This is a genomic window from Falseniella ignava CCUG 37419, assembly GCF_000301055.1.
Lineage (GTDB): Bacteria > Bacillota > Bacilli > Lactobacillales > Aerococcaceae > Falseniella > Falseniella ignava.
On record NZ_JH932301.1, the window covers coordinates 599,979 to 657,649 of the forward strand.

Genomic DNA, 57,671 nt, shown 5'->3' on the forward strand with positions numbered 1-57,671 from the left:
AAATTGATCCAACTATTCCAGAAAAAACTGAAGTAGAGGACAAAGATAACTTAACTGACGATGAGAAGAAAGAAGTTAAGGACAAGATTGAAGAAGCAAACAAGGATAAATTCCCAGAAGGAACAGAAGTAGAAGTTGATGATAAGGGTAATGCAACAATCACATATCCAGACGACTCAACAGATACAATTCCATCTGAAGATCTTGTAAAAGAAAAAGAAAAAGAAGACAAGACGATTGCTGATCAAATTGATCCAACCATCCCAGAAAAAACTGGCGTGAAAGATTCTGATAACTTAACTGACAAAGAAAAAGAAGAAGTTAAGGATAAGATTACTGAAGCTAACAAGGACAAGTTCCCAGAAGGCACTGATGTATCAGTAGATGACAAAGGTAATGCAACAATTACTTACCCAGATGGATCAAAAGATACAATCCCAGCTGAAGATCTTGTATTCGAATACGCACATGGTGAGCCAGAAATCACTGACAAACCAGAACTTAAGATTGCGGATATTATCGATCCAATCATCCCTGATAAGACAGAAGTTGGTCGTCCAGGTCTAACGCAAAGCGAGAGAAACGAAGTTGAGCGTAAGATTATCGACGCTAACAAAGATAACTTCCCAGAAGGAACGAAAGTCGTTGTCGATGAGTCTGGTAATGCAACAATTATCTACCCAGACGGATCAATCGATACGATTCCATGGAACAAACTTGTCTACCATCGTGATGATGAAGGAGCAGCTGAAAGTGATAAACCAGCTGATGAAAGTTCTGATAAAGACTCTAAAGGAACTGAAGAAGCATCATCAACTGCGAAATCATCTTCAGGCTTACTACCTGAAACAGGTGAAACAGCTTCAACAGCAATCTTCGGTGCTGCAGCACTTTCAGTCTTAGCAGGTCTAGGCTTAGTTGCGAAACGCCGCGAAGACGAAGAAGCATAATTATTCATCACAAGATGATCTAGATTGATAGATTCCTAATAACTGGAATCGAATCGACAAAGACCCAAGCGTTTGCTCGGGTCTTTTGCTTTACAAAAATGATAGTATCTCAAAGGAAATTTTGTTATACTTACGGAGTATAATTTTGATTTTTTTAAAAGGAGGAACGAGTCGATGGATATACAATATTTTTTCCGAGTGGCGGAAGATAGTGCGGCACCGGAAGTACCGCTGCCATTCATCATTGGCTGTATTGCGATGATGTTTTATATTGTGCGTCGATTGGATCGGCCGAAGGTATTTGCTGGATTAGCGATTGCGATGCAAGTGATGATCTTAACGTGGTATCAGCTTACCGGGAATTTATTGGCAGACGGCTTACCACTCTATCATTGTCGGATTGCAATCTGGGTTTTAAGTATCGGGATTCTGCTAGATAAGCGAACCAAGCTGATGACTTGGTCAAGTCTGATTGGACTACCATTCTCTCTGATTGTGCTACTCATTCGTGATATGAATGAATACCAGTTTCCTCACATTACCAATATTTATTACTTTGCTGGCCACATCTTAATTTTCTTAATGTCCTATCATTACTTAACCGAACAACCGGTGAAGATTTCTAGTCAAGCACTTATCTTCTATACGCTTGTGATTCACTGTGGGGTTGAGTTAGTGAACTTATTCCTCGGAAGTAATTATAGTTATTTAAGACGACTTCCAATTCTCAGTTATGAGGATATCAATCGGTATGCCTTTCTCATTGTGACGGTCTGTGTGCTAGCGATGCTCTTCTTAATGCGTTGGGCAGTTCATCTTTATTGGCATTTCGTGAAGATTCCTGAGCCACAGCCCACAACCCATGATTAATTGATTTAAAAAGCTCGCAAGAGCTTTTTTATTATGCGATAGAATAGCACAACAAAAAAGCAAGAAGCCGTAATCGACTTCTTGCTGATGTAATGGTCCTTGTAGGACTTGAACCTACGACCCCTAGCTTGTCGAGCTAGTGCTCTCCCACTGAGCTAAAGAACCAGTAACATCTTCTATTAGACCATAAATTCTAATAAAAAGCAAATCATTTAGACTGTTTTGAATTATTTTGGCAAAGAAATAACCTCAACCTAATGTAGGTTGAGGTTATTGTTGTTAGTGTTCGATTAAGCTTCACAAGCTAAGCAGACGCTTGAACGGTAGAAGGCTTGCGCCGCAGAAGTTGAGTGTTGGTAGTAAAGGGATTTAATGCCGCTTTCCCAAGCGTAGAGATACAATTGATTCATCTCTTTAGCCGTTGTCGTCGCTGGGTTGATCATAATGTTCAAGGATTGAGACTGATCAATATAACGTTGACGTACCGCAGCTTGGTTAATGATTTCATATTGATTGATTTCTGCAAAAGTCTTGAAGACATTCTTCTCATGGTCACTTAAGAAGTCTAAGTGAAGTACTGAACCGTCATGATTCTTAATTGATTCCCACACATCAGGCGTGTTGCGACCTTTTTCTTCCAGTAACTCGACTAAGTAGCGGTTACGGATGGTTGTCTTAATCTTACTCATATCTTTTACGTAATAATTACTGAAGAGTGGCTCGATCGATTGTGAGACTTGTCCGATAATAAAGGCAGACGAAGTTGTCGGTGCAATCGCCATGGTGGTTGTATTGCGGCGTCCAGTTCCTTTAAGGATCAGAGGTTCACCGAATAATTCAGCTAACTCACAAGAGGCTTTCTCGGCACGTTCTTGAATCGTCCGATGAATCTCTTCGTTGAGGTAGCTTGCTTCTTCAGATTCAAAGGCAATGAGATTGGATTGTAGGAGTGAATGCCAACCTAAGACACCCAGACCAAGGGCGCGGTTCTCAACCGCAAAGTTATAAGCTCGCTCCATAAAGTGGAAGGCTTCGCGATATTCGAATTGGTCGGAGTCACGTAACTTTTCTAACTTCTCGATAAATTCGCTCATTACTGCATCTAAGAAGTAGATCATCGTTTCAACTGCATCAGTGTCTTTCCACTCGTTGTAGTGAAGCACGTTCATTGATGACAAGTTACATACGAAAGACCAATGGTCGTTATCCGGTAACATAATCTCGCTACATAAGTTCGAGTGGGTGATTGGGTAATCATGGTACCACTCGGGTTTATTATTATTGATAGTATCCGTGAAAAGGATATATGGGTAACCCATTTCGACACGACGTTGGATGACTTTAGCCCAAGTAGCGCGTTTCTCACGGTCGCCTTGAATCATTTCGCGCATCCAGTCATCTGGGACAGTAACAGCGTGGTTCAAGTCTTGAATATCGTTTCCTTCGACTCCAATCTCTAGGAATTCATCGATATCAGGGTGATCAATCGGTAAGTATGGAGCGAAACGTCCTCGGCGGCTCGAACCTTGGCTCACTGTATCTGTCATTTGCTCGAAGAGTTTCATAAAGTGAACGGCACCGCTTGAATAGCCGTTATTCGTAATGGCAGCGCCGCGTGGGCGTAGGTGACCGAAGAATCCTGAGGTCCCGCCGCCGTATTTCGACATCATGCCAATCTCTGCCGCTGTATATAAGATGGATGCCATATTATCGTCTGGTGTAGATCCAAAGCATGAGATTGGGAAGCCGCGGTTTGAGCCAAAGTTGGTCCAGACAGGGGTAGAGAGAGAATAATAGCCGCGGCCTAAGTAAGTATAGAACTTATCACTAAACCCATCGATGCCTAAGATTTCTTCGGCTCGGTCGGCAATTTCTCTCAAGCGACTGTGAGCGTCTTGTCCTTCTCTTAAGTAGCCACGCTCTAGGAACGTCTGGCTATCTTCTGTCAGCCAATAGAATGGCTCATATTCACGATTCTTTAATTGTGCGGTCATGTTTAAAAACTCCTTTAATCTATAATCATCATCGACAGCTCGAATTAGAATAGGTCGTCGGCTGTCATCGACTGTGAACGTTTCGTGTAGTTCACAGAACGTTTGGCGAAGAAGTCAACGTGTTTCGTTGAGACAATCTCTTCGTCAAACCATAAGGTTTTTTCAACTTCAGCTAAATCGGTCTCGAAGATGCGTTCAAGTCCGATTGCTTCGAGTGAGTTGTTCAGGCGATTCTTAATAAATTCAAGAACAGTCTGTGTCGGCATAAAGTCGATTTCGCCATCTTCATAGATCCAATCTAAGACATCTTTCTCAGATTCGTAGGCTTGTTTAACAAGCGTGTAGATTTCTTCTTTTAATTCATCATCGAACCAATCAGGATTTTCAGCTTTAATGGTATTAATTAAGTCAATACCGAATTCTCCGTGGAGCTGTTCTTCTTTAGAAGTGGCTTCGATAACGTTGGAAATTCCACTGAATAAGTTTTTTTGTTTATTGAACGCCATAATAATTAAGAATTGACTGAACAGTGAGATGTGTTCAATAAAGGCAGAGAATAATAAGATTGAGATCGTATAGTCACGGTTTGAACCAGTTTGCGAATACTTAATATGTGAGTTCAAGTAATCTACCCGTTGGTTCAATGCTGGAATTTGTTCGATTTCTTCGAAAATTTCGTTCAGTCCGAGTAATTCCAATAAATGTGAGTAGGCGTCTGAGTGACGAACTTCTGACTCGGCAAAAGTCATCCCAACGTTAGCCAGTTCTGGCTTTGGTAAACGGTCATATAATTTCGCCCAGAACGTCTTCACGCTAACTTCTACTTGCGAGATGGCGAGCATCGCATTACGAATGGCAGTTCTTTCGTGGGGTTCCACGTTGATTTTGTAGTCTTGAATATCGGACGTGTAGTTATACTCTGTATGTAGCCAGTATGAATGTTGGATGGCTTCTTTATATGATTCTAACTCAGGATATTCGTAAGGTTTCAAGTTCTTACGTGGCTTGAATATATCACGTTGACGCGCTTTAGTCTGTTCCGCACGGTAAAGGATGTAAGCTTTGGCCGTTCTTGGGAAGCTTTGTAACATCAGTTCGGTCTCAACTAAGTCTTGGATTTCCTCAACGTGAATCGGATCGATATCGATTTTTTCGACGACTTTTTGCGTTACGGTATTGATTTCCATATCGTTTAATTCATGTGTTTCATTATTAGCTTTTTGGATGGCAATCTCAATCTTCGTTGGGTCAAAATCAACACGGTCGCCGTTACGTTTGGTAACGTGTTGCGGGATTTTGCTGGTGCCATGAATGTAATGTAATAAGTTTGAATAAAGAGGCTCATGTGGACGATGGACCCCATCAATAAAGACTTGAGGTACCGTCTTTAATCCAAGTGAGTGGAGATATTCGCGTGCTTCAGGGTGCACTTCAATATCGATTTCTTCATAGTCGATATTATTTTTATCCATCCAATCTTTAAGACGAGTACACCATGGGCAGACTTTTTTACTATAAACTTGTACTTGAGTCATTTCGAACGCTCCTTTATGAATGATTTGATTTTGTAGTGTCGCTACTATAGTAATGTATCACAAATGGGGCGGTCTCTCTAGAGATACGCCTCTCGACTTTGATAAATTAAGCGACACAAAGTCAACCTATATTATACCATATTTTGTGATTTTGAGTTTGAAAAACACATAATATAAATCTGCACAACGTGGTATACTAGAAGGGCAAAGGAGTGAGAATATGATTGAAGATAAATTACTAACGATTAGCTACAAATTCCGACAGAGTAAACTATGGGAGTACTGGCAACCAGGACAAGTTTTTGTATTAGATTTGCCAGAGGGAGACTCTGCGGTCGTTCGTCTAGATGTGTTGATGAGTGATGATTATCGAGTGTTGATTTTTAAAGATATGGAAGCTTACCAAGCGTATTTGTTAGGTGAAGTGGCAGATGATGAGGCCAAGTCATTTCAATTTTTGGAGGTGGCTTTAGCGAACGATTATGTCGCTTTAACCTTCCAAAATAAAAGCGAATTGATGGCGGAAGAAGTGAGTCGCGTCCAGGAATATAAGCGCGAGCATGAACTGGTGCTCGGTGGGGCCCACTCATTTCCAAGGTGGCGACATTACGCGCCGTACCGCGAGCCGTGGAGTTTAGATGAAGCGGTGGATCAAGCTTGGCTGGTGGCTGTGATGGAAGCATTGCTTAAGGTGTCTGCATTGTTACAGAAGGCAGAGTCACTGGATTGGACAGAGCGACCTGCTCGGTCGGACCGTCTGGATTTTAAGACGATGACGAAGACGTTGGAAAATGCGGCGCCAGCTTTGCACGATATTTTACTCGGTGAGGTGTTGGCAGATGATGAAGCGGCGCAGGACTTGCGCAGTCGGATGGCAATCCGTGCCGGGTGGCAGTCGGGTGAAGGTGACTACGATATTTCGGTGATGTTGTTGGAAGAAACAGCGGAGATTGAAGAGAGTGGGTTGGCTGATTATGAAGATGCTGAAGCTCTGGAGCTGGAAATTGATCATGAGCGACTGCGAGCGTTGCGTGAGTGTCAAACTACCGTGCGTTTGGAGTGCGATGTGATCGTCCTACCACTTCTTGTTAAAGGGGCGGAAGATGCACCGGGTTACTACCCTTGGATGGTGGTCGCTGCAGATCAGCGGAGCGGTAACACTTTCGCAACAAGTCTGGTGGATTCGATGGAATCCGCTTTGGCTGCTTTTATTGATAAGTGCCAAGAGGAAGACTTGCGTCCGCTGAACTTGGTTGTGTGCAATCGTCGTGCGCAGTATGTGTTGCAACCATTGGCAGACGAGTTAAACATCTCAAACAAGATCAAAGCAACTCCGCTGCTCGATACGTTTGAACAGAGCTTATACGAGGAAATGGTATTGAACGAGAAATAATCGTTATGATAGATAGTGAGAGGCAGGCTTCGGCTTGCCTTTTTTGATTTGGGGGCAGGTTGGTCTGCTAGATTGAGTAGCTGAGGGGGAACTGTGTGGTGGGGAACTTCATCATAGTGAGGTTGAGGTGAAGTTGTTTGGTGCGGAACTCCATCTGGGTGATGCCGAGTTGGAGTTGTTGGATGCAGAACTCCAGCTGAGATGTGGTGAATTGGAGTTGTTGAGTGCGGAACTCTATTTGCGGTGTGTTGAGTTGGAGTTGTTGAGTGCGGAACTCCATCTGCAGTGTGTTGAGTTGGAGTTGTTGGGTGCAGAACGCCATCTGAGGTGTGTTGAGTTGGAGTTGTTGGGTTCGGAACTCCATCTCGGGTCGGTTGAGTTGGAGTTGTTGAGTGCGGAACTCCGTCTCGGGTCGGTTGAGTTGGAGTTGTTGAGTGCGGAACTCCGTCTGAGATGTGGTGAGTTGGAGTTGTTGAGTGCGGAACTCCATCTGAGGTGTGTTGAGTTGGAGTTGTTGAGTGCGGAACTCCGTCTCGGGTCGGTTGAGTTGGAGTTGTTGAGTGCGGAACTCCGTCTGAGATGTGGTGAGTTGGAGTTGTTGAGTGCGGAACTCCATCTGAGGTGTGTTGAGTTGGAGTTGTTGAGTGCGGAACTCCATCTGCGTCGGATTGAGGTGAAGTTGTTTTAGATTTTGCTCATCTGAGTCTGTTGAGTTGAACAAAGTAACTAAGTTTGCTCATCTGAGTCTGTTGAGTTGGACAAAGTAACTAAGTTTGTTCATCTGAGCCTGTTGAGTTGGACAAAGTAACGGGATTTGTTCAACTGAGGCTGTTGAGCTGAACAAACCAGCGAAGTCCGTTTTTCTGTTTGTGGGAACTCATAAACAGAAACTCCGTCCGTTTTTCTGTTTGTGGGAACTCATAAACAGAAACTCCGTCCGTTTTTCTGTTTGTGGCGACTCATAAACAGAAACTTCGCTTGCTTTTCTGTTAGTGGCGGCTCATAAACAGAAACTTTGCTTGTTTTTCGTGTAATGGAGTCCCATAAACAGAAAGTTCGCTGAGTTTTCGTTTAATGGAATTTCATAAACAGAAACAACAGGTCGACTGGGCAGGTTGACTGAGAGAGTGGAGTGCTGAGATAAAGGTTTCTCAGCACTCTCCAAGGCTGCATCAAAAAAAGCTACCGAAGGGCAGCTACAATCCTATTTTTGTCGTAAAAGTATGCGTGATAAGATGGGTTCGAGGACAAAGTAAAAGGTGATGTTGCCGCCAGCGTGCATCAGATCGAAGGGGATGCCGCGGAGGTAGTATGGCCAGAAGGCGACGACACCAAACATCTTGACCATAAAGATCGAAATAATAAAGCCGTAAAGCAAGCCAGTGAAGCCAGCGTATACGGCGATGGCAATGCGGTTCACCATGACGTTGGGTCTGTAAAAAGGGCGGACAAACCAGCCGGTCAACAGCGAGATGATTACATAGCTGGCAATTTGAGCGAGGGTCCACGGTCCCATGCCAAGCAAAATATTGGATAACAAAATTGAAAGAACGGCGACAAGCATGCCGTCGACGGTGCCCATTGTGAGAGTGATAATCAAGATGATGGCGCTGACCGGTTGTACGTTGGGGATTATGGCGAGCGCAAGGCGACCTACCACGGCGAGCGCACTTAAGATGCCTACCCGCGAGATGCGATAGGCGAGTGACAGCTCATTGTTTGGCTTAGAATGATGCGGGAAGCTCATAGAATCGCTCCTTTCGATATCTCATAGTGTACCACGAACACCATTAAAATAATACTCCTCAACCTTGCGAAAAAGTGCTATGATAAGAATGCAAAAAGCGTTTCCAACGCAAGTGTAAAATTTCAAAGGAGATGACGAGTTGGCGAAGCGAGTTCGTGGGATATTAGCGTTATTAGTGATGGCGACCATTTGGGGCGGCGCGTTTGTTGTGCAGAAAGTTGGGTCAGATTATTTACCGCCGTTTGCCTTTAATATGATGCGAGCGGGCATTGGGGCGGTGGCGCTTGGCTTAGTGATGTTGGTGATGCAGCGGAACAAAGACGCAGAGCGACCGGCTGGCGCTGACATAGGTCACGTTACACCCGAAACAACCATCATTCGCACACAAAACTCGACTTATTGGCGCGATGCATTGATGGGTGGACTTGTGGCCGGTACCGTGCTGACATGTGGGATGGCATTCCTCCAGATTGGGATTATGTATACGACAGCCGCCAAAGGCGGATTTATTACCGCGTTGTATATCGTCCTCGTGCCACTCGGTGGGCTACTACTGGGACGCCGCGTTACCCGGAATCAATGGTTGGCAGTGATTCTCGGGACAGTGGGACTTTATTTACTATCATTTCCAGGGAATGGCAACTTCCAAATCGGATATGGCGACTTTATTACTTTGCTCGGTGCATTAAGTTATGCCATCCATATTTATGTCATTGACTATTATAGCCAAAAAGTAGATTCGACATTGCTTTCCTGGATGCAAATTGCGGTGTCAGCGATACTTTCCGGAATTATTATGCTACTATTTGAAAATCCAGATTGGTCACTATTACCCTACGCAATTAAACCGCTACTTTACGTTGGGGTGATGTCAACGGCGCTTGGCTTTACATGTCAAGTTTACGGGCAAAAATATACGGACCCAACGACGGCGAGCTTGATTATGAGTTTGGAGTCGGTGTTCGCGTTACTCTTCGGAATATTATTCTTATCGGAGCTCCTGTCGGTGCGCGAATTTGTCGGAGCAGCCATTATGTTTACGGCAATTATTCTCTCGCAAGTTCGCATCAAACGGCGTGCTGCGAGTCGGGGTCAAGCGTCGCCCACAAAATCGTAACAAACACCACATAAAAAAACGCTCAATTTGAGGATCACCTCAATTTGAGCGCTTTTTGCATTTTGCCTTATTTAGCGTGAGTTTTTTGGTATTTGTCAGCAAGTCCAGTGACTCGGAAGATCCATTTGGCAATTTCAACAATGACGATGATTGAGGCAGATGCGACAATACAGATCATCCATTGACCAAAGTTCGGTGGCGTCACATCGAAGAATTGACTAATACCAGGAATTAAGATAACCCCTAGAAGTAAGGCACCTGATAGGATAAAGGCTCCGTTCAAGTAGCGGTTGTCGAATGGATTGCCACGGAAGAGTGATCCAAAGACAGACTTCACGTTAAATGAGTGGAATAATTGAATCAATCCTAAGGTAATGAAAGCCATTGATTCAGCTAAATTTGTTTCTAGTCCGGTATAGTATTTTGCATACCAGAAAACACCTAAGGTCAGGGCAGACTCAGCAACCCCTTGATATAAAATACTTGGTAACACGCCGAAGCTTAAGAAAGAATCTTTCTTCGTTCGTGGGGTATGCTTCATAGTATCCGGTTCGGCTTTTTCCATTCCGAGTGCAATCGCTGGGAAGACGTCGGTGACTAAGTTAATCCATAAAATATGCACCGGTTCTAAGATGGACCAACCAAATAGGGTGGCAAAGAATAGCGTTAAAACTTCTCCTAAGTTAGCAGAGAGTAAGAACTGAACGGCTTTTTGAATATTGGCAAAAACTTTACGACCTTCTTCTACCGCTACAACAATGGTCTCGAAGTTATCATCGGCTAGAACCATGTCGGAAGCTCCTTTGGAAACTTCGGTTCCGGTAATTCCCATTCCGACACCGATTGAAGCTTGCTTCAAGGAAGGTGCATCGTTGACGCCGTCCCCGGTCATTGAGATCGTCTTACCATTGGCTTGCCATGCACGAATGATACGAACTTTATGTTCCGGAGAAACGCGGGCATATACAGAAAGTTCTGGGACGCGCGCTTTTAATTCTTCATCACTAAGTTGATCGAGTTCAGCCCCGCTAATGACGTGGCGTTCGTTATTGCTGCTACCTTCGTTCGGGTCTAAAATTCCTAGACGTTCGGCAATCGCTTGAGCAGTGGTAGCATGGTCTCCAGTAATCATAATGGTTCGGATTCCAGCGCGTTTCGCAGTTTCAATCGCTGCGGCAGCTTCTTCACGCTCAGGGTCAATCATCCCCACTAATCCAGCAAAAATTAGATCTTGCTCAACGGCTTCGCTCGTTGCTTCAGGAAGTGTGTCAGTGTAGCGGTACGCACCTGCTAAGACACGCAAGGCAGCGCGAGCCATTTTTTGGTTTTCTTCAAGAATTGTTTGGCGGTCTTGTTCAGTTATTTCGCGAACACCGTCAGTAGTTAAGATATAGCGACAACGTTGAATCACTTGGTCAGGTGCACCCTTAACTGCAACGTAATATTGTCCTTCATCTTCGTTGACTTGATGGATGGTTGACATCATTTTACGGCTAGAGTCAAAGGGTACTTCTAAGACACGAGGTTGCGCTTCTAATAATGCTTTGATGTCGATCGAATGTTCTAAAGCCAGTTGGTACATGGCTGTTTCAGTCGGATCACCTAAGAGTTCCCCAGAAGCATCAATTTTCGAATCGTTCGCTAGTAAGATTGAACGCATCAATGGTTGTTCTGCAGTCAAGTCTTCATGAGCTGAACGAACTTTTCCTTCATAGTAGACTTGTTCAATCGTCATTTTGTTAACAGTTAATGTCCCAGTCTTATCTGACGCAATAATTTGTGTACTTCCTAAAGTTTCGACAGCTGGAAGTGTCCGGACCAGAGCGTTACGTTTCGCCATCGATGAGGTCCCTTGCGATAAGATAATCGTTGAAATGGCTGGCAGTCCTTCTGGAATTGCGGCGACAGCCAATGAAATTGAAATAAGTAACATATGGATAAAGCCGAAGTCTTGTACGGTCACTCCGACGATAAAGGTAACAATCGCGATAAGGATAATGGATAGGGTAAGCGTCTTACCTAATTTCTCTTGGTCGCGTTGGAGTGGTGTTAACTCGGTTTCCGTTGTTGACAACATCTTCGCAATGTAGCCAACTTCGGTATTCATTCCCGTACCGGTGACAATTCCGACACCACGACCGTAGGTCACGTTAGTACTTGAGAACGCCATATTCGAACGGTCACCAATTCCAACGTCTGGGTCGGTTAAGGTCTCAACATGCTTTTCAACGGGGACCGACTCACCGGTTAGAGAAGCTTCTTCAATCTTTAATGAGTTGGTTTCCACTAAACGTAAGTCTGCAGGAACGACGTCGCCCGCTTCGAGAATTATAATATCCCCTGGGACGAGTTCAGTGGATTTGACAGATGTGACATGGCCGTTACGCTTAACATTCGCGTTGGGTGAGGCCATCTCACGTAACGAATTAATAGCGTTTTCTGCTTGTTGCTCTTGGAAGACGCCCATCACCGCATTTAAGATTACGACAATTAAAATAATGACCGCATCGGCCACGCCTTCGCCTTCCATAATACCGACAACGGCTGAAAGTGCAGCGGCAATCAACAGGACAACGATCATAAAATCTTTAAATTGATCGATGAATTTTTGCCATAAAGTACGACTTTCCTCTTCGACAATTTCATTATGTCCGTAATGTTCGAGTCTTGACTGAGCTTGTTCGTTAGTCAAACCAGATTGAACATTCGTCTCGAATTGTTCAGTAATTTCCTCTATCGTTGAATGATAAGGTTGTTTAGTTTGTGCCATAATAGCTCCTTTTCTTTTTAGATATTATTTCAGTAAAAATATAAAAACTTATACTCTGACCGAAATTGCGTCAAAGCATAAGTCTCACTAATTAAGTCAGTACCAGCATATAGTTCTTCTATATACTTATCGTTGTTGATACAGACGAGGCAACCTCAAGTTACTCCCTTATGATATTAACTTGGCTACATTATAGCGTGATTCCGTGAAATGAGCAAGTTATTAAGTTTTTTTAAATTTATGAATTTTCTGTAAAGAAAGTTTGTAAAATGATTAAATAAATAGCGTAAAGATAGCACTTCTGGGGTTATCGTGATATGATAACATTCGAGTTAGTACATCTTGAAATGTTCGGTCATTAATTCATAATTGACTTACTCTAACAAAGTATCAAATTAATAAGGAGAGACGACATGAGTCAAAAATATAAAAGTCGTGCAGAAATTCATAATTCATCGAGACGTAGCCGCAAAAAACCACGTAAGAAAAGAGGGTTCCGTCGATTTTTAAATTTTGTAGGAATATTACTGATTTTAACTGGTGTTGGGCTATTGTTGCTGGATCCAATTAAGAATCATTTCATCCGCGAGCGGACCAATATGAACACGGTCGCGAACGTATCGCGTGATGATATCGTGCGAAATAACGGCGCGAACGTAAGTTTTGATTGGACCAATATTAGTGCGTTAGATGCCCGTCAAGTCTTGATGAGTAATGTGAACCCAGAAGATTTACCGGTCATTGGTGGAGTGGCAATGCCTGAGTTGGGCATGAACTTACCAATTTATAAAGGGGCTTCGCAAGAAGGGATGTTCTACGGTGCAGGCACTTTATATCCTGAACAAGAGATGGGTAAATCCAACTACTCGATTGCAAGTCACCATTCAATTCACAAGGACTTACTTTTCGCACCATTACTTCACGCAGAGTATGGACAGAAAATATATCTAACGGATCTTGAAAAAATATATGAGTACGAAGTGACAAATATTGAGACGGTCAGCCCTGATCGCGTCGACGTCACTTATCCAACCGAAGTGCCAACCATTACAATGATTACTTGTGATTCCGGACTAGTAAACCGCGTCATCGTCCAAGGAACGTTGAAAGAAACGTATACGATCAACGATGCTCCTAAAGAATCGTTGGATGCCTTCAAGATTAAGCAAACCGTCCCTGAATAAAATTAAATAGAGCTATTTGAGCCCGCCGGTGTGCAAACATCGACGGGTTTTTTTGTATGGTAATGGCAGTCCACAGCGGTCGGAACGTCATCCGGGATGGTTGAGGTGAAGTTGTTGCGATCGGAACTCCATCTGGGAGGGGCTGAGCTGGAGTTGTTGGGTGCAGAACTCCATCTGGGGGTTGTTGAGCTGGAGTTGTTGGGTTTAGAACTCCATCTGAGAGTGGTTGAGCTGGAGTTGTTTGAGCCGGAACTCCATCTGAGAGTAGTTGAGCTGGAGTTGTTGGGTGCAGAACTCCATCTGAGAGTGGTTGAGTTGGAGTTGTTGGGTTCAGAACTCCATCTGGGAGTTGTTGAGCTGGAGTTGTGTGGCGCGTGCGGGTAAGGATGGAGTGACGTTTGCACCGTTAACTCCATCTGAGAGTGGTTGAGCTGGAGTTGTTTGAGCCGGAACTCCACCTGGGCGTGGTTGAGCTGGAGTTGTTGGGTTTAGAACTCCATCTGAGAGTGGTTGAGTTGGAGTTGTTGAGTGCAGAACTTCATCTGAGAGCGGCTGAGCTGGAGTTGTTAAGCGCAGAACTCCATCTGAGAGCGGCTGAGCTGGAGTTGTTGGGTGCAGAACTCCATCTGAGAGTGGTTGAGCTGGAGTTGTTGGGTTCAGAACTTCATCTGGGGGTTGTTGAGCTGGAGTTGTTGGGTTTAGAACTCCATCTGAGAGTAGTTGAGCTGGAGTTGTTAAGCGCAGAACTCCAGCTGAGAGTGGTTGAGTTGGAGTTGTTTGAGCCGGAACTCCATCTGAGAGTAGTTGAGTCGGAGATGTTGGGTGCGGAACTCCGACTGAGAGTGACGGAGCTGGAGTTGTTAAGCGCAGAACTCCATCTGAGAGTGGTTGAGGTGAAGTTGTTGCGATCGGAACTCCATCTGAGAGTGGTTGAGCTGGAGTTGTTGGGTTCAGAACTCCATCTGGGGGTTGTTGAGCTGGAGTTGTTGGGTTCAGAACTTCATCTGGGGGTGGTTGAGCTGGAGTTGTTTGAGCCGGAACTCCACCTGGGCGTGGTTGAGCTGGAGTTGTTGGGTGCAGAACTCCATCTGAGAGTGGTTGAGTTGGAGTTGTTGAGACTGGAACTCCATCTGAGAGTGGTTGAGTTGGAGTTGTTGAGTGCAGAACTTCATCTGGGAGTGTTGAGCTGGAGTTGTTTGAGCCGGAACTCCGGCTGGGAGTGTTGAGGTGAAGTTTATGCAGACTTTGTCCACCTCCCGCCATTGAGCTGCACAATCCTTCCGACTTTGTCCACCTCCCGTCATCGAGCTGAACAATCCTTCCGACTTTGTCCATCTCCACCCCTTTATGCCAAACTTCCTGTCAAATCAAATTTCACTCCACCACCTCACCCAGCGAGAAATATGAATTTTCTATGAAAATAAGAACAAAAGATTGTATTCTTTGTGAGTTTATGCCCTGATCAGCGATTAGCAGGCAGGCCTGTGTTATAATAAAGTCAAATATAAGAAGGGGGTCGCAATGATGAATTTCAAGAAATGGATGCAAACTGCGATGGTGTGGATTTTAGGATTAAGTTGCAGCTTAAGTTGGATGTTGCCAACGGCTGACGCACAGGAATCCTTAATCCAATTAACGGTCAACTTATTCCAAGTTGAAAATGGAGATCAACTTCAGAAAATTTCAGATTTTAATTATGACTTAATTTACTATCCTGAAGGCGGCGAGGCTCAAGTCGCAGCGGAGCATCGTGTAGGACAAGAAAATACAGCCTACGCGCTCAATCCGGGGCAATACAAATTACGACTCTATGACGATACGAACTTTGTGCGTGGAGAGTCACGTTATCAACTTGGGCGATTAGAGATCACTAATCCGGAGCCAAATCAGCGAGAATATGTACGTGCTGAATCCGACCCAATATTAAATGATTTTGGAAATGGGACTCAAGTCTATGACCAAACCTTTGAATTAAAATTGGGTGACAATTTGTTTGATGCGGCGACAGGCCACTACAGAGCACGACTTAATGCGTTTATCACCGACGGACTTGGTGAATCGCAAGCGCTGTTAGATGGGTTCGAGCAAGATCGATCAGCATTCCAAGAAGTCGAACAATCCGAATCGACCGATTCAATTGAAGAAACAGAAACAGTGATTGAAGAAAACCCAACACCCGTGGAGTATTTAACACGGATCCAAGTGGTTGATGAGCAAGGTGTGCCACTTTCTAATTTATATTTATCCGTTCAAAATGAGGAGTTCTCTGAACGGTATGACTTAATTACGGACCAAAATGGGGAAGCTCAAATTGATGCACTCCCTGCAGGAACTTATCAATATCTTTTTGATTTGCCCGAAGAATTTAAGCAAGAAATGGCCAGCGGAACATTCACTATTGAAGACACTGAGTCCGGTGCGGGTGAAGTCATTGTTCCTATCCATTTAGAACGAAATGAAGCGGATCAAAATCTTAAGGGGCACTTAGTCTATCGTGTGGTAGATGCCGAAGGTCAACCATTAGCGGAAGTCCCAGTCCAAATTGGCGAAACAGACTACATAACAGATGGCAACGGTGAAATTGTGATCAATTTACTGCCAGTGGGCGATTATTCAGTGAGCGTAACTCCTCCAGCTGAATATCAAGTAGAACAACTCGATGAAACACTTCTTGTTGAAGCGGATATGACAGCGGAAGGGCAAGCTATTTTAACGCCTGTAGCGACAAGCGAAGAAACAACAGAAACAACCGAAACAACAGAAACAACAGAAACAACCGTAGAGACAACCACTGAAGAGAAACCTGTTGGAACCATTCGGGTAACGGTCTTATCGCCAGATCAAGCACCCGTTGAAGGGGCGATATTTGAACTGGGCGAAGGTGGACCGCAAGCGACGACGGATGCTGCAGGGCAACTCGTATTTGAACAAGTTACGCCAGGAGATTATGCGCTTCGAGCGGTTCAACTCCCAGAAGAATATCAGTTAACAACGGATATTATCGTTTCAGTTGCTGCGCAACAAGAGGCAGTGACGGAAGTCCAACTAACGAAAAAAATTGAACTTGCTACGGTGACAGTTCAAATTCGTGACCAAGATGGCAACCCAGTCACTCCATCAAGCCTCGTCTTCAATGATCGAGAATATCAATCGAATGTCAATGGGGATGTCATAATGTTAGAAATCGAAGCAGGTCGCAGCTACGCATACCATGTAGCATCTGCGCCTGAAGGGTATGATATCGCTGAAGCGAAAGGTGAACTTGAAGTTAAACCAGGTGAAAATGACCCAGTCGTAGCTACGATTCAACGTTTGGAACGACCTGGAGAAGTGAAACTTCGAGTAATGGATCAACATCAACAACCTGTTGAAGGTGTTACCGTGAAATTAGACGACGAGACTCAAACAACCGATAGCCAAGGCGAGGTCGTATTTAAAGATGTGAGTGTAGGTGACCATCAATTGTCTGTGGTAGAAGTGCCAGCAGGATATGAGAGTGTGTCTTCTGAGATTGAATTGATCAATATGCATGACCAAGAAGTTGTCGAGCGTGAACTGACGATCCAAGCTAAACCGAAAGTCGGATCGGCTCAGTGGCAATTCAGAAATAATGAAGGTACAGCGTTAGCCGATGTTGTTATCGAAGTGGCGGATAAACAGTATACGAGTGATGCTGCTGGAACAATTCAAGTGGAGCAACTCCCAGTTGGGGAAAATCCATACAAGATTGTTCAGTTACCGGAAGGCTATCAACTCGTTCAACGTGAAGGTAAAGTGACGGTACAAGCGGATCAAATGGCTCAAGTCGTGATTCAGCTCGATCGTGAAGCGACGACCACCACAACCGTCGAACCAACGACGACCACTACAACCACCACGACCGTCGAACCGACTACGACCACTACAACCACCACGGTTGAACCAACGACAACGACGACAACTGCAGAGCCAACAACAACTACAACCGCAGAACCAACGCCGACCACTACTCATGAGACAACCGTTCAAACAACCCAAGCCATCGGTTCTACTACAACGGTAGCGCCTGAGGAGCAGTCAAGTATTGAGCACCAAGTCTCATTAGCGACGAAGCAATTTGTCCATGATGGAACGGGTGTGACAGTAAAAGTTCATCCAGATGATGCGAAAAATATCGTTCGTCTCGATGTTCAAAAAGTTCAACCTGCAGGACCGTTTGCCGGTTATGATGCGGACGTCTATGAAATTAAATTGCTGAACCGCAATAATCAGGCCGTCAACTTAGAACATCTAGCACAAATTTGGCTGCCAACACGCTCTGTTCATCAACGTCTACAATTAGCGCGCAATGAGAATGGGCAATTAATGAGCTTAATGTTCAACTTAAATAACGGACGTGCTGTCGTTGCCACCCAAAAGATGGGTACTTACGGTATTATCTATGGAGCTCAAGCTGCGACGACCGCCGAAGAAACAACGAAAGGCAATGGCCTTCCAGGAACTGGTGAGTCTAGCGCACGCATTTGGATGATTCTCGGACTAGTGATTGTTGCTTTCGGTAGTAAAATCTTAATTAAACCAAATCGTTCTGAAGAATACGAAAGTATAGAAGAATAAAACAAAACAATGTAGTCAATAAAATAATGTTTTATCTCGCATTGAGCAACTGTTCAGTGCGAGATTTTTTTATTTCATCGAATCACTTATTCTTATCAAAATCAAAGCGATTTCAAATAGAACCTCCCTCAAAGATCCAAGAGCCTTCCGTGATTAAGAGTGGAGATTGTGGTAAAATAAGACCAGAATAGGAAGCAAAACGAGTGAACCCTAATCACTGGCTACAATTGCTTTAATATAGGGAATGGATTTATATTCAAACAATTCCACAAGATGATAAGGAGCAAATCATGAAGAAATTAATTGCGGTAGATTTAGATGAAACGTTGTTAAGGAGAGATAAGACATATGATCGCGAGCGATTCCTCCAAATTAACGAGCGGCTGAACGATCGTGGCGATATGTTATGTGTTGCGACAGGCAACAGTTATCACAAATTGTCGGATTATTTCAACCTCCATGATATTCATGACCTCTATCTTGCCTGTGATAACGGAACGATTTTATTAAAAGGGGACGAGGTCATCTATCAACATGGTCTTGACTATCCACTGGTGCGTCAACTCGTTGAAGACTTGAGTCAAAATCCGAAGTTGCATCCGGTCCTCAGCAATGGATTCCATTCGTACTTTACCTATACGACACAAGATGCACTCGATTATATCAAGCGCTACAATAATGACTTAACCGTCCTTGAACGCCACCATGAAATTCCGGACAAAAACTTTTTAAATGTTTCAATATATAGCGAGCTCTCATTTGAGGAGAATAAAGGTCTCATTCAACGAATTATGGACCAATACCCGAATGTGAGTGCAGTGACGAGTGGGGATGCTTGGATGGATATTTATGTGGCAGACGGTGGTAAAGGCACGGCGATTCGTTATTTACAAGATAAATACCAGATTAAAAAAGAAAATACGATGGCCTTTGGCGATAGTTTGAACGATATGAGTATGATGCAAGCGGTGGGTTACTCCATCGCCATGGAAAATGCGGACCCTGAATTAAAGCGTCACTGTCGTTATCAAGTCGGATCTAATGAAGAACAAAGTGTCCTTTCAACAATCGAACGGTACTTGTCTGAAGGAGACTTGGATTTTATGCAAGAATATAAACTCATTTCGGAGGTAACGCATGGCTAAATCATCAAAACGTCATTTACGCCGACCATCGAAGTCCACGGGGCATGATACTACGGATTACGAACGTATTGATATTTATTTGATTCCAAAGGAACAGGCTGGTTTGTACCGTGTCTTGCGCGAAGCGGTGATTCAAGAAGTGACGGAGTGGATGGAACAGGAGAGTCAACTAGCGCAAGTAGAGACGGGGCAAGATGAGATTGAAGGAGCCTATATTCAAGCGCTATACAATGGCGAAGTGCGCCGTTATTACTTTAGCCCAACCAATATTTCCCAAGCTCAAAAGGCTCGTGATAAGCACCAACTGTCTTTGTATTTGGAACGAGAAATTTTGGGGGCGAATACTTAGCAGTTAGCCTTAGAGAGAAGGTGTTACTATGAAATTAATAAACCGTCATACAACGAAGTGTTTTAAGCGATGGGGGACACTAATTTTACTCATAATAAGTCTTCTGAGTGGGCACTTTGTACAAAGTGTATCGGCCAATATGTATGAGCAAAACGTAACAACGACGCCACCATCTCATCTCACAGCTTGGGATCAAATGCTTGAGGTGATTGATCAGCTAGAACGTTATCAAATTCGTATTCGCATTGTGAATTTAGATCAGAGCGAAGAAGTGGCGAGTGGCAAAATTATCGGTGACCGTGAGACTGGGGATTTGCGTGTGCAGTTTAATGTGCATCCAACCGAAGCAGAAGAACACGGATTTCAATATGACCTAATTAGTTATCGTAACTTTGATATTGCTTATTCGAATTTAATTGAAGTCTTAGAGTCAACGGGATTTTTCGAGGCACCATATTATCAATCTTCAAAATACGAATTGTTATCGAATTATTTAAATCACTATGTTGAAGTGGATACGGAGACATTCTCAAAGCGCAATATGGCTCAAGACACGTTAACGTCATTTCTTTTCTTGCCAGAACGGGAGACCCTTCAAAATTTAACTGAAGAACAAATTTATGAGATTCATTCGGCCTATCAAGTTGCTTTAGAACGGACAGAAATTCCTAATAATTGGCAACGTTTCGATGATTATATGTATTTGAAACATGAATTTCATCTTGATGTCAATGAAAGTTTAAATCCTTATAAAAGTTATGACGCTTCGTTGACAAATCGATTGAACATTTCCACCAACAATAATCAACTGCAACTTTCCCTGGACTATTCAACCCGAGTTACACGTGATTTATTGAATTTAAGTCGAATTTATTCACCGAATGATTATCAGATGAACCGTGAGTTAAATACCCAAGAAGTGACTGGGCGTTTAACGGCAGTAAAAATCCGTTATAATCCAGCATCACCTTATTATGAAATTGAGTTGCACGGACTGAAGGATGACTACCAATTCAATATTTTTAATCAATCAACAGCTGATTATGTAGCAGAACGCTATATGTGGCAATTTACACTATTGCCGACGGAAGAGGAAATTCCGTCACTCCATCAGTTGAATCGTCTTTCTGAAGCTGAATTCAATTATTTAATTGCATCGATATTACCGATAAAGGAACGAGAATAACTATGAAAATCAAACTTAAGCGCGCTGCAGGACAACGGATTCGCCAAGGGGAATGCTTGATTCAAACACAAGATATTCAATCTCCTGAGGTGGAGTTACTTAAAGAAGGCGAAAGCTATCCTGTCTATCACGGGGACGGAGCATTTTTAGGGCATGTGTTAATTGGACGACAACATAAAGGCTTAGGTTGGCTGTATTCACGCCAGCCGCAGCAAGTATGGCGAGAGTCATACGTTAAAGATGCAATACAAGGTGCCTTAGAGCACCGCCAACCTTTAATGCACAGTGACTCGACCAATGCATTTCGTCTCTTTAATGCCATTGGTGATGGAATTGGTGGAATCACGGTTGATTGGTATAACGGATATGGCTTAATTAATTATTATGCCGAAGGATTGTATCAATACTGTGATTGGTTCCAAGCCGCTTTGATTGAAAGTATTCCGACCTTGCAAGGGTTATATGAGACTAGGCGTTTTAAGACGACGTCTGAAGGCATGGCTGAGAATAATCAACATGTCTATGGCCAAGTTGCGCCAAGTCCACACCCAATTAAAGAGAATCAAGTTAACTATGGAGTTTATCTCGGAGAAGATTGGATGACGGGCATCTTCTTAGACCAACGCCATGTTAGACAATTCGTTAAAGACCAAGCGGCTGGACGGCGTGTATTAAATCTATTCAGTTATACGGCGGCTTTTTCAGTCGCAGCGGCGGTAGGCGGTGCATCATCGACGGTGAGTGTCGATGTAGCAAAGCGAAGCATGGACCGATCGATGGAACAATTTGAACTTAATGGCATCGAAGTCGACTTCGATCAACACCAAATTCGTGTAATGGATGTCTTTGATTATGTAAAATACGCACTACGCCATCAACTTAAATTTGATTTGATTATTTGTGATCCACCAAGTTTTGCTCGGACCAAAAAGACGATGTGGCGTGTGGAAGAAGATTATGCTGCTTTGGCAGAAGATTTATTCAAATTACTAAATCCAGGTGGTATCTTAATCGCAGCAACCAATTCGGCACAATATTCGGCAGAAGATTTTAAAGCAATGTTACAGGAAGTGGTCGAAACGATTGATGGCGAAGCATACTTATTAACACAATTTGGTCTTGAAGCGGATTATCCAACGAGTCCAGACCCTGAAAGTCAGTATTTGAAAGTATTAGCGTATTACCGTGAGTGGTAATAGAGGAGGCAGTGTATGGCTTATATTCAACTAAATAATGTTGTCAAAGAATATCGTACGGGTGAAGTGGTGACTCGGGCGAATGATGGTGTTACGTTTGAGATTGAAGAGGGCGAGTTTGCGGTTATTTTAGGCCCTTCGGGTGCAGGGAAATCGACTACTTTGAATATTTTAGGTGGAATGGACAAGTCCACTTCAGGCGAAGTAATTGTGGCTGGAGAAGATATTAGTCATTATACGAATCGCGAGCTGACAAGGTTTCGTCGCAATCAGATTGGCTTTGTCTTTCAAAATTATAATTTAGTGCCGAATTTAACGGCCAAGGAAAATGTTGATTTGGCGATTCAAATCTCGAATAGTCATGCAAAGAGCTTAGAAGTACTCGATCAATGCGGTTTGTTAGATCGCAAAGATAACTTCCCAGCGCAATTATCTGGTGGGGAGCAACAACGAGTTTCCATTGCTCGCGCGATTGCCAGTCGTCCTCAATTGTTATTAGCCGATGAGCCGACCGGTGCTTTGGATGCTGAGACGGGACGGACGATTTTAAAATTATTAAAGCAAATCTGTCACGATAACCATACAACGGTGGTCGTCATTACGCACAATGCGACGATTGCCAAGATGGCCGACCGAGTCATTCATATTAAAAACGGAAAAGTCAGTGAAGAAACGATTAACGTGGATCCGCTTGATGTCGATGAAATCGAGTGGTAATCCGTGGGAATCATTGATGATTTTAACAGGTTGAAGGGAGTGAGAGGATGAATTCGACAGTATGGAAAGATAATTTGCGTGAGATTCGGCATTCATTCTCACGCTTCTTATCAATTTTTGCAATTATTACGTTAGGTGTCTCTTTCTTCGTCGGTGTGCGTGCAGCGGGACCGGCGATGATTAAGATTGCTCAAACAACTTATGAGCGTGGCAATCTTCCTGCAGGTTATGTTGTATCTACTTACGGTTTGAACGCAGATGACCGTGATCTATTGCGTCAAGTGGATGAATTAGAATGGGCATGGACGAAGACAACCCAAGCTAATCTAACGGAGACTCAACAACGAGCGGAGTTATTTACCCATCGACGGAATGAACCGCAGATGTTTGAAATTACTCAAGGACGGATGGTTGAAAATTCGGATGAAGTCGTCCTTGATCAGCGGATTGTTGATCATTTAATTGAAGAAGGGGTTCCAGCTGCTTTGGGTGATTGGTTGGAGTTCGATCCACCGCTTCAAGAACAGTTTGAATTAACCCAAAGACGCTACAAAATTGTAGGCTATGCGAATTCCTCCTTATATATGGAGCGGATTCGCCGGCGCAATAACACTTATGGTTTTGCGGTATTGATGGATGATGCGATTCAAAGCGATCTCTATACCGAAGGCTATTATTGGGTGAAGAATGCGGAGACATTGCCTTATACCGAAGAAGATGACCAATTGCAATCCACTATCAAAGCGCAATTAGAGTCCCTACTCAAAGACCAACCCGACAAACGTCACCAATCGCTAATTGATGAAGTAGAGTCTGAACTCCAGTCGGGTGAAGACGATTTAGAAGAAGGGCGAGAAACTTTACGTGATGCACAGCGCCAATTAGATGAAGCGGCGGATGAACTCGCATCAGGGCAAGCAAAACTTGATGAAGGAAAAGAACAGTTTGCTGCTAATTTAGAGAAATGGCGTAATTCTCAAGGGGAAATTGCATCCGGTGAATCAGCAATTCAAGAAGGATGGCAAGAACTAGCTGACGCGCGAAAACAGTTAGATGATTCACGGCGTCAATTGGATGAGGCACAAACAGCTTATGATCAAGGTAGTGAAGAATTATCAGACCGGATCGTTCAAGCACGTTCGGAAATTGCTGCCAAACAAGCTGAAATAGATCAAGGTCGTGATCAGTTAGCCCAAACCTACGAAACATTGAGCGAAGGGCAAGCAGAGCTCGATTCGGGTGAAGCGCAGTGGATAGAAGGTCGTAACCAACTGTATGGGGCAATTCAGCAGGCAGCCCAAGGTCAAATACCGGGCGAGATGATTGAAGGGTTGTTGGCAGGACAGATTGATATTTATCAGTTTGAACAACTTGACCCAGCAACCGCGAGTCAGTTAGATAGTGCCATTCAAACACTCTTGGCTCAGGGCCAAGAATTAGCAACCCAAAGGGCGCAACTTGAAGCAGGATGGCAACAATACCATGATGGACTCGAGCAACTTGAAGCAGGTCAAGCCGAACTCGATGCGGGTCAACGCCAACTTGAGGAAGAAGAGGCTGCTGGTTTAGCACAATTAGAGCAAGCTGCGCAAGAAATTCAAGACGGTGAAGCAAAGTTATCCCAAGGTGAACAAGAGTATCAAGCAGGGTTAAATACATTAAATCAACGCCAAGGTGAGTTAGAATCAGGGCGCCAGCAACTCAATGATGCCGAGGCTCAACTGGATGCAGCCCAGCAGACATTGAACGAAAAAGAAGCGACACTTCAAGAGGGTCAGCGCGAATTAGAAAGTAAGCGGCAAGAATATGAAGATTCGCTACCTGAAGCCGAAGCAGACTTAAAAGAAGCTGAAGAAAAGTTGGCGGAAGGTCGAGCTGACTTAAAGGATCTAATCGATTCAGATGGCCCGGCTTATCATATTGGTGGGCGCAATGACTTCCTATCGTATCGAACGATTGAAGATAATGCTCATCAATTACATGTGATTAGTAATATTTTCCCGCTTTTCTTCACATTAGTGGCGGTGTTAGTAACTTATACGACCATTAAACGAATGACCAATGAGCAGCGTAATTATATGGGAACCATGAAACAGTTAGGGTACCCTGATATGACCATTATTAATAAATTTACGACTTATTCAGGGTTAGCAGGTGTCCTAGCTGTTATAGCGGGGACGTTGATTGGCTATGCTGTGTTCCCACAAGTGATTTTAAGAGCCTACAATATTATGTATTATTTAGAACCACTCGTCGTTCCGGTTCAATGGAATTGGGTGTTGATTGCAGCGGTGGCCGCTTTATTAACGGCGCTACTGCCAGCGATTTTAAATGGCCGTAAAATGCTACAAGGTGCGCCATCGAACTTACTCATTCCAGAGGCACCCCCAGCGGGTAAACGTACTTTAATTGAACGGGTTGATTGGATTTGGTCGCGCTTTGGTTTCTATCAACAGATGACGATTCGTAATCTCTTACGTTATAAAGGGCGTAACTTAATGACGATTGTGGGGATTGCTGGCTGTACGATGTTAATTCTAACGGGTTATGGTATTAGTGATACGATTAATGGATTAGTCGTTGATCAATTTGATCGAGTTCAAAAATACGATGCGATTGTAGTGACCCCGGATTCAGACGATTCGTCCATCACTCAAGAACGTGCGGATAAATTCCGTGACATTTCGGGAGTGCAACAAGTCTTACCGATTTATCAAGAAGGGGTGGATGTGCAACTACCGAATGATCAAGTCGATAAAGCCAACTTAATGGTATTAGGCGGAACAGAGGAGGAAATCCAACCTTTTATCGCAACCGTAGACCGGCAAAGTCAACAATCCTTCTTAGCACGAGGACCGATGATTACGGAACGCTTAGCGGAAAGATTAGATTATCATGGCGATGGGGATGTTGAGTTTATCGATTCGGATTATCAACACTTTACATTGCATCATCCAACGATTGCGATGAACTATGCGCAACACTATCTCTACCTATTACCCGAGCAGTACCAACAATTGACGGGAAACACACCGCCGACGAATGCCTACTTACTGTTATATGAAGCAAACACCGATGGAACTGAGATTGAATCGATCCTTTCAGATGATTCAGATGTATTGAACTTTATCGATATGGGTCAGTCGATTCAAGGTGTTACGGATGCGATGTGGAGTTTAGATTTAATTACCATTGTCCTTATTGTTTCAGCAGCGAGCTTATCCTTTATCGTCTTATATAACTTGACTAACATCAATGTGAGTGAGCGGCTGCGTGAGTTATCTACCATCAAAGTGTTAGGTTTCTATGATTATGAAGTTAGCCGATATATTTTTAACGAGGTATTAATCCTCACATTGCTAGGAAGTCTGATTGGACTTGGATTAGGAACTCTCCTAACTCATTTTATTATGAAAACCATGCAAACGAACGACTTGCTGTTCTATCCACAAATTCATTGGACCAGTTATGTTTATTCTTTTGTTTTATCATTTATTTTTGCTACCATTGTGATGGTCGTAATGCACTTTAAGTTAAAACAAGTCGATATGGTCGAAGCGTTGAAAGCCGTTGATTAAGCACAAAATGAATAAATCATGACAGACGTATTTGAAATATGATATGATAAGTAAATAGAAGATATATCTGGAGGTATACATATGAAATGTCCTAATTGTGGCAGATTAATCCGAAGTAAAACTCAATGTGCCTTTTGCGGGTGCAAATTTGATTCAAAAGAACTTGAAGAATTTAACAAACGACCAGAGGAAGAAGAGACATACGTGCCACCGCATCGTTCGGTGACCGATGAGTATGGGCCTTCTGAAGATCAAGAAGAACTCGATGTTTATGAGGAAGAAGAATTTATTTATACGATGCCTCATTTAGAAAGTGATCGTCCAACTTCGACAGAAGATCATGATGCAACATTGGTTGGTTATGACTTAGGTCGTGAGAATACAACGTTTGATGAGGAACTATATGAAGATGAAGTTCCAATAGAAGATGATTTAGCAGGATTTGGCGACTCGCGTTATGACGAGGAAGCAGATTCGTCTACTTATACACCTTATCCAACGGAAGATGTCGCTTATTATGAAGAAAAACCGCGTCCACGTCGTGGCGGTTTCGGTTCGATTTTATGGAATTTGATTAAGTTAATTCTTGCGGTGGCAATTATTTTCTTATTATTCCTCTTTGGACCAGACATTTATGGTAAAGTAATGGAACTTTTCCGTCCGGAAACGAGTCAAGTCAGTGAGCCACCGGTAACCGATGATGCGGAAGTGACCGGTGAAGAATCAGAACAAAATTCCGTTGATGAAGCAACGACTTCGACAGATGAGTCCTCTACCGATGAATCGACGGAAGAAACGTCAGTCGCAGAAACAACCGTTGCTTCGAATGGCATTGGTTTAACAGACTCAGACGTTAATACCGATGCTTATCCGATGATTGAAGTTGCGATGACTGTAGACGGTGATTTATCTGAGTTGAACGGTGAAGACTTATCGGTCAGTTTAGACCGCGATGGGGAAGTAACCCAATTCAATGAAGGTTATTCATTGATTCGCGAAGGAGACCAATTAATTTTCCGATTTACCGATCCGCAAAGCAACTCCTTTGAACGTTCAGCGGTTCCATCAAAATTAATGGTTAAATCAGACCGTTATGATTTAGACGAGACAATTCCGTTCGAGATTCCAGCAAGTACGTTGGATCCACAGTTAGCTACTGATTTAGAAGATATTTTAAATGAAACTGTTGCTCGCGATGCAGATGTCTCAGCCGTTATTTACAAGCCAGGTGAACCAACACCATTTGTTTATCAAGATAAAGCTAAAGAAGCAGGCTCAATGATTAGCTGGTTTGTTCTAGCGCGTGTCTATGACCAAATTGATCAAGGTGAGATTCAGTTATCAGATGTTGTGACCATTGATGAGCAACTTGTAGGTCAAAATGATGGTGGCGAGCTCGCTGTAAATGGTGTGGGTCTTGAGTATACGGTAGAAGACTTAGTATATGAAGTGATTGCTAACCGTGATGTGACAGCGATGAATCATTTAATTGATTTAACGGGAGGTCCAGATGATTTCAGTTATTGGTTAAATGAATCAGGATACTTCAATACGCGTCTCGTTGAAATGATTAATCTAGATGAAGAAGGTCATACTCGTGGTGCAATGACGTCAGCACAAGATATTGCGACATTATTACATCGTTTAGCGAACAATGAACTTGTATCTGAAGAATTAGATCAGCAATTTAAAGAAGCATTATTAGATTCTCCAGTAACGGATAAATTCCCTTACGATACGTTAGCAGCGGCTTTACGTCGTTACGAATTATCAACGGGTGATGATAATGAGTTTGAACAACATTATGCGGGTATTATTGAGACTGAGTCGGGAAATTACATTGTATCGATTTTAGCAACAAACTACCAAGATGCTTATGAAACAGTTCAATCCATTGCTTTGGCGGTGAATGACCTAGTTGAAACAAGTCTGACAGGAACACGTCCAGAGGAACAAGAAGTTACGGAAGCAGAAGAAGTGGTTGAAGTCACAGAAGCGGAAGTGGCAGCCCCAGTCGAAACAACTGCTGAAACAGGTTCCCAATATATTTATGGACCTGATGAAGATGGCGATGGTCGTCCTGATTCTTATCAAAATGAATCCGGCGTCTACGTTCCAATCCGCTGGTTCCAAGGAGAAGATGGCAACTGGTATTTTATCGACTAATCAGTTAATTTAAATAACGCCGTTCTATTGGAAAATAGAACGGTGTTTTTTATCAGCTAGAACTAAAAAACTGCATTGTGAGCAATGCAGTTCGATAATGTTGGCTAGATTTTTTTAACCAGTTCAGACTTCAAATACATGCGACCGAATCCATCAATCGTACATTCAATATCATGTCCGTCCACTGGATGGTCGAGTAAGCGTATATTCGTTACCCGGGTTCCTTGCTTAATGCGGTTAGACCCTTTAAGTTTAATTTCTCGAATGACCGAGACGTTATCGCCATCTGCTAAGGCTGTACCATTCGCATCGCGGATGATTTCCGCCTCTAAAGCTGCAGCATGCTCTTCCTCAGTCCACTCGTGGCCACACATCGGACAAATCATTAAGTTCCCATCAGTGTAAGTAAGATCACTGTCGCATTTTGGGCAATGTGGCAATTGACTCATACTGTATCACCTCTTTCTGTAGGATAGACTCCCTGATGATGTTATTGTACTATGGATGATAGTAAGGAAGCAATCTGAACTCATAGCATTAAAGTTGACTTCATTAACAAATCACTGCATAATAGGATTTATCAAAAAATGGAGTATTTTTATGAACCAAATGAAAACAACGAACCCACAACCCTCTAACCCAAAACGAAAAACAATTCGAAGACTACGCCAATTGCTTTTTTTAACTTTATTGGGTGTCATTGGATTTATCGGGTATCGATATTACAATCTGAGCCAAGAACATAATGAGTTATTAGAAGCGGAGCAATCGTGGCAAGCGACGCAAGCATCGCTCGAAGCGATGATTCATGATCAACAAGAAGCTCTCGGTGAGCAAAGTAGTCAGCCGATTAATTTAGAGCAAGCCCTTGGGCAATTTGATTTTCAGACGCCTGAGACATTTGAAGCGGTCAAACGCTTTGCAGAATTACGATTTGGCCGCGATTGGCTGACAAATCAAACGACGATTGTTGAGTTGCTCGAAGATAAGAATTTAATTCAAGAGAATTTTGGTTATGCTTTTTTTACCGGATAATCCAGCTAAACACGCTAAAGTGAGTGAATCGGCCTATCAAATCGATGTGCCTTTATTATTACAATCAGATCCGCGCTGGTCACGGGTGCACTATGGTAGTGAAGAAGATGAAACGATCCGTATTGGTGGCTGCGCGATTGTCAGTCTAGCTATGGTAGAGGCTGCTTTTGGTGATGTTTCTACGACGCCAGATGATATTTTGAAATGGGCAAAAACGGACTACTGGGTAGATCATGACGGAACGTCATGGAAAATTTTTGAAGATTTTGCTAAAAAATATGGCTATGAAATGACAGATCACGGTGATGACTTAGATGCCGCCCTCTCCGCCTCAGAAGAAGGTGAGATTGTTGTGGCGTCAATTAGCCCAGGGTTCATGACCGAAGTAGGACATATCTTTGTCATTCGAGGTTATGACCCAGAAGATGAGGTTGTATTAGTGAACGATCCAAACGATAATCCGGTGAATATGTTCTCCTTACACGGCGTTGAAGCGCATCATTTACGCGAAGAAGGGCGTAATTATTGGTCCTATCGTAAAAAATAGTCATATCGTGACATTCAAAAACCACGGCGATAGATTTTGCATCCTTTGCCGTGGTTTTACTTATTTACCAATGTAAAATGATATCGCGATTTTTATCGGAGCTGACTAGATCGCCCAATGTATCTAATAAACTGAGGCCATAATCACCTAATGCTTCGATAAGGTGTCGTGCATGGTAAAGATGGATTACATAATCTGATTTCTCATCGAGTACATCCCATAGCGCATCCAAATTATGTCCGGTATAGCTTGGCAATTCAAGTTGTTCAATTAAGTAATGATATGTGGCATCGCGATCGGTACAATATTCTGCATTGAGATGGTAAATATTCATAATGTCACTCCTTAATACAGTTGTTCAAATGAGTCATAGTGATCCGGTGTATAGAAGATTAAGCCGTCATCGGAATAGACGAGGCGTTCGGGCCCCCGATGATGGGTGTAACCCGATTTAAGATCCGCTTCATAGTATTGTCGGCCGGACTTTTTCGGTAATAAGCCTTCACGATTTCCAAATCGATCGCCTCCAATTACATAGATAGGATCATCCGTCGTCCATTGCATGGCGTCGGCTTCTTTTTTAGTAATATAATTTGGGGGTAGGGTGCGATAGGTATTGAGATAAGCAGCGACATCATCTCGTTCATAATAATAAGCGTCTTGTTGTAGTGTTTGCTCTGATTGTGAATGAGATGGGCTTTGGCTAGGTGGAGGTGCGATTGGATTTAAATCAAGGGCCACACTCCCAATAATAAGACAGGCTATTAAGATGACCCATCGTTTGAGTTGTTTAAGTGATTTCATCGTCGGTTTCCTTTCAGAAGTAATTTCGTATTTCAAGTAACTAGGGTAGACAAGAATCAATCTGACTGTTTTAATCATAATCGATTTCGGCTGAAAAGTCATCGAAAATTCCACATAACGTAGTTTAAGTGTCGCAATATTGACATGCAAACTAAATTAGTTTATATGACAAAAAGAGGGGAAAATGCTATAATATAAGCAAAAGGAGGAATGTATACAATGACATCATTTGCTGAAAAATATCAAATTATGCCCGTTGCTAAAGCCATTGCTCGTTTTCAAAAGTTGTATCCCGAAGCTAAACTGACAAAGATTCAACTTGAATATGAAGGACCATTTCTAAAGTATGATTTAGAGGGAATGGATGCCTCAACCAAATATACGATTGATTTAAATGCTCAGACGGGTGAAACGCTAAAATCATCCGATAGACCATTGAAAGAAAAAGAAGTTGCGCGAAGAGATAGCTATGCATTAAATATTAACAATCTCCTTCCTTTAGAAGAAATTACGCAAACAGCGTTGGATGCTGTTCCAGTAGATCATCCGATTCAATGGGAATTAGATCGCAAAAGAGAGCGAACTTATTGGAAAGTTGAAGTTGTGAATCAACAAGGAGGCGAGCTTTACGAAGCAAAAGTGGATGCCCAAGAGGGAACGTTACTCGAAATGAAATTAAAACACTAATTATAAGCAAACCTGAATGAACAGCTTATTGTTGTCATTCAGGTTTTTTTGTTTAAATAGGTTTGAGACGAAATGGATGATATAATCGTAGTAAAGAAAAAGATGAATACAGAAAGTGGAAGTGCGATGATTGTTAATTATGAACAGAATGGCCAATTACAGCCTTTCAACCAAGTGGTATTGATGAGTGGTTCGAAGCGGCGCCATGAACTATTGGCGTTTATGGAACCCGTTATTCAGGTCGCTCAAATTGATGAACGACAGATTGAAGCAACTTATCTTACGCAATATCAGTCCGACGCGTTCTTACCGCGTGTGGCTAAGACGTGTTGTGAGATCAGTAAGGCAAAATTAAGCAAAGCAAGAGAATCGAACACCTTATATATTGCTGCGGATACGATGGTGGTGGCATGTGACCAGATTTATCATAAGCCGAAAGATTTAGAGGAAGCAGAGCAGATGTTACGGTCTTATTTTGGGCAAGTACATCATGTTGTTACATCCGTTTGCTTGAAAACGACAGATTATTTGGATGTATTTTATGCAGTAACTGAAGTTGAATTTGTCGATTATTATCCCGCATTAGAACCATTGATTCAATCCTATTTAGAGACCAAATCGTCCCTCGATAAAAGTGGAGGCTATGGTATTCAGGAAATAGATCCACGCTTTGTAGCACGGATTGACGGCGATATTTATACGGTGGTTGGACTGCCCGTCGCTGAAGTAAGTCGACGAATTAATACGGCAATAGTAAAATAATTATTAGAAAAGGAATGATTAAGATGAATACATCCAATACTACGACGCAAGATGATTCAGTAAAAGTTGAACAATTATTAGCTTATTTAACCGAAGAATTAAAGTATGAATCGGATCCCATTGCATTAATGGCAAATATTAGTGCTGCGATTATGGTCTATATCGACCGATTAAATTGGGCCGGTTTCTATCTTGTCAAAGGTGAGGAATTAGTGTTAGGTCCCTTCCATGGCTTACCAGCCTGCTCGCGCCTCCAAAAAAATAAAGGTGTTTGCGCTAGGGCATGGCAGACCGGTCAAGTTGTAAAAGTTGATGATGTTCACCAATTTCCAGGACATGTGGCGTGCGATAGCGCCTCTCAGTCAGAGTTAGTGATTCCATTGCGTTATCAAGGTGAGGTCTATGCGGTGTTAGATCTAGATTCACCTGAAACAAGTCGTTTTACGGATTTAGAAGCTGGTTTTATCCAAGTAGGCGAAATGATTGAGGCAGCACTTTATTTTGAACGATAAACATTTGTAAGATAGTTTGATGGATCTACAATTGAGAAAGGATGAATCAATCATGGAAACAATGCGCGTTTATTCCCGTCAACACGAGAACTCCATTTATGAATTAGCAAATCAAGGTGTGATTACGAATAAAGAAATTTACGTACGATTACATATGGCTCAAGATGCAGATTTTTTTATTCAACAATATCGTACCTTTGTCGAGATGGCAGAGAAACACTTGCCAAAACCTGAGGGCGTTGAATTTCCAATTTGGACGTCGATTGACTTAAAAGGAGCCCGTCACCCAGAGCCGAATTCGGTCCTGTATGCCATCGATGTTCCGAAAGATCAAATTATTATTTTTGATGGTATGAAGTGGGACTATGTCCTGAATTTGCTTTACTTGCCGCAAGATGACACTGATAAACAAGCTTATCTGAAAGAATTAAAGCGATTAGGAATCGAGAGTGAATATTTCTTATCAGATCCAAAAAATCGTGGTAGATACCCTGAGCTTGAGAATAAAATTAAAGAGAGTTGGATGCGAATTTTTGATATTGCTGATTCTCATCCGATGCATTTACAAGGAAATTTATGGCAAATTCAACGCGATTGGGTGAAAGGTGTGATCCATTTCGGTGAACCGGTCGTCGAACCGGATTCGGAGACATTCAATTTAGCACGAGAGGTGGAACGTGTCCAAGTGAATCAGGCAACGCGTCAAGGAGAAAGCCATTCATAAGAAGGGGTGGAAAGTTCAATGTCACTAACGAAAGAAATTCAAGATTATTTAGTTGAGCATCAAGACTTAGCTTATCGAGACTTTATCATTAAATTGAATCCAAGTATCGATTCGAGAGCAGTGATAGGCGTTCGAATGCCCATCCTGCGCCAGTATGTCAACAGGCTAGAATTAGACGCTGTTCTTCAATCTGATTGGTTTGGGGTCTTGCCGTATCAATATTACGAAGAATATTTAATCCACGCTTTAATTATCAATCGTTGGCAAGACGAAAATACTTTGATTGAACAGTTAAATCTGTTTTTACCACATCTCAATTCTTGGTCGCTAATTGATGTATTGAATCCACAATTATTTAAAAAGGACTTTCCTTCGTTACTAGCAACCATTGACCAGTGGCTTGCGTCTTCAGAACCCTATACGATTCGTTTTGGGATATTGATGTTGATGCATCATTACTTAGATGCGAAGTTTGAGCCGGAAATCATAGAACGGGTGGCCCAGATAGACCATTCCCATTATTACGTGATGATGATGCGAAGCTGGTTCTTTGCGACGGCTCTGGCGAAACAGTATGACGCCACGGTTTTGTTACTTGAAACACATCAACTGCCGACAGATGTTCACCGGATGACCATTCAAAAAGCGGTTGAAAGTCGTCGAATTCCAGCAGAACGGAAACAATATTTAAAGACCTTGCGTCGGAAAAATAAATAAAGGTTGCTTATTCTATGATAACCATGTAAAGTATAGGTTGTATTGATGGGGATATAGCTCAGTTGGGAGAGCGCTACAATGGCATTGTAGAGGTCGTCGGTTCGATCCCGATTGTCTCCATTTTATAACTTAACACTAGGTATCTAGACCAATCGATATTACGAAGTACCTCGAATGAGAGGTGCTTTTTTAGATGACAGACTCTCTGACTAGGAGATTACACTATTCCATGTTAAGCTGAAAGGAGCAGTCAAGGTTCGATAGGAAGGTGATTTAATGTGTACTGGATTGCAAATTAATTATCCGGGGGGATCTGTCTTAGGGCGTACGATGGATATCGAAATGTCCTTGGACTACCAGCTAAATTTTATTCCACGAAATTATCAATTTGCGAAAGATTTATTTAATCAACCGCTAGTCAGTCGTTATCGCATGATGGGGTTAGGATTCAATGACTATATTCCGTTGAAAGATGGTATCAATGAACATGGACTGGTCGGGATTACGAATGAATTTCCAGAATTTAATCTCTACGATAAGACAGTAAATCCAACAATCGACAGCAATGAGGTAACTTATTTACGTTCGCTCGACTTATTAAATTATTTATTAGGAATGTGTCGCGATGTTAGCGAAGTGATTGAACAAATTGCGACGATTCGAATTGCTCAAACAGATGCTAAAGGGCAGAGCATCATCTCTCCGCCATTCCACTATATGTTTACAGATCCATCTGGCTGTAATATTGTTTTAGAGCCAAAGAACGGTCAATTTGAAGTGAAGGAGAACCCTTATCAAGTGATGACCAATTCACCAAAATTAGAACGACAATATCATCGATTAGAACGCTATATGGATCCGGAAAAACCTGAAGAAGTGAACGCTGTTAAAGGTTTACCTGGTGGTTATGATCCGGTCTCCCGTTTTGTGCGGGCTTATTATTTCTCCCAATTGAGTCTTAAGCCTACAAATCAATCCGAAGCATGCGCCTATTTGTATCGGATTTTAAATGTATTATCACTACCGGTCGGCTTCTTGAAAAATCGCCAGCGAGAAGATTATACTGCCACACTTTATATTAGTGGCTATGATCCGAATACGAAGGAACTTTTCGTGCAAGACTATCAAAACCCTAAAGTATATCGGGTGAGTTTTGAGGACATTGTAGATTTAGATATTTACCAAACTATCCCCATACCAGAAAATTTTAAAACGGACTTATTAATTGATTAGAAGAAGGATAACTTATGAAAAATACCCTCGGACTCTATGTCCATATCCCTTTTTGTGAGAAAAAGTGTCATTACTGTGATTTTTTAACCTTTGCGAATTATGATGATCGGATTGATGACTATGTAGATTATTTAACAAAGGAAATGGCACTTTATCGCGATGAACAATATCAGCTCGATACGATTTATTTTGGGGGAGGTACGCCCTCTTATTTATCGTTGCCGTTGATGCGTCAAATTATTCAAGGCATCTATCAAAATTTTGAAGTATTACCCGATTGTGAGATTGCCATTGAAATGAATCCGGAATCAGTTACTGAAGAAAAAATCGCAGGTTATTTAGATTTAGGATTCAATCGTTTTTCGATGGGGGTTCAATCCTTTGACGATAATGTGTTGAAAGTGATGGGGCGATTACATCACGCTAAAGATGTTCAAGAAAAAGTAGCGATCTTAAGAGACCATCAAATTGATAATTTTAGTTTGGATATGATGTTTAATAATCCAAATCAATCTTTTGAGGTCTTGAAAGAAGATGTGTCAGCACTTCTGGAATTAAATCCGCCTCATATTTCATACTATTCACTTATGATTAAAGATAAAACGCCTTTTGCTCGTTGGCATCATACTGGGAAGATTCAACTATCTGACGATGATGAGGAACGGGATATGTATCATTATATTCAGCAAACATTGAAACAATCGGGCTATGAACAATATGAAATATCCAACTTCGCAAAAGCACCTCACTATCAAAGTCGACACAATAAAAAGTATTGGCAATTGAAAGATTATTTAGGAATCGGCTTGGGCGCAGCTTCAAATATTGGTTTACGAAGATTTTCAAATTCACGTCGGTTTGATCAATACTTTCAAATGATTGACCAAGGCCAACGTCCAATTGTTTACATGGAAGCGATGGATATGGAAGCGCGAGAGAAAGAATATATTATGTTGAATTTGCGATTGCGACAAGGCTTTGATATTCGTGAGATTAATCGTATCTATCAAATTGATTTCTGCCAAAAGTATCAGGATGCATTAATGAAACATCAGCGATATGGGGTGATTGAAATCGAAGATGATTGGATTCGATTTACCGATTACGGTTATGATATTGGGAATCAATTCTATTTGGACATTTTATAATAAAATTTTCGACGAATTATAAAATACCTATTGTAAAATGTCGCTAAGTATGAAATAGTTAAATTGAAAATAACTTGAGGAGTGGGAGCATGGAATTATTAGAACAAAAAATTCTTAAAGACGGTAAGATTTTTCAAGGTAATATTTTAAAGGTTGATAATTTCTTAAATCATCAAGTGGATGTCGAATTGATTGATGCGATGGGGAAAGATTTTGCAGAGCACTTTGCAGATGCAGGGATTACACGTGTAATTACGCTAGAAGTATCTGGGATTTCCATGGCATATACTGCCGCAAAATACTTAGGGGTACCAATGGTCTTTGCGAAAAAAATTGAATCTTTAACACTATCTGACGATGTTTACTCTAGTAAAGTAGTCTCTTATACTAAAAATAAAGAGTACAATATTCGAGTGGACCGTCGTTTCTTGCTTCCAACGGATCGCGTCCTCATTGTAGATGACTTTTTAGCCAAAGGAGAAGCCTTAGGTGGCTTGATTGATTTATGTGAGCAAGCGGGAGCTACGATTGCCGGTGTGGGAATTGCGATTGAGAAGGTCTTCCAAGGTGGCGGACCGAAATATCGTGAAAAAGGTTACCATATCTATAGCCAAGCGATGATTGATCACTTTACTGAAGATTCGGTTGTTTTCGTAGAACGTTAATCGATTGAAGATAGGAAATGAGGTTCTTCCTTAGCCGTATGGCTTAAACTGCTTTGAATGCTGATGACTTCTACCTGTTCAAGGGAGGAGTCTCAGTTTTTTTATCTTTTGAAGAATCTTAAAAGAAAGAGGGATGGTATGCTAATTAATTTTGGAATTATTTGTGCAGTGGGTGGCGTTTGTGCATATATCGCACGAAAGATTGGGCTGCCTAGTATAGTCGGAATGATTATTGCAGGTGTCTTAATTAGTCCTTATCAATGGGGCTGGGTGAGTGAAGATGTGTTTAATTATTCAGCGGATATCCGTCAAATTGCTTTAGTAATTATTTTGACACGCGCGGGTCTATCTTTAAATATTGATCATTTGAAACGGGTTGGACGACCCGCAATCTTATTAAGTTTCCTACCTGCAGCGATTGAGATGATTGGGATTACCCTAGCAGCGGTGCTCCTCTTAAATTGGTCGGCCATCGACGGCGCGTTGATGGCAAGTGTGCTGGCAGCTGTTTCTCCAGCGATTGTCGTACCTAGAATGATTCATTTAATCCAAACGAAACGTGGAACGAATCGACATATTCCAGAAATGATTTTGGCAGGCGCTTCACTGGATGATATTTTTGTGATTATTTTCTTTACGAGTATTTTAGCGTTGGCAACGACCGGTGTCTTTGAAGGAGGCGCATTTTTAGCCATTCCGTTGACGATTGGTCTTGGCATTGGCGTTGGGCTCTTGTGTGGTTATCTCTATTTAATGATGATTCATCACTTTGAAATGCGAGATAGTTATCAAATCGTAATGCTTCTTGCCTTATCGGGATTGCTGTTAGGGTTAGAGCAATGGGTTGCACCTTGGGTTTCATTTTCAGCGTTATTAGCGATAATGACTTTAGGGATGGTTGTTAAAGCCAAAGCCGAGCTATTAGCCCATCAATTAGAAGAGCACTATTACCGACTTTGGGGTGCATTTGAACTATTATTATTTGTTCTAGTAGGGATTAATGTTGATGCTCAATATCTATGGTTGGCAGGACCTCAAGCGCTACTCATTGTTGCGATTGGTTTGTTATTTAGAATGCTAGGTGTCTTATTTTCGATTGCTGGGACATCGCTTAATCGTCGTGAGAAATTATTTACAGCCGTAGCGTATTTGCCGAAGGCGACAGTGCAAGCAGCGATTGGTTCAATTCCTTTCAGTATGGGACTTGAGAGTGGTCAAATGATTTTGATTGTCTCAGTCATTGCGATTTTATTTACTGCTCCGCTCGGTGCATTTTTAACGGATTATACCGCACCCCGTTGGTTGAAATCTGAATAAGTCAAGAGCGCGTCAACCGATTTTATTTTGGCTGACGCGCTGTTTGTTTATTTGCAATATTTATTTATCAATTGTTGAGCAACCAATGAAGTATTATCGTGTTGAATTTCTAAGTCATATGGAACATGACGCATTTGATAACGTCGATCATAGTAATGGACCATCAAGGCTTCAATGACTTGTCGGTAATGGTCTTGAGCGAGTTGTTGTTCCATAACTTGAATCGCCTCATCGCTAACATATCGATGGAGTGCTTCTAATGCAGCCTGAACTTCTTGATTGAAGTGGGAATCGTGATGTTCGATATAGTCTTGGTAGATGCGATCGACTCGGTCTTCAATCGTTGAGTGCACTCGAACTTGATAGGGGGAGTGGGTATAGGCTTCTCTTAAACAATTTGGGACAAAGACTGTGCCAATCTTGCTACTTTCAGATTCAACGAATACAATCCCCGGCGAAAACGTTTCGAGTTGCTCATAAAGGGCGGATTCGAACATTTTTTGCGAAGGTTGTTTTCCCAAACCAATACTTCCAAAGTTAGACCCACGGTGATTGGCGAGTCCTTCTAGGTCCAATACTTGTGCGCCTTGGTTTTGTAATTCTTTTAAGATGGCCGTTTTTCCTACACCGGTGAAGCCATTCAATGTAACAAATTGAAACATTGGGACCTTGTTTTCAATTCCTTGAATAATGGTTTGTCGGTAACCTTGATAACCTCCCTCAAGCCGATTGACCTTTTCGCCAAGGCCATTCAGCCAACCCGTAACAGATTGACTACGGTAACCGCCTGATTTGCAATACACCACAACTTGTCGCTTGGGGAGATGGCGAGTAATTTCAGTAAATAATTCAGGCAAGCGTGTTGCAATGTACTGGACACCTAATTTTTTAGCGGCCTCAACCGATGTTTGTTTATAGAGTGTCCCAATCTGTTGATGTTCTTCATTCGTGAAGAGCGGGAGATTGATGGCACCAGGGATATGACCTTGTTCATATTCTTTAGGTGTTCTAAGGTCAATTAATTGAACTTGTGGGTTTGTTTTGATTGCTTGCCATTGTACAGTTGAATTCATAACTTGCCTACCTTCAGTCTATAGTGTATTTTATTTAGCGATTCTATGGATCTCGTCAAAGAAGACCATCATAATAAATACAGCCCGCTGTTAATAGAACAACGGGCTGTTAATCGCTTAATATATAAGTGAATTCTAAGCGTTGTGTCTTACAAATGTTCCGGATAAATATAGTAACTTGGTTGACGAATTACATCAGCTTTTACTTCTGGTTGAGGTACTTTGTCTTCAAGTTCACTTGTTGCGACTGAACTTTGAGGTTTTGACGTCTCGCTAACAGATGGAGCTGTTTCTTCCTCTGCTTCTAAAGTTGTTTGCTGTGTAAGTTGTGCATATTGTTCTTCAAGTGCTTGATCAGTATTATGGAGAGCATCTAATGATGCGTCGCTAGACGTTACCTCGGATTTAGCATTGTTTTTATGCTTCTTGAAGAAATACCGATAAGCAAGGTAGAGAACTAGTGCAACCGCTACTCCGATTAAGACAATGGTTAAGACTTGATTCCAATTAATATAGACCCATGAATTGAGAACTGCAACAGTGATAATGGCTGCTAGACTTCCAATAATATGAAGGGTCATTTGGGTGCCTCGGCTGAGTGAACGGATATCATAGATTAATACGAGTAACCCGAGGACAATTCCTAGAATCACGATGGAAGTGAAAGCGAAAATCTTACCCGTATTTAATGCATTAATAAACATTGTGACTAATAAGGTGATAAGCAAGGAATTACGAATTAAATTAAATACTTTTTGGGTTAAGTTCATAAAGATACCCCTTTCTAAAGGTAAGTGAAACATTATAAAGCGTTACTTCAAAGAAGCTGCTTTTTTCATAGCAATTTGGCCGTAACCAGTAATCACTTTGTAGTAGCCACTATAGGCTTGATCAATTTCGTCATCTAAAGTATACACTAAAAATGGATTGGATCCGATAGTTAATAGCTTATTCGGTGTTGCAATAATGATAACATCTTGTCGAGTCAGTCGACGTAAAACATTGGCGCTGAGTTGTTGGTTACCACGACCAAAGATATAGCCTTGACCACCCATTGGGGTAATAATGAGTTTGACCTTTGATTCGCCATCAATTGCTTCGATAATTTCTTTTTCAGCAGCATCTTTTACGAGTAATTGGCGATCTTTAATAATGTCGACCCCTAAAATCGTATGTTCGAGACCCAACTCTTGCATAATTTGAGCTGTTGTCGTTCCAGAACCTACAATATAAATGGTGTCATCTTCCATTTCATCAATAATATAGAGTGCTGCGGATTCCATAGCAGATGCGTCAGATTGAGGCGAAGGTGATTTTAATGGCTGCAGATAAGTAGGGTCTTGTGGCACTTTAAGGTAGCCATAAACTTCGATGACAATTTCATCTCGGCGAAATGCTTCTTCTTCAATATCCATTACTTCATCATCTTTGAGGGGCATGGTTGGATTTTTAACAAATTCGAGAGCTAATTTCCCAGCACTTTCAGGGGTCATGCCGTACACTGGAGAATGGATCTTAACACCTGCAGGAATACCAATCGCAGGTACTTTTGTTCCAATTGTACGTGATACATCTCGAGCGGTTCCGTCTCCTCCGACAAATAAAATTAAGTCGACTTGTTCTTCACTGAGAGCTTGGGCTAAGTTAAACGTATCATGTTGATCTGTATCGCCTGCTTCGGGATGATAAATAACTTGATAGTTGAAACCTAACTTTTCAGCGGAATCGGATCCCATCGCACCTTGTGCAACATAAAGAGTTAATTGATCTTTGACAGGAAGCAATTGTTCTAAAGCACGTTGAGCTTTGATTTCTGCTTCGGGGATAGATCCTAAGCGTCGTGCCTCTTCTAAGATATCGCGACCATCTGTCCCTTTAAGTCCCACACGTCCTCCCATCCCAGCGATTGGATTAATAATTAAACCTAACTTCATTTGATCCCTCCTTTATTTAGTAGATTCATTATAGCACATAACCTGTAAAACAAGGGGGAAATACTTTTGAATTCATCGTGTATGCGCTTGCCTTTTTTTAAGATACATCGTATAGTGAGAAAAGAGTTTTTTTATTTGGAGGAGAGATGGTGTTATTGCATAAAAAATTTGAGAAATTTTTAGGGAAAACAGCTTTTATGCTTGAATACATTATTGCCATATTCGTAATAATTGGTATTTTTATTGGTTTCACGCAATTTACTGATTTTATTCCGGGATTATATCACGCTTCATTGGATCAATCGTATCAAGTGTTTCAGAATTTTCTAGCTTACGCATTACTTCTGATTGTAGGTGTTGAGTTAATTTTAATGATTATGAATCACTCAGCTTATTCTATGTTAGAGTTAATACTATTTGTTATTGCCCGTAAAATGTTAATTTATGCTCATACGATGATGGATTTAGTACTTGGGACGGTTGCAATCTTAATTGTTTTTATCATTATGAGATTTTTAGCGAGTGAGGGGAACTATAACTTGCTTGATTAATGGATTCTTTCTCAATGACAATTTATTAGAAATCAAAAGACATCCAAACCGTCTATTTTGTAGACGGCGTCGGATGTCTTTATTTATTCTTTAAAAAGTGCACTGCCAATTCGAATAAAGTCAGCTCCTTCTTCGACAGCGATCGGATAATCACGACTCATTCCCATACTCAAATGTTGACAAGGAGCATAGGGTAAATCCATCGCGGCAACTTGGTCTCGTAGTTTACGTAAATGTGCAAAATAACGGTGTAATGCTTCTTCTGTTGCTTCATAAGGAGCCATCGTCATCAGACCGATAACGTGCACTTTTGGATATTGGGCTAATGAAATAATAAACTCTTCCAACTCATCGGGACTGAGTCCAGATTTAGAGTCCTCACCACTGACATTGACTTGAACAAAGCATTTTATGGGTTGATTCGCTCGCTTATTAATTTCTTTCGCAAGCGAAGGACGATCGAGGGAATGTACGTAGTCAAGCAGATTAATGATGTCACGAACTTGTCTTGTCTGAAGGTTGCCCACAAAATGCCAATGGATGTTTTCTTTTATATCTTCTAGAGCATTGTATTTCTCTAAAAACACTTGGGGACGGTTTTCTGCAAAGTGATGGTAGCCAAGTTGATATAATTCTCGCATTGTATCGATATCGGTAAATTTCGTGACAGCGACAATTTTTGGTGTTGGGTAGTTAGCAGGGAGTTTCGATTCGACTTGTTCTATATTGCATTTCAATATTTCGATAGACAATGAAGATGTTCCTCCTATTACTTAAATTTTGATGAGTATCTTTCTTACATTATATCAAATCACAAACCCGTTATGTCGCGAGTTTTCATAAAAATAATTAAAAATTATTGAAAAAACCTTAATTAATCCTTTTGTAACAGCTTTTATAAGAAAACGCTTTTAGGTTGAGAATTTATGAAAAATTCGCTATAATTTATTTATGAGGTTTGTGAAGTGTATGTGAAGTTATCACATTGAGATGGCTTCAAACCCTTAACAAACACGAATATCTTTAGAAGGAGTGATTGAATGGAGCCATTACGTAATGAAGATGGATTATTCCAGACCCCAATGTATGACTACTATGTGGAGGCTGGCTATGATGTTTCTGACTTTGGTGGTTGGGCTTTACCCATCCAATTCAGTCGTATTCAAGAAGAACATGACGCTGTCAGAAATGATGTAGGAATCTTCGATGCTTCTCATATGGGAGAAGTGTTCATTACAGGTAATAAAGAGCATGTCTTAGATTGGCTAAATGGTCTAATTACGAACGAGGCTCATGATTGTGCGATTAATCAAGCTCAATATACTGCAGTTGTTAAAGAAGACGGTGGTACATTGGATGACTTGATTTACTATCGCAATGGTGAGAACGAAATTATCGTAACACCGAACGCTAGCAATCGTATTAAGATTGTTGACTGGTTTAAAGCACACAATCAAGATGATCAAGTTACCATTGATGATCGTTCATTAGATTATGGATTGATTGCGGTTCAAGGACCTAAGTCTGAAGAATTACTTCAAAGTATGACGGATTGTGACTTATCACAAATTAAGTCATATCATTTCTTAATGGATCAAACGGTCGATGGGGTAGAGCATGTCATTGTATCACGTACAGGATATACGGGAGAAAATGGATTTGAGCTTTACATTCCTTGGAATGATGCAGAGAAGTTATGGAGACGATTCCTTGAATTAGGTGAGAAATATAATCTGAAAGAGTGTGGCCTAGGAGCGCGTGATACACTTCGTCTTGAAGGTGGTATGGCACTTTACGGCAATGATCTTTCTGAAGATATTAACCCTATTGAAGGTGGAATTGGTTTTGCTGTTAAGACAGATAAAGAAGCTGATTTCATTGGAAAAGAAGCACTCAAAGAAGTCAAAAAAGATCCGAACCGTTATATCTCACGCGGATTTGAGTTAACAGGTAAAGGAATTGCTCGTCATGGAGCTGAAATCTTTGAAAGTGAAGAAAGTGAAGAGCCTATTGGCTTTGTCACTTCTGGAACGAAATCTCCTACCTTTGGTAAAGCAATTGGTTATGCTTTAATTAGAAAACCACAAGCTGAATTTGGTAAAGAAATCTTCGTTCAAATCCGTAACAAGCGTATTCCAGCGGTTATTACGAAAAAAGACTGGTTACGCCATCGCTAATTTTGGTAACAAATAATAAAAAAATATTGGAGGAATTTATAATGGATAAAACAACATTATTTTACACAGAAGATCACGAATGGATTCAATTAGTAGATGAGCACACAGCACGCATTGGTATTTCTGATCATGCTGTTGAGCAATTAGGTGACATCGTATACGTTGAACTACCAGATGTTGACGATGAATTAGATGCAGAAGATGAAGCAGGAAATATCGAGTCTGTTAAATCAACTTCTGAAATCTTCACACCAGTTGCTGGTACTGTAACTGCAGTAAACGAAGACTTAGAAGATGAGCCAGAAAAAGTTAACGAAGACCCATACGCATTAGGATGGATTTTCGAAATTAAATCTGACGATGCAATCGATACATCTGCATTCTTAACTTACGAACAATATCAAGAACATATTGGTTAATTAATATAGTAACAACTCTTTTTAAGGCTCATAATTTATTTTATGAGCCTTAAAATATAAATGTATTGATCAAGGAAGGTGTAAAATGTCAAAATTCAGATATTTACCTCATACTGATGAAGACCGCCAAGCTATGTTAGACGTCATTGGTGCGAAATCTGTAGAGGACTTATTTAGTGATGTCCCTGAAGCAGTCCGAACTAAAGGTGTAATGGACTTACCACCTGCATTAAGTGAGATGGAACTCTTAAAAGAAGCAAATCGTCTGGCAAGTAAGAATACTTCTGCCACACAAATGCCATTCTTCTTAGGAGCAGGTACGTATGACCATCATATTCCAAGTGTTGTTAATGCTATTATTAGCCGTCAAGAATTCCTGACAGCTTACGTTCCGTATCAACCGGAAGTCAGCCAAGGTGAATTACAAGCGCTTTTTGAGTGGCAATCAATGGTTGCTGAGTTAACTCAAATGGATGTAGCGAACTGTGGACTTTATGATGGGTATAACGCATTAGCTGAAGCAACAAACTTAGCGTATGGCGCCGTTAAAAAATCAACGAAAGTTTTAGTTTCAAAAGGGGTTAACCCGCAAGGTCATGGCACGATTTCAAGTTATGCTTTCGGTAAAGGTTATGCTGTCGAAGATATTAACTTGAAGAATGATGTTACAGATATCGAAGACCTAAAAGCTAAACTTGATTCTGAAGTTGCGGCAGTGGTTATTCAATATCCTAACTTCTTCGGTTCAATTGAAGATATTAAAGCTATTAAAGAAGCTATGGAAGGTACAAAAGCCTTACTAATTGTTTCATCAAACCCATTAGCACTCGCTAAATTAGAAGCACCAGGTAACTTAGGTGCAGATATTGTTGTTGGAGACGTTCAACCATTTGGTATTGGTATGGCATTTGGTGGACCACACTGTGGTTACTTCGCTACAACTGAAAAGTTAATGCGTAAACTTCCAAGTCGTATTGTTGGTCAGACAACTGATGCGGAAGGCAAACGTGGTTTTGTTATGACATTATCAACACGTGAGCAACATATCCGTCGTGAAAGAGCAACAAGTAACTATTCTTCTAACCAAGCGTTATTTGCACTTGCATCTGCAGTCGCAATGACCGCTTACGGTAAAGAAGGTGTTAAAGAATTAGCGCAACACAATATTAACAATGCGCACTACTTACAAGCTCAGTTAAAAGAAAACGGATTTGAAGCATTAAATACACGTCCATTCTTCAACGAATTTGTGATCAAATTAAATAAACCTGTTCACGAAGTCAATTTAGCACTTCATGAAAAAGGCTACGTAGGTGGCTTTGATGCCTCAGCAGCATACGGTGAAGAGAATGCTTACTTATTATGTGCGACTGAAAAACGTACCAAAGAAGAAATTGACGGGTTTGTAAAAGCTTTAGTGGAGGTGGCTAAATAATGATTTTGAATGATTATGATCAATTAATTTTTGAAATTTCATCTCCAGGACATGTTGCTTATGACTTACCAACTCAAGATGTCCCAGAATATGATTTATCAAAAGATTTAGAGTCAGATTACCAACGAAAAGAAGATGCAGAATTACCTGAAGTTTCAGAACTTCAATTATTACGTCATTATACTGCATTATCAAATAAAAACTTTGGGGTAGAGTCAGGTCCATATCCACTTGGGTCATGTACAATGAAATATAATCCTAAAGTTAATGAGGTAGCTGCTTTCATGGATGGCTTCAATAATATCCATCCTAACCAAGAGCCAGAAACGGTTCAAGGTGCATTAGAATTACTCTATAACTTACAAGAGTACTTAACTGTGACTTCAGGAATGGACGCAATTTCACTTCAACCTGCGGCAGGAGCTCAAGGTGAATTAACTGCTATTCTAGTATTTAAAAAATATTTTGAGTCGATCGGTGAAGGTGAACAACGTAAATACATTATTATTCCTGACTCTGCTCATGGAACGAACCCAGCAACAGCAGTGGTAGCGGGCTATGATACGATTGAGATTCCGTCAACACCAGGCGGATTAGTAGACGTTGAAGCTTTACGCGAAGTCGTTAACGAAGAAACAGCTGGAATTATGTTAACCAACCCAAGTACTGTAGGACTCTACGAAAAAGATATCCAAGAAATCGTAAAAATTATGCACGATGCGGGAGCGTTAGCATTCTATGATGGTGCGAACTCAAACGCGATCTTGGGTATTTCTAGTCCAGGTCAAATGGGATTTGACGCAGTTCACTATAACTTACATAAGACCTTCTCTGGGCCGCACGGTGGGGGTGGACCTGGATCTGGTCCAATCGGTGTCGTTGAGAAATTGATTCCGTTCTTACCAGTGCCACGCATTGAAAAAGAAGGCGATCAATATGTTCTTAATTCAGATTATCCTGAATCGATCGGTCGCGTGAAAGGTGCCTTTGGTAACTTTGGCGTTAACGTACGTGTTTATACTTATATTCGCGCATATGGTGGCGAAGGACTACGTAAAGTATCCGAAAATGCGGTCTTAAACGCAAACTACTTGCTTGCACGTCTAAAAGGTGAATATGATGCACCGTATGGTGACTCATATTGCAAGCATGAGTTCGTTCTTGACTGCACACGTCAAAAACATGATTACGGTGTCAATGCAAAAGATATTGGTAAGCGTCTATTAGACTACGGTATCCACGCACCAACAACTTATTTCCCATTGATTGTTCCGGAGTGCTTAATGATTGAGCCAACTGAAACTGAATCAAAACGAGACTTAGACTATGTGGCAGATATCTTCTTGAAGATTGCAGAAGAAGCTAAAACAGAACCAACATTAGTTCAAGAGGCACCACATAACACACCGGTTAAACGTTTAGACGAAGCAACTGCTGCACGTAAGCCAATCTTAACTTACCGTGCCGCAAAAGCAGCCGATGTAGCAGAGTAATTTTTTCTTTAATTATCCTCTTATGCTATTTCACTGAATAAGTGATTTGCATAAGGGGATTTTTTTGATAGACTAAGAGAATCGGTTTGTCAAACTAATTTATGGTAATTTGGCCCTTTCTCTGCTATAGTTGATGGGAAGAAATTATTGATAGATTTATAAAGAGGTGAGAGTAGTTGAATAACATAAAACCAGCGTATAAATATGCTATGATGGTTGGTTTATTTATTTTAATGATTTATATTGGTGGTATTATTTATTTTAATAATTTTTTCTTACCAAATACTTATGCGGGGCCCGTTAATATTAGTCAGATGACCTTAGCCAAAGCGAAGGATAAAGTCATGACGGAGCTGCCTCAGTCAAAAATGTATTTTGAAGAAGGCGATCAAGGGATAGGCTCGTTGTCGCTCGATGATTTAGATATTCAAATTAAGGATTTGGCTTTATTAGATCAAGCCCTGAAGAATCAACCAACACTTGGTTGGCCTGTCTACTTAATTAATAAACAATCCATAGATTTAACGGAGTCTTTATCCGTATCGGATGAAATTATTGATCGTTTGCTAATTAGTCTTGGGGTCGATAATGAAAAGCGTGAACACACACGCGATATGTCCTATACCAAAGAAGAAGATGGTTCATTACGATTTAACCCAGAATTATATGGTGACTATGTCGATCCTGCGCGTTTTGAGGGTTATTTACTTGAACAAATCGGTCACGGCAAATTACAAACAAATTTGAAAGATCTTTACGATGTTCCAAAAAAAACCATGGAATCTGAAGGGTTTGAAGCGTACGCCGAAGAAGTGAATGGAATTGTCAATACTAAAATTACCCTGAAAATCGAAGATCATGAAATTACGATACCTCGTGAAGAAATTGAATCATGGTTAACGATTGATTCGGAGGGTAATGCCTATATTGATTCAGAGCTAATTGCTGATTATATTTATCGCTTAAATATGGAGTATGCCACCTTATATAATCCGTTTGCATTTAATAGTACCTATCAAGGTGAGGTTACGGTGCAGCCTGGTATTTTTGGTTGGTATATTGATAGTGAAAAAGAACAAGAATTGATTATTGAGACGTTACATAAGCATGAAGATCAAGTCCGAGAAGCGACCATTGAAGGGTCTGGTTACGGCGAAGTGAATTCAATTGGTAATTCTTATGTAGAAGTTGATTTGACCTACCAAATGATGTTCATTTATCATGAGGGACAATTGATGCTTGAGACACCGATTGTTTCCGGAAAGACGGGTGCTGAGACAGTTCCAGGAGCTTATCAAATCTGGAATATGCAAAGAGATGCTGTTTTATTTGGTAATAACAATCTAACAGGTCTTGATTATGAAACACCTGTTGATTATTGGATTGCCTTTGATTATAATGCGCAAGGAATTCATGATGCACCATGGCAAAGTGCGTTCGGTGGGAATATTTGGACGTATGCAGGCTCTCTTGGATGTATTAATACACCGCCAGCCGTGATGCCGACAGTCTTTGAGCTGTGCTATATTGGAATGCCGGTTATGATCTTTCATTAATTGATTTTCAGTAATCTCCCGACCTAAATGTAGGGAGTTTTTTTTAAAATGAGAATTGATTAATATGATCAAAATTGTTTTATTATCGCGGTTTTTAGTAGTATAATATAGTCGAAAGGAGTGGGATGTATGTATTCTTCGACAACAGAATTAGAAGCTATTTTAGAGAAATTACGTAATCAAGGCATGCGAATTACCGCACCGCGTCGCGCGATTATCGATTACTTAATCGAATCGAAGACTCATCCCACGATTGAAGAAATTTACAATGATTTAAAGGATGATCATCCAGGCATGAGTCTTGCAACAGTCTACAACAATGTGAATTTTTTAGTCGATCAAGGGCTTGTTTATGAGATGAAGTTTGGTCAAAACCATAGTCGCTATGACTATCTTGGTGACCGTCATTTTCATGTTATGTGTGAAGAGTGTGGTAAGATTATGGACTTTGAGTCGAGTGACTTATCGAATATTAACGCATCTTGTGAAGAACAGACTGGATTCTTATTGAAACAAACAAAGTTAGAAATGTATGGCATTTGTCCAGAATGTCAACGTAAGATGAAGCGTTAAACACAAAAAATACCCTCAAATGATAACAAAATGAATTATCATATGAGGGTATTATTATGTCTATAATGCAATGCGATTAAATTAACGATAGTTGAAACCAATCGCGTCTTCAATACGTGTTAAGGTTGCGTTCGCAATCTCGTTAGCTTGGATAGCGCCATGGGCTAAGATTTCATCCAGTTCATCACTTTGAAGCAATTGGTGATAACGATCTTGGATTGGTTCAAGTACTGAGACAATCGCCTCCGCCACATCCCCTTTAAAATCTCCATAACCTTTTCCTTGGTAATCCGCTACAATTTGCTCCGGAGTTAAGCCGCTAAAGCGAGCGTAGATATTAATTAAATTGGTAATCGCGGGTTGATTTTCAGGGTCATAATTGACGGCACCAATGGTATCTGTGACAGCACTTTTGACCTTTTTAATAATTTTCTTTGGCTCATCGAGTAAGAGAATATAACTTCTAGCGTTATCATCCGACTTACTCATCTTACGGGTTGGATCTTGCAAGCTCATAATGCGTGCGCCTGCCTTAGGAATCATTGGTTCCGGTTTAACGAGTAATTCACCGAAGCGATTGTTAAATCGATCGACAAAGTTCCGAGCTAATTCTAAGTGTTGTTTTTGGTCATCACCCACTGGAACATGAGCGGCATCGTAAAGAATAATATCTCCAACCATTAACGCAGGGTAGTTGAGTAGGCCCGCATTGACATTATCTTGCTTTGTTGCCTTATCTTTATATTGGGTCATTCGCTCTAACTCACCAAGGGGTGTTAAACATTGAATAATCCAAGCGACTTGTGCATGTGCTGGCACATCAGATTGAACAAACATAATTGATTGTTCAGGATTAATCCCAATCGCTAGATATAATGCTGCCAATTCTCGGGTACGTTGGCGTAATAATTTTGGATCTTGTGGAACTGTAATCGCATGTTGATTTGCGACACAGTAGATTGTATCGTAATCGGATTGAAGTTCAACAAATCCTTTCATCGCGCCGACATAATTCCCTATGGTTGGTGTTCCTGTCGGTTGGACACCTGAAAATACTCTTGGTTTCATTAAACAACCTCTTTCAATTGTAATAAAGATAACAAGTTCTTCCTTTATATTCTACCATACCCGGCTGGCGCTGTGTAATTTCTATCGCTTAAATTATATTTTAATCGCAATGAAAACAGAAATTTGGATAGTTTATTATGGATTTGTTAAAATAGTGAGTGAGAGGAAGTGACAAGATATGACTAAAATTAACCCTAAAGATATAAAAAAATCCGTTGCGGATTTTTATCAACAAGTTGCGACCGATACGAATTTAGTACAAGTTGATATTAATGAATTAAATCAAGCCCTTGGTTACCGAGAGGAAGATTTGGCGCTTGTTCCGGAAGAAGCAAATACCGGGTTAGGATGCGGTAATCCAATTGATGTGGCTGCAATGCAACCTGGAGAGACCGTATTAGACTTAGGCGCTGGTAAGGGCATGGATGCCTTTATCTCAGCCAAACGTGTAGGAGAAACGGGACGAGTTATTGGGGTTGATATGACCCGCGAGATGGTTGATAAAGCTCGAGAGATTGCGATAAAACGTAAATTTAATCAAGTCGAATTTCGCTTAGGCGAGATTGAACACTTGCCGGTTGCCGATCAAACAATTGATGTTGCGATTAGTAATTGTGTTATTAATTTATCTGTTGATAAATTGCAAGTTTACCGTGAAATATTCCGAGTGCTTAAACCAGGCGGTCGGATTGCGATTTCTGATATCTCTTTAAGTCAAGAGTTGCCTGACAGTGTTATCAATAATCCGAAAATGTACGGTACTTGAGTGGCTGGTGCTTTAACTTTGGATAAGTTAGCCGATATTGTTCGCAAAGCTGGATTTAATCAAGTTCAAATTCACTATCAGCCAGTAAGTGACCCTTATGCAAAAAAATGGGGGATTGAGGAAGTCAATTTAAAAGAATTTTTATACAATTCAATGATTACAGCGGTTAAGTCATAGGGTCAATGAAATAGGTTACCTTCGCTATTTTATGAATAGTCCAGCTCCAGGTTTTAAGGATAGTTATTCCACTTAGTGTAAAATAACTGTTGGTAAGCTAAAAGCAAAAAAGATAACCCTCTGCTATACTGTTAGTAACCAAAACACACAGAAAGTTAGAGGGTTATCCATGAATATTGTAACACAAGTTATGCAAGAAATTAGTAAAATGATGACAGATTTATATCATCAAGCGATTCAAGGTGAAGTAGACTTTTCAACGTGTATCAAAACCATTCGCGATAAGATGCGTCAACTCTCGGTCGATTTAGGAGAAGATCTCTGTGCAACGATTGAGGAGACACTCTTTGAAAGCCCTGGAAGAAAAGCAAGATATCGCGTTCATCGTAGCCATGATGAAAAAACAATCTCCACACTGATCGGTGATATCAAACTTTCAAGGCGTTATTACAAAGATAAGCAAACGGGTGAGTTCTGCTACTTATTGGATGATTACTTATCACTCACACCTCACCAGCGCGTGGATCTAGATTTAGAGGCAGCCATTTACGAGGAGGCCAGTAAGCATTCTTATCAAGCGACCCTGGATAGTTTCGAACATATCGGGATTCATAGTCGTCAGACCGTCAAGAATATTGTGCATAAGTATTGCCCGGATTCTGTTACGTTGCCGGTGGGAGAAAAACGTCAGGTAGACTGCCTATACATTGAAGCTGATGAAGACCATGTAGCCTATCAAGATGGGAAGAATCGGGAAATGCGCTTGGCGTATGTTCATGAAGGATACAAAGAAAATTTAGGATCAAGTGATCGAAAAGCATTAAATGTTCGTCGAATATTCACAGGCTTATACGAAGATAGCGAAGAATTGTGGGAAGACGTCTATTACTATCTCGACCAACAATACGATTTAGCGGCCTGTCCGGCTCTTTATTTAAGTGGTGACGGGGCTCACTGGATTAAGAAAGGGTTGGACTCTCTCCCGACTCAGACGCGCTTTGTTCTTGACCCTTATCATACGGTGAAATATCTTCGTCAGGCATGTGTTGGTATCAGTACTGAACATTTATACGCCACGTTACATCGCTGGCTTCATACAGGTGAAAAAGACTATCTACAGGACTACTTCAAAGTGCGACTCAGCGATCCGTCGCTACCCGAGTCCTCGAAACAAACGCTTCAAAAGGTTCGTCGCTATCTAATAGGCAATTGGGATGCGATCCAAAGACAAAGGGACCCTCAATATATCGGTTGTAGTGCCGAGGGTCACGTCAGCCATTGGTTAAGTGCTCGTTTAAGTTCGCGACCGCTAGGATGGAGTACAACAGGCGCAGAAAGCATCGCTAAAGCGCGTGCTTATGACCTAAATGGTGGCGATTTAAAAGCTTGGGTAAGAAATCAAACGAAAACAGCAGAAAGAGAACGAAGAGTCAATAAATTAGATGGCCGTGTGGGGCGAAAATACGCCCGCCAGTATGAATGGAGTGGTAAAGTAGCGATCTTACACTATTCTAATAACACACGAAGTCGACAGATTTTTGAGACCATCGCTGGTTATTGAAATCCAAAAGAGTGACCCCCGTCTTCATAACGAAAGCGAGCGGCGACGAACTGAATGCCGATGGAGGCACGGTGCCAAAGGCGCCGGTTAAAATATGGAATCCATGAAACTGGGTTCAGGGAAATGAAAAAGTATGGTAGAGGAAAACCAACAATAATTTGACACTATCGTTATTCCAATTAAGATTGATATGGATTAGGTTTCATGGTATAATTAGAAGACACAAGATAGGTAACTTTATTTTGTGTATTGTTGAAAGTCTCAATGTTTATATAAATCATTGAGTGTCAGTGCTGGATCTACATAGAGAGGAGAACAGCCATGGTTACATTATTCGTGACACCAAGTTGTACATCATGTCGCAAGGCGAAGGCATGGTTAGAGATGCATAATATTGAGTATCAAGAAAGAAATATTTTTACTGAGCCTTTATCGGAAGTAGAAATTAAATCGATTCTTAAAATGACTGAAAATGGGACAGAGGATATCGTTTCATTACGTTCTAAAGCTTATGCAGAACTAGAAATTGATATCTCGGAATTACCTATGAAAGATTTTTATCAGTTAGTTCAAGAGCAACCTGGATTATTAAGAAGACCGATTATTTTAGACGATAAACGTCTGCAAATTGGCTACAATGAGGATGAAATTCGTCGATTCTTACCAAGAGAAGTTCGCGCCATGGAATTGCAACGCGCTTGGGAAGATTTGTTAGTTAATGAATAATTTTAAGCTTTCCCTATCTGAGGTGACCCCCGAAAGTTAGAGTTAAAAACTAACTTTATGGGGGTCATTTTATGTCTAAAAAATATAGTTACGAATTTAAAATGCGTGTTGTTGAAGATTATTTTGAAGGAAAACTAGGTTATAGAGCATTAGCGAATAAATATCAAATTTCTGATAAAAGTCTGGCAAAACAATGGGTTAATAACTATAAGAATTATGGGAAGAATAGCCTGAAACCTCGCAAAGGAAAAACAAAGTATCCTTTAGATTTTAAACTTAATGTATTACACTATAAGCAAGAAACTGGGGCTTCCTACAGAGAAACCGCCAAAAAATTTGGTTTAAACAATCCATCTCTTATCGCCAACTGGCGGCGGGCTTATCTTGAAGGAGGGGCTAATCAGTTAAATAATCCAATCGGGAGGCCTTCCAACATGCATAAGAAGCCAAAACTAAGTAAAAAATCACAAAAAATGAATCTTAGCGAAAAAGAGGAACTTGAACATTTACGTCAGGAAGTAAACTATTTAAAAATAGAAAACTTATACCTAAAAAAGCTAAAGGAATTGGGTCTGAGAGACCATCGAGATCCCAACAAACCCAATTCGCTATAGAAATTTTTGAAAAGGGATTTCAGCTAAAGGACATCTTAACTGTTCTGGAGTTACCAGAAAGTAGCTATCATTATCACAAAAATCGTTTAGAGCAGCCGAATCCGGATGAAGTGTTAGAAAAAGAAATTCTAACTATTTTTAACGATTCACAGGAAACTTACGGTTATCGACGAATAACTGTTGAATTAAAGAAGCGATTGGATGAAAAAAAAAATCATAAGAAAGTTCAACGATTAATGAAAAAATTAGGCTTAAAATGCACGAAGTTCTGGAGAAAATCACGTAGGTATAATTCTTATAAAGGAAAGATTGGTAAGACCGCACCAAATCGTTTAAAACGTCGTTTTAATGCGAAATATCCGCTTCAAAAAATTGTTACTGATGTGACAGAATTTAATACAATCGATGGGAAGAAACTTTATTTAAGCCCGATGATGGATTTGTTTAATTCAGAGATCATTACTTGGAATATCAGCGCTCACCCGACCTTAGATTTTGTGATAAAACCTTTAAAGGAAACGATACGTATAATTGAAAGAGACGCTGTATATCGAACCACCATTCATAGCGATCAAGGTTGGCAGTATCAACACAGACAGTGGGTTAACACTTTGAAGGAAAACAAAATTTTTCAAAGTATGTCTCGAAAGGGAAATTGTCTGGATAACTCACCGATGGAAAACTTTTTTGGAATTTTAAAACAAGAAATGTATTATGGTGAACCTTTAATGACTTATGAACAATTAAAACAAAAGATAAATAAATATATTAACTATTATAATAACCAGCGAATAAAAGAAAAATTGAACGGTATGTCTCCAGTTGAATACCGAAAACATACCGCTCAATTAGCCGCTTAAATAAAACTCCAACTTTTGGGGTTCACATCAATCTGAGCAATGGATAGGGTTTTATTATTTTTAAATATTAAAGCAATTGAATTTATTTGATAATTCAAACGAAATCGGTATAATGTAGTTGATAAAGAGGAGGTGGCGAAATATGGAAATGGAACATATTAATGAAAATTTAATTAAAGTGATGATTGATGCTGCAGATTTGCAAGAACGTGGCATTGATTTTCTAGATTTAATTGGTGACCAAGCATCGATTGAACAATTTTTCTACTCAATTTTAGAAGAGGTCGATATTGATCAAGAATTCCAAGGTTCAGACGCCGTGACCTTCCAAGTGATGCCGAATCAAGATGGACTTGAACTCTATATTAGTCGCTCCAACTTTGATGACATGGGAGATTTCTTACCCGAAGAGTTCAAACAACAACGTGCGCTGATGCATCAAAAGCGACATACCTCTAAAGATGACGCACAAGAGAAGCTTATTGAAGCGGCTAAAGAAGAAATAGAGGCAGAGTTGACAAATGAGCATCAATTAGATCAGAGCCTATTCTTATTTAAAGAACTCGATGATTTTATCGATTTAGCTCGAATTTTGCCTGACCCACTAATTAAAGCAGACTTATATGCTGCGGATCCTTATTATGTCCTCTATTTAGAAGATGCTGGATATAGCGATTCTGAGACATTGAATCACTTATACTTTACCTTGGTCGAATATAGTGAAGTAGCACGCATTCGTCCTGAAGTATTAAAAGAATATGGGCAATTAATTCGTTCTGAAGATGCGCTGGCTTATTTTGGCATGAATTTCTAATCAACCCGAAAATATACAATGAAAGTAACTGACTGAATCCACCTTCGGATGACGTCAGTTATTTTTTTATTTTAAAAGTCAAAAATTTCCCCTTTTTAGTGTATTTAATATTAAGGAGGAATTATGATGAAATATGCTGTAACTCGAAACCGAGAAATTATTTATGCCCATCAACTCAACCAGTCCCCTGAGCGGCATGGGAACTTATATTGTCCTATCTGTCATCAACGGGTGATTGTTAAATGTAGCAAGCGGCAAAAATATTTTTTCAGTCATTTAAAATCCTGTCAATCTTCAGAAAATCAGCCGGAGCGGCGAGTTGTTCAAGAAAGTGCCATGCATCATGCAGGTAAAGAAATTTTAAAGCGAGCCCTTGATTTAAAGAATTATAGTGTTAAATTAGAGTATTATTTTGCAGAAATTAACCAACGCGCGGATGTGTTTGTGATGGAACGGCAAACAGGTTGGTCGAGTGTTTTGGAATTTCAATATTCTAAAATTCCACCAGAGGAAATAAAACGCCGAACTGAACTATATCAAACATTGGTGGACCAGGTTGTATGGTTCTCTTGTTATGAAACATTAAAGCTAGATTCACAGCTCAATCATACATGGCATCATACGATGACAATGTATGATGCGAACTGGGGTTACTATATCCCTTATTTGGATTTGACGGATCAAACAATCGGTTTTATTCATTCTATTCCATTAATTTATCAAAGAAATCATTACCAACTCCCTAAGACTATCGTTAATTTAGCTACTGGGAATGGAAAAACTAAGGGACATCTTACTTCACAAGGAAGGCGTTCGAACAAAGGATATGCCACTGTTTTGATTAGAATAAAGCGTGATCCAACGTATCGCCGCTCGTTAGTTCAGCTCTATCAGCGTGGGATGAGCTTGGATCATTTACCACGTTGGGTTCTGACAGATTTATGGCAATGTTACTTTTGCTTGAATCCTTTTTGGGAATTAGTGGCTTGGATTCAAGTTTACCAATCAGAAGATTTATCGTTTGATGAGTTGGTGGACTGTTTACTTAATCATTCTGTTATTTCATGGGGAACAAGTGCCTTTATCGAACGCGAAAGGATTGTTAAGGAAACACTGCATGAGGTACTCGATTTGTTGTCTAAAAATCATCATTAAACTAATTTTCATATCGCGTGTCATCTGAAGTGAGTTTGTGTTAGACTAATGATAACGATTTTACAAGGAGATGAT

The 57,671-nt window shown here is 41.0% G+C and carries 54 protein-coding genes, 2 tRNA genes and 1 riboswitch; of the genes, 43 read left to right on the forward strand and 13 right to left on the reverse strand.

Annotation, left to right across the window (positions count from 1 at the left end):
* Together HMPREF9707_RS06995 and HMPREF9707_RS07000 are read left to right on the forward strand one after the other, a co-directional pair.
* On the forward strand, positions 1–950 hold a 950-nt coding region (locus HMPREF9707_RS06995), incomplete at its 5' end, for a MiiA motif-containing surface protein (RefSeq protein ID WP_198003492.1).
* Positions 951–1,124: 174 nt separating this feature from the next.
* Positions 1,125–1,820, forward strand: a complete 696-nt coding sequence (locus tag HMPREF9707_RS07000) for a TMEM164 family acyltransferase (RefSeq protein WP_006702001.1) — start codon at positions 1,125–1,127, stop codon at positions 1,818–1,820.
* A 93-nt stretch (positions 1,821–1,913) separates the two neighbouring features.
* Here the strand turns inward: HMPREF9707_RS07000 and HMPREF9707_RS07005 are convergent.
* The 3 genes from HMPREF9707_RS07005 to HMPREF9707_RS07015 form a co-directional block, all read right to left on the reverse strand.
* Positions 1,914–1,985: transfer RNA gene (locus tag HMPREF9707_RS07005), tRNA-Val, on the reverse strand.
* Between the two features lie 125 nt (positions 1,986–2,110).
* Positions 2,111–3,814, reverse strand: a complete 1,704-nt coding sequence (locus tag HMPREF9707_RS07010; RefSeq protein ID WP_006702002.1) for a ribonucleoside-diphosphate reductase subunit alpha — start codon at positions 3,812–3,814, stop codon at positions 2,111–2,113.
* Between the two features lie 44 nt (positions 3,815–3,858).
* Complete coding sequence (locus HMPREF9707_RS07015; protein ID WP_006702003.1) at positions 3,859–5,349, reverse strand: ribonucleotide-diphosphate reductase subunit beta; 1,491 nt, start codon at positions 5,347–5,349, stop codon at positions 3,859–3,861.
* A 220-nt stretch (positions 5,350–5,569) separates the two neighbouring features.
* On the opposite strand from HMPREF9707_RS07015, the gene HMPREF9707_RS07020 reads away from it, so the two are divergent.
* Positions 5,570–6,742 (forward strand): DUF6930 domain-containing protein, encoded by a 1,173-nt coding sequence (locus HMPREF9707_RS07020; RefSeq protein ID WP_006702004.1) that lies wholly within the window; start codon positions 5,570–5,572, stop codon positions 6,740–6,742.
* Positions 6,743–6,869: 127 nt separating this feature from the next.
* Positions 6,870–7,430: a hypothetical protein gene (locus HMPREF9707_RS07025; RefSeq protein WP_006702005.1), complete on the forward strand. Its 561-nt coding sequence runs from the start codon at positions 6,870–6,872 to the stop codon at positions 7,428–7,430.
* Between the two features lie 516 nt (positions 7,431–7,946).
* Here HMPREF9707_RS07025 and HMPREF9707_RS08820 read toward each other — a convergent pair.
* Positions 7,947–8,489, reverse strand: a complete 543-nt coding sequence (locus tag HMPREF9707_RS08820; RefSeq protein WP_006702006.1) for an ECF transporter S component — start codon at positions 8,487–8,489, stop codon at positions 7,947–7,949.
* Between the two features lie 139 nt (positions 8,490–8,628).
* On the opposite strand from HMPREF9707_RS08820, the gene HMPREF9707_RS07035 reads away from it, so the two are divergent.
* Positions 8,629–9,606: a DMT family transporter gene (locus tag HMPREF9707_RS07035; RefSeq protein WP_006702007.1), complete on the forward strand. Its 978-nt coding sequence runs from the start codon at positions 8,629–8,631 to the stop codon at positions 9,604–9,606.
* 67 nt (positions 9,607–9,673) lie between these two features.
* Here HMPREF9707_RS07035 and HMPREF9707_RS07040 read toward each other — a convergent pair whose 3' ends face one another.
* The gene (locus HMPREF9707_RS07040; protein WP_006702008.1) at positions 9,674–12,376 is read right to left on the reverse strand and encodes a cation-translocating P-type ATPase; all 2,703 of its coding nucleotides are present in this window, start codon (positions 12,374–12,376) and stop codon (positions 9,674–9,676) included.
* A 413-nt stretch (positions 12,377–12,789) separates the two neighbouring features.
* On the opposite strand from HMPREF9707_RS07040, the gene HMPREF9707_RS07045 reads away from it, so the two are divergent.
* The 11 genes from HMPREF9707_RS07045 to HMPREF9707_RS07095 all read left to right on the forward strand — a co-directional run bounded on the left by HMPREF9707_RS07045 (position 12,790) and on the right by HMPREF9707_RS07095 (position 28,493).
* Positions 12,790–13,560: a class A sortase gene (locus HMPREF9707_RS07045; RefSeq protein WP_006702009.1), complete on the forward strand. Its 771-nt coding sequence runs from the start codon at positions 12,790–12,792 to the stop codon at positions 13,558–13,560.
* 105 nt (positions 13,561–13,665) lie between these two features.
* The gene (locus tag HMPREF9707_RS07050; protein WP_156790270.1) at positions 13,666–13,944 is read left to right on the forward strand and encodes a hypothetical protein; all 279 of its coding nucleotides are present in this window, start codon (positions 13,666–13,668) and stop codon (positions 13,942–13,944) included.
* Between the two features lie 53 nt (positions 13,945–13,997).
* Positions 13,998–14,786, forward strand: a complete 789-nt coding sequence (locus HMPREF9707_RS07055; RefSeq protein WP_156790271.1) for a hypothetical protein — start codon at positions 13,998–14,000, stop codon at positions 14,784–14,786.
* Between the two features lie 298 nt (positions 14,787–15,084).
* Positions 15,085–18,156 (forward strand): carboxypeptidase-like regulatory domain-containing protein, encoded by a 3,072-nt coding sequence (locus HMPREF9707_RS09255; RefSeq protein ID WP_006702012.1) that lies wholly within the window; start codon positions 15,085–15,087, stop codon positions 18,154–18,156.
* Positions 18,157–18,446: 290 nt separating this feature from the next.
* A complete protein-coding gene (locus HMPREF9707_RS07065) occupies positions 18,447–19,301 on the forward strand; it encodes an HAD family hydrolase (RefSeq protein ID WP_006702013.1) in 855 nt (284 codons plus the stop codon).
* A complete protein-coding gene (locus HMPREF9707_RS07070; protein ID WP_006702014.1) occupies positions 19,294–19,650 on the forward strand; it encodes a hypothetical protein in 357 nt (118 codons plus the stop codon). The genes HMPREF9707_RS07065 and HMPREF9707_RS07070 overlap by 8 nt, the downstream gene beginning before the upstream one ends.
* A 28-nt stretch (positions 19,651–19,678) precedes the next feature.
* Positions 19,679–20,836: a hypothetical protein gene (locus tag HMPREF9707_RS07075; protein WP_006702015.1), complete on the forward strand. Its 1,158-nt coding sequence runs from the start codon at positions 19,679–19,681 to the stop codon at positions 20,834–20,836.
* Between the two features lie 2 nt (positions 20,837–20,838).
* A complete protein-coding gene (locus tag HMPREF9707_RS07080) occupies positions 20,839–22,032 on the forward strand; it encodes a class I SAM-dependent rRNA methyltransferase (protein WP_006702016.1) in 1,194 nt (397 codons plus the stop codon).
* A 15-nt stretch (positions 22,033–22,047) separates the two neighbouring features.
* The gene (locus tag HMPREF9707_RS07085; RefSeq protein ID WP_006702017.1) at positions 22,048–22,749 is read left to right on the forward strand and encodes an ABC transporter ATP-binding protein; all 702 of its coding nucleotides are present in this window, start codon (positions 22,048–22,050) and stop codon (positions 22,747–22,749) included.
* 47 nt (positions 22,750–22,796) lie between these two features.
* Entirely contained in the window at positions 22,797–26,327 is a 3,531-nt protein-coding gene (locus tag HMPREF9707_RS07090; RefSeq protein WP_006702018.1) for an FtsX-like permease family protein, read from the forward strand.
* Positions 26,328–26,408: 81 nt separating this feature from the next.
* On the forward strand, positions 26,409–28,493 hold the full coding sequence (locus tag HMPREF9707_RS07095; RefSeq protein ID WP_006702019.1) for a serine hydrolase: 2,085 nt from the start codon (positions 26,409–26,411) through the stop codon (positions 28,491–28,493).
* A gap of 104 nt (positions 28,494–28,597) precedes the next feature.
* On the opposite strand, the gene HMPREF9707_RS07100 is transcribed toward HMPREF9707_RS07095, so the two are convergent.
* Positions 28,598–28,942: a zinc ribbon domain-containing protein YjdM gene (locus HMPREF9707_RS07100; protein WP_006702020.1), complete on the reverse strand. Its 345-nt coding sequence runs from the start codon at positions 28,940–28,942 to the stop codon at positions 28,598–28,600.
* Between the two features lie 151 nt (positions 28,943–29,093).
* Here HMPREF9707_RS07100 and HMPREF9707_RS07105 point away from each other — a divergent pair, with 151 nt between their 5' ends.
* Both HMPREF9707_RS07105 and HMPREF9707_RS07110 read left to right on the forward strand, forming a co-directional pair.
* Complete coding sequence (locus tag HMPREF9707_RS07105) at positions 29,094–29,528, forward strand: hypothetical protein (RefSeq protein WP_006702021.1); 435 nt, start codon at positions 29,094–29,096, stop codon at positions 29,526–29,528.
* Complete coding sequence (locus HMPREF9707_RS07110; RefSeq protein ID WP_006702022.1) at positions 29,509–30,075, forward strand: C39 family peptidase; 567 nt, start codon at positions 29,509–29,511, stop codon at positions 30,073–30,075. The genes HMPREF9707_RS07105 and HMPREF9707_RS07110 overlap by 20 nt, the downstream gene beginning before the upstream one ends.
* Before the next feature lie 64 nt (positions 30,076–30,139).
* Here the strand turns inward: HMPREF9707_RS07110 and HMPREF9707_RS07115 are convergent, their stop codons facing one another.
* Both HMPREF9707_RS07115 and HMPREF9707_RS07120 read right to left on the reverse strand, forming a co-directional pair.
* Positions 30,140–30,409: a barstar family protein gene (locus tag HMPREF9707_RS07115; RefSeq protein WP_006702023.1), complete on the reverse strand. Its 270-nt coding sequence runs from the start codon at positions 30,407–30,409 to the stop codon at positions 30,140–30,142.
* 11 nt (positions 30,410–30,420) lie between these two features.
* The gene (locus HMPREF9707_RS07120) at positions 30,421–30,879 is read right to left on the reverse strand and encodes a ribonuclease domain-containing protein (protein WP_006702024.1); all 459 of its coding nucleotides are present in this window, start codon (positions 30,877–30,879) and stop codon (positions 30,421–30,423) included.
* 219 nt (positions 30,880–31,098) lie between these two features.
* Between HMPREF9707_RS07120 and HMPREF9707_RS07125 the strand changes: the two genes are divergently transcribed.
* From HMPREF9707_RS07125 to HMPREF9707_RS07170, 10 genes are all read left to right on the forward strand, one after another.
* Positions 31,099–31,566 carry a PepSY domain-containing protein gene (locus HMPREF9707_RS07125; RefSeq protein WP_006702025.1) on the forward strand — a complete coding sequence of 156 codons (468 nt, stop codon included), beginning with the start codon at positions 31,099–31,101 and terminating at the stop codon, positions 31,564–31,566.
* Between the two features lie 72 nt (positions 31,567–31,638).
* Entirely contained in the window at positions 31,639–32,328 is a 690-nt protein-coding gene (locus HMPREF9707_RS07130; RefSeq protein ID WP_006702026.1) for a Maf family protein, read from the forward strand.
* A 23-nt stretch (positions 32,329–32,351) separates the two neighbouring features.
* Positions 32,352–32,840: a GAF domain-containing protein gene (locus HMPREF9707_RS07135; RefSeq protein WP_006702027.1), complete on the forward strand. Its 489-nt coding sequence runs from the start codon at positions 32,352–32,354 to the stop codon at positions 32,838–32,840.
* A gap of 52 nt (positions 32,841–32,892) precedes the next feature.
* Complete coding sequence (locus HMPREF9707_RS07140; RefSeq protein ID WP_006702028.1) at positions 32,893–33,564, forward strand: DUF3841 domain-containing protein; 672 nt, start codon at positions 32,893–32,895, stop codon at positions 33,562–33,564.
* Positions 33,565–33,582: 18 nt separating this feature from the next.
* Positions 33,583–34,281 carry a DNA alkylation repair protein gene (locus HMPREF9707_RS07145; RefSeq protein ID WP_006702029.1) on the forward strand — a complete coding sequence of 233 codons (699 nt, stop codon included), beginning with the start codon at positions 33,583–33,585 and terminating at the stop codon, positions 34,279–34,281.
* Positions 34,282–34,328: 47 nt separating this feature from the next.
* Positions 34,329–34,401 (forward strand) — tRNA-Ala (locus HMPREF9707_RS07150).
* Between the two features lie 156 nt (positions 34,402–34,557).
* Positions 34,558–35,514 carry a linear amide C-N hydrolase gene (locus tag HMPREF9707_RS07155; protein WP_006702030.1) on the forward strand — a complete coding sequence of 319 codons (957 nt, stop codon included), beginning with the start codon at positions 34,558–34,560 and terminating at the stop codon, positions 35,512–35,514.
* A 14-nt stretch (positions 35,515–35,528) separates the two neighbouring features.
* Positions 35,529–36,662 (forward strand): radical SAM family heme chaperone HemW, encoded by a 1,134-nt coding sequence (hemW, locus tag HMPREF9707_RS07160; protein ID WP_006702031.1) that lies wholly within the window; start codon positions 35,529–35,531, stop codon positions 36,660–36,662.
* Between the two features lie 89 nt (positions 36,663–36,751).
* Complete coding sequence (locus HMPREF9707_RS07165; RefSeq protein ID WP_006702032.1) at positions 36,752–37,327, forward strand: xanthine phosphoribosyltransferase; 576 nt, start codon at positions 36,752–36,754, stop codon at positions 37,325–37,327.
* A 4-nt stretch (positions 37,328–37,331) separates the two neighbouring features.
* Positions 37,332–37,407: riboswitch (Fluoride riboswitch) on the forward strand.
* A gap of 58 nt (positions 37,408–37,465) precedes the next feature.
* Positions 37,466–38,644 carry a cation:proton antiporter gene (locus HMPREF9707_RS07170; protein ID WP_006702033.1) on the forward strand — a complete coding sequence of 393 codons (1,179 nt, stop codon included), beginning with the start codon at positions 37,466–37,468 and terminating at the stop codon, positions 38,642–38,644.
* Between the two features lie 47 nt (positions 38,645–38,691).
* Here the strand turns inward: HMPREF9707_RS07170 and mnmH are convergent, their stop codons facing one another.
* From mnmH to HMPREF9707_RS07185, 3 genes are all read right to left on the reverse strand, one after another.
* Positions 38,692–39,717, reverse strand: coding sequence for a tRNA 2-selenouridine(34) synthase MnmH (mnmH, locus tag HMPREF9707_RS07175; RefSeq protein WP_006702034.1), 1,026 nt, complete (start codon positions 39,715–39,717; stop codon positions 38,692–38,694).
* 149 nt (positions 39,718–39,866) lie between these two features.
* Positions 39,867–40,487, reverse strand: a complete 621-nt coding sequence (locus tag HMPREF9707_RS08590; RefSeq protein WP_006702035.1) for a DUF3021 family protein — start codon at positions 40,485–40,487, stop codon at positions 39,867–39,869.
* Positions 40,488–40,529: 42 nt separating this feature from the next.
* On the reverse strand, positions 40,530–41,651 hold the full coding sequence (locus tag HMPREF9707_RS07185) for an ATP-NAD kinase family protein (RefSeq protein ID WP_006702036.1): 1,122 nt from the start codon (positions 41,649–41,651) through the stop codon (positions 40,530–40,532).
* A 149-nt stretch (positions 41,652–41,800) separates the two neighbouring features.
* Between HMPREF9707_RS07185 and HMPREF9707_RS07190 the strand changes: the two genes are divergently transcribed.
* Positions 41,801–42,202: a hypothetical protein gene (locus tag HMPREF9707_RS07190; protein ID WP_232217673.1), complete on the forward strand. Its 402-nt coding sequence runs from the start codon at positions 41,801–41,803 to the stop codon at positions 42,200–42,202.
* 83 nt (positions 42,203–42,285) lie between these two features.
* Here the strand turns inward: HMPREF9707_RS07190 and HMPREF9707_RS07195 are convergent, their stop codons facing one another.
* Entirely contained in the window at positions 42,286–42,954 is a 669-nt protein-coding gene (locus tag HMPREF9707_RS07195; RefSeq protein WP_006702038.1) for a YggS family pyridoxal phosphate-dependent enzyme, read from the reverse strand.
* A 288-nt stretch (positions 42,955–43,242) separates the two neighbouring features.
* Here HMPREF9707_RS07195 and gcvT point away from each other — a divergent pair, with 288 nt between their 5' ends.
* The 6 genes from gcvT to HMPREF9707_RS07225 all read left to right on the forward strand — a co-directional run bounded on the left by gcvT (position 43,243) and on the right by HMPREF9707_RS07225 (position 49,855).
* The gene (gcvT, locus tag HMPREF9707_RS07200; protein ID WP_006702039.1) at positions 43,243–44,379 is read left to right on the forward strand and encodes a glycine cleavage system aminomethyltransferase GcvT; all 1,137 of its coding nucleotides are present in this window, start codon (positions 43,243–43,245) and stop codon (positions 44,377–44,379) included.
* Between the two features lie 41 nt (positions 44,380–44,420).
* Positions 44,421–44,798: a glycine cleavage system protein GcvH gene (gcvH, locus tag HMPREF9707_RS07205; protein ID WP_006702040.1), complete on the forward strand. Its 378-nt coding sequence runs from the start codon at positions 44,421–44,423 to the stop codon at positions 44,796–44,798.
* An 85-nt stretch (positions 44,799–44,883) separates the two neighbouring features.
* Entirely contained in the window at positions 44,884–46,233 is a 1,350-nt protein-coding gene (gcvPA, locus tag HMPREF9707_RS07210; protein WP_006702041.1) for an aminomethyl-transferring glycine dehydrogenase subunit GcvPA, read from the forward strand.
* Complete coding sequence (gene gcvPB, locus HMPREF9707_RS07215; protein WP_006702042.1) at positions 46,233–47,726, forward strand: aminomethyl-transferring glycine dehydrogenase subunit GcvPB; 1,494 nt, start codon at positions 46,233–46,235, stop codon at positions 47,724–47,726. The genes gcvPA and gcvPB overlap by 1 nt, the downstream gene beginning before the upstream one ends.
* A 176-nt stretch (positions 47,727–47,902) precedes the next feature.
* Positions 47,903–49,282 (forward strand): L,D-transpeptidase family protein, encoded by a 1,380-nt coding sequence (locus tag HMPREF9707_RS07220; protein WP_006702043.1) that lies wholly within the window; start codon positions 47,903–47,905, stop codon positions 49,280–49,282.
* 129 nt (positions 49,283–49,411) lie between these two features.
* The gene (locus tag HMPREF9707_RS07225; protein WP_006702044.1) at positions 49,412–49,855 is read left to right on the forward strand and encodes a Fur family transcriptional regulator; all 444 of its coding nucleotides are present in this window, start codon (positions 49,412–49,414) and stop codon (positions 49,853–49,855) included.
* An 81-nt stretch (positions 49,856–49,936) separates the two neighbouring features.
* Here the strand turns inward: HMPREF9707_RS07225 and trpS are convergent, their stop codons facing one another.
* Positions 49,937–50,923 (reverse strand): tryptophan--tRNA ligase, encoded by a 987-nt coding sequence (trpS, locus tag HMPREF9707_RS07230; protein ID WP_006702045.1) that lies wholly within the window; start codon positions 50,921–50,923, stop codon positions 49,937–49,939.
* A 178-nt stretch (positions 50,924–51,101) separates the two neighbouring features.
* Here trpS and HMPREF9707_RS07235 point away from each other — a divergent pair, with 178 nt between their 5' ends.
* The 8 genes from HMPREF9707_RS07235 (at position 51,102) to HMPREF9707_RS07265 (ending at position 57,596) form a co-directional block, all read left to right on the forward strand.
* A complete protein-coding gene (locus HMPREF9707_RS07235) occupies positions 51,102–51,689 on the forward strand; it encodes a methyltransferase (protein WP_006702046.1) in 588 nt (195 codons plus the stop codon).
* 18 nt (positions 51,690–51,707) lie between these two features.
* Positions 51,708–51,866, forward strand: a complete 159-nt coding sequence (locus HMPREF9707_RS09020; RefSeq protein ID WP_156790273.1) for a hypothetical protein — start codon at positions 51,708–51,710, stop codon at positions 51,864–51,866.
* 169 nt (positions 51,867–52,035) lie between these two features.
* Positions 52,036–53,427 (forward strand): ISLre2 family transposase, encoded by a 1,392-nt coding sequence (locus HMPREF9707_RS07240; RefSeq protein WP_006702047.1) that lies wholly within the window; start codon positions 52,036–52,038, stop codon positions 53,425–53,427.
* A 321-nt stretch (positions 53,428–53,748) separates the two neighbouring features.
* Positions 53,749–54,153: a transcriptional regulator SpxA gene (gene spxA / locus HMPREF9707_RS07245; RefSeq protein ID WP_006702048.1), complete on the forward strand. Its 405-nt coding sequence runs from the start codon at positions 53,749–53,751 to the stop codon at positions 54,151–54,153.
* 71 nt (positions 54,154–54,224) lie between these two features.
* Entirely contained in the window at positions 54,225–54,767 is a 543-nt protein-coding gene (locus HMPREF9707_RS07250; protein ID WP_006702049.1) for a helix-turn-helix domain-containing protein, read from the forward strand.
* Positions 54,719–55,627 carry an IS3 family transposase gene (locus tag HMPREF9707_RS07255; RefSeq protein ID WP_232217681.1) on the forward strand — a complete coding sequence of 303 codons (909 nt, stop codon included), beginning with the start codon at positions 54,719–54,721 and terminating at the stop codon, positions 55,625–55,627. The genes HMPREF9707_RS07250 and HMPREF9707_RS07255 overlap by 49 nt, the downstream gene beginning before the upstream one ends.
* Positions 55,628–55,769: 142 nt before the next feature.
* Complete coding sequence (locus HMPREF9707_RS07260) at positions 55,770–56,441, forward strand: adaptor protein MecA (RefSeq protein WP_006702051.1); 672 nt, start codon at positions 55,770–55,772, stop codon at positions 56,439–56,441.
* A 126-nt stretch (positions 56,442–56,567) separates the two neighbouring features.
* Entirely contained in the window at positions 56,568–57,596 is a 1,029-nt protein-coding gene (locus HMPREF9707_RS07265) for a competence protein CoiA (protein WP_006702052.1), read from the forward strand.
* The last annotated feature ends 75 nt before the right edge of the window (positions 57,597–57,671 follow it).

Bases quoted from the DNA above. Each gene is read 5' to 3' on its own strand.
- HMPREF9707_RS07000 (WP_006702001.1), top strand. From the start codon at position 1,125: ATGGATATACAATATTTTTTCCGAGTGGCGGAAGATAGTGCGGCACCG.
- HMPREF9707_RS07010 (WP_006702002.1), bottom strand. From the start codon at position 3,814: ATGACCGCACAATTAAAGAATCGTGAATATGAGCCATTCTATTGGCTG.
- HMPREF9707_RS07015 (WP_006702003.1), bottom strand. From the start codon at position 5,349: ATGACTCAAGTACAAGTTTATAGTAAAAAAGTCTGCCCATGGTGTACT.
- HMPREF9707_RS07020 (WP_006702004.1), top strand. From the start codon at position 5,570: ATGATTGAAGATAAATTACTAACGATTAGCTACAAATTCCGACAGAGT.
- HMPREF9707_RS08820 (WP_006702006.1), bottom strand. From the start codon at position 8,489: ATGAGCTTCCCGCATCATTCTAAGCCAAACAATGAGCTGTCACTCGCC.
- HMPREF9707_RS07040 (WP_006702008.1), bottom strand. From the start codon at position 12,376: ATGGCACAAACTAAACAACCTTATCATTCAACGATAGAGGAAATTACT.
- HMPREF9707_RS07045 (WP_006702009.1), top strand. From the start codon at position 12,790: ATGAGTCAAAAATATAAAAGTCGTGCAGAAATTCATAATTCATCGAGA.
- HMPREF9707_RS09255 (WP_006702012.1), top strand. From the start codon at position 15,085: ATGAATTTCAAGAAATGGATGCAAACTGCGATGGTGTGGATTTTAGGA.
- HMPREF9707_RS07065 (WP_006702013.1), top strand. From the start codon at position 18,447: ATGAAGAAATTAATTGCGGTAGATTTAGATGAAACGTTGTTAAGGAGA.
- HMPREF9707_RS07070 (WP_006702014.1), top strand. From the start codon at position 19,294: ATGGCTAAATCATCAAAACGTCATTTACGCCGACCATCGAAGTCCACG.
- HMPREF9707_RS07075 (WP_006702015.1), top strand. From the start codon at position 19,679: ATGAAATTAATAAACCGTCATACAACGAAGTGTTTTAAGCGATGGGGG.
- HMPREF9707_RS07080 (WP_006702016.1), top strand. From the start codon at position 20,839: ATGAAAATCAAACTTAAGCGCGCTGCAGGACAACGGATTCGCCAAGGG.
- HMPREF9707_RS07085 (WP_006702017.1), top strand. From the start codon at position 22,048: ATGGCTTATATTCAACTAAATAATGTTGTCAAAGAATATCGTACGGGT.
- HMPREF9707_RS07090 (WP_006702018.1), top strand. From the start codon at position 22,797: ATGAATTCGACAGTATGGAAAGATAATTTGCGTGAGATTCGGCATTCA.
- HMPREF9707_RS07095 (WP_006702019.1), top strand. From the start codon at position 26,409: ATGAAATGTCCTAATTGTGGCAGATTAATCCGAAGTAAAACTCAATGT.
- HMPREF9707_RS07100 (WP_006702020.1), bottom strand. From the start codon at position 28,942: ATGAGTCAATTGCCACATTGCCCAAAATGCGACAGTGATCTTACTTAC.
- HMPREF9707_RS07105 (WP_006702021.1), top strand. From the start codon at position 29,094: ATGAACCAAATGAAAACAACGAACCCACAACCCTCTAACCCAAAACGA.
- HMPREF9707_RS07110 (WP_006702022.1), top strand. From the start codon at position 29,509: ATGCTTTTTTTACCGGATAATCCAGCTAAACACGCTAAAGTGAGTGAA.
- HMPREF9707_RS07115 (WP_006702023.1), bottom strand. From the start codon at position 30,409: ATGAATATTTACCATCTCAATGCAGAATATTGTACCGATCGCGATGCC.
- HMPREF9707_RS07120 (WP_006702024.1), bottom strand. From the start codon at position 30,879: ATGAAATCACTTAAACAACTCAAACGATGGGTCATCTTAATAGCCTGT.
- HMPREF9707_RS07125 (WP_006702025.1), top strand. From the start codon at position 31,099: ATGACATCATTTGCTGAAAAATATCAAATTATGCCCGTTGCTAAAGCC.
- HMPREF9707_RS07130 (WP_006702026.1), top strand. From the start codon at position 31,639: ATGGATGATATAATCGTAGTAAAGAAAAAGATGAATACAGAAAGTGGA.
- HMPREF9707_RS07135 (WP_006702027.1), top strand. From the start codon at position 32,352: ATGAATACATCCAATACTACGACGCAAGATGATTCAGTAAAAGTTGAA.
- HMPREF9707_RS07140 (WP_006702028.1), top strand. From the start codon at position 32,893: ATGGAAACAATGCGCGTTTATTCCCGTCAACACGAGAACTCCATTTAT.
- HMPREF9707_RS07145 (WP_006702029.1), top strand. From the start codon at position 33,583: ATGTCACTAACGAAAGAAATTCAAGATTATTTAGTTGAGCATCAAGAC.
- HMPREF9707_RS07155 (WP_006702030.1), top strand. From the start codon at position 34,558: ATGTGTACTGGATTGCAAATTAATTATCCGGGGGGATCTGTCTTAGGG.
- hemW (WP_006702031.1), top strand. From the start codon at position 35,529: ATGAAAAATACCCTCGGACTCTATGTCCATATCCCTTTTTGTGAGAAA.
- HMPREF9707_RS07165 (WP_006702032.1), top strand. From the start codon at position 36,752: ATGGAATTATTAGAACAAAAAATTCTTAAAGACGGTAAGATTTTTCAA.
- HMPREF9707_RS07170 (WP_006702033.1), top strand. From the start codon at position 37,466: ATGCTAATTAATTTTGGAATTATTTGTGCAGTGGGTGGCGTTTGTGCA.
- mnmH (WP_006702034.1), bottom strand. From the start codon at position 39,717: ATGAATTCAACTGTACAATGGCAAGCAATCAAAACAAACCCACAAGTT.
- HMPREF9707_RS08590 (WP_006702035.1), bottom strand. From the start codon at position 40,487: ATGAACTTAACCCAAAAAGTATTTAATTTAATTCGTAATTCCTTGCTT.
- HMPREF9707_RS07185 (WP_006702036.1), bottom strand. From the start codon at position 41,651: ATGAAGTTAGGTTTAATTATTAATCCAATCGCTGGGATGGGAGGACGT.
- gcvT (WP_006702039.1), top strand. From the start codon at position 43,243: ATGGAGCCATTACGTAATGAAGATGGATTATTCCAGACCCCAATGTAT.
- gcvH (WP_006702040.1), top strand. From the start codon at position 44,421: ATGGATAAAACAACATTATTTTACACAGAAGATCACGAATGGATTCAA.
- gcvPA (WP_006702041.1), top strand. From the start codon at position 44,884: ATGTCAAAATTCAGATATTTACCTCATACTGATGAAGACCGCCAAGCT.
- gcvPB (WP_006702042.1), top strand. From the start codon at position 46,233: ATGATTTTGAATGATTATGATCAATTAATTTTTGAAATTTCATCTCCA.
- HMPREF9707_RS07225 (WP_006702044.1), top strand. From the start codon at position 49,412: ATGTATTCTTCGACAACAGAATTAGAAGCTATTTTAGAGAAATTACGT.
- trpS (WP_006702045.1), bottom strand. From the start codon at position 50,923: ATGAAACCAAGAGTATTTTCAGGTGTCCAACCGACAGGAACACCAACC.
- HMPREF9707_RS07235 (WP_006702046.1), top strand. From the start codon at position 51,102: ATGACTAAAATTAACCCTAAAGATATAAAAAAATCCGTTGCGGATTTT.
- HMPREF9707_RS07240 (WP_006702047.1), top strand. From the start codon at position 52,036: ATGAATATTGTAACACAAGTTATGCAAGAAATTAGTAAAATGATGACA.
- spxA (WP_006702048.1), top strand. From the start codon at position 53,749: ATGGTTACATTATTCGTGACACCAAGTTGTACATCATGTCGCAAGGCG.
- HMPREF9707_RS07250 (WP_006702049.1), top strand. From the start codon at position 54,225: ATGTCTAAAAAATATAGTTACGAATTTAAAATGCGTGTTGTTGAAGAT.
- HMPREF9707_RS07260 (WP_006702051.1), top strand. From the start codon at position 55,770: ATGGAAATGGAACATATTAATGAAAATTTAATTAAAGTGATGATTGAT.
- HMPREF9707_RS07265 (WP_006702052.1), top strand. From the start codon at position 56,568: ATGAAATATGCTGTAACTCGAAACCGAGAAATTATTTATGCCCATCAA.